Below are 45393 nucleotides of genomic sequence, written 5' to 3'. Positions count from 1 at the left end.
GGCATCGAGGATGGCGGATCGGCGCTCTTCCGCGGACAGGCGAAGGCGAGCGGGCATGTGACGTCCTCCGGGTATTGCAACATGTCGATCCGTCCCCTAGTTACCGACCAACCGTCGGTATAATTGCCCTCCGGCCGCAGACACATCAACCGTTTTCTACCGGAACCGTTCTCCATGTCCGAAAAACCCGATGCCGAGCGCGCGACGGCGCGCGCCGACCTGACCTTCGAGACCGACCCTGGCGCCGCCCGGTCCCTGTGGACGGCCTGCGCGATCCTTCTGGCGATCCTGCTCTGGATGGGGAGCGGGTTCGTGCGGACCGATCCGCCGGCCAGCGAGCCGGCAGAGGCCGCGGCGCCGCCGCCGTCCTCCGTGGTCGTCCGGGAGTCGGTTGCCGAGCCAGTTCCCATGAGCTTCAGCGCGCAGGGACAGGCATTGCCCGAACGCGACACCGAGATCGTCACGGAAGCCTCGGGCACCGTCGCATCCGTGCCGGTCAGCAAGGGGCAGGTCGTGGCACGCGGCGCCGTCATCGCCCAGCTCAACGCGGACAGCGCCGAGGCCGCGCTGGCCCAGGCAGAGGAGGAACGGGACCGGGCACAACGCGAGCTGGACAACGCCACGACGCTCCGCGATCGCGGCGTGGGCACGGTCGACCGCGTCGCGGAGGCCCGCGCCACGCTGGCGGCGGCGGAGTCCCAGGTCTCGGCGGCCCGCGACACGCTCGACACCCTCACCGTCACCGCGCCGTTCGCCGGACGCATCGAGGACCTGATGATCAACGACGGGGAATACGCGGCGGCCGGTGACCCGGTGGCCCGGCTCGTGGACAACCATCCGATCACCGTCGCCTTCGAGATTCCGCAGCAGAACCGCGCGGGCATCGAGACGGGCAGCCCGGCCGAAGTCCGGTTCGTCACCGGCCAGACCCGCGAGGGGGAAGTCACCTTCGTCGGCACCGCGGCCTCGCCGGAGACGCGCACCTTCCTCGCCGAGGTCCAGGTGCCGAACGAGGACGGCGCCATTCTGGCCGGGGTCTCGGCCGAGGTCACGATCCGCACCGGCGAGGAGACCGCGCATTTCGTCGATGCCTCGGTCGTGTCGCTCAATCCCGAAGGCCGGACCGGCATCAAGACGGTGGTCGACGGCGTGGTGCAGTTCCACGAGGTCGACCTGATCAACGCCGAGATCGGCGGCCTCTGGGCCACGGGGCTGCCCGAGACGGCGCAGATCATCGTCGTCGGCCAGGGCTTCGTCCGCGAAGGCGAAGCGGTCCGCGTCCAGAGGGACGATGCCCCGGGGCGCTCCGAACACGCGGGCCTCGAAGAGCAAGGCGAGGCGGACCAATGAACCCGATCATCGACGCGGCCTTTTCCCGCACCCGCGCGGTCATCCTCGCGCTCGCGATGGTGCTCGCGTTCGGCGCGTTCGCCTACATTTCCATCCCGAAAGAAGCGAACCCCGAGGTGCCTCTTCCGCTCGTCTACGTCTCGACCGGGATCGACGGGATCAGCCCCTCGGACGCGGAGCGTCTGCTGCTGGAGCCGATGGAAGCCAAGTTCAGCGCGATCGAGGGGCTGCAGACGATGTCGAGCGAGGCGGCCGAGGGCTTCGCGAGCGTGCAGCTCGAATTCCAGGCCGGCGGCGACATCGAGGAAGCGCTGCGAAAGGTCAGGGAAGCGGCCGACACGGTCCAGGGCGACCTGCCCGAGGATGCCCGCGACCTGAACGTCACCGAGGTCAACACCGCCCTCTTTCCGATCATCACGGCGACCCTTTCGGGGCCGGTGCCCGAGCGGACCCTCAACGACCTGGCCAAGGACGTGCAGCTTCAGGTGGAGTCGCTGCCCGGCGTCCTCGAAGTCGAGATCGGCGGCGCCCGCGAGGAGTTCGTCGAGGTCCTGATCGACCCCACGGTCTTCCAGACCTACAACCTCAACCTCGATAACCTGGCGAACCAGCTTCAGCGCAACAACCAGCTGATCGCGGCCGGCGCCATCGACACCGGCGGCGGACGCATCGTGCTGAAGGTGCCGGGGCTGGTGCAGGATATCGACGATATCCTGACGATGCCGGTCAAGGTGGACGGCGACACGGTGGTCACCTTCGCCGAGGTCGCCACGGTCCGCCGGACCTTCGAGGCGCCCACCGGCTTCGCCCGAATCGACGGCCAGCCGGCCCTGTCGCTGGAGGTGACCAAGCGGTCGGGCGCGAACGTCATCGACACGGTGGCCGCCGTGCGGGCCACGATCGAGCGGATGAGCGGCGCGTGGCCGGACAGCGTGCGCGTCACCTATCTTCAGGACCAGTCCGAGGAGGTGAAGACCCTTCTGTCGGATCTCGAATCGAACGTCCTGGCCGCCGTCCTGCTGGTCATGGTGGTCATCGTGTTCGCGCTGGGGTTCCGGTCGGCGGTCCTCGTGGGGCTGGCCATCCCGGGCGCGTTCCTCGCCGGGGTCGCGGCGATCTGGGTGATGGGGCTGACGATGAACATCGTGGTGCTCTTCGCGCTGATCCTCGTCGTCGGGATGCTGGTGGACGGGGCCATCGTGACCGTCGAGCTCGCAGACCGGCGGCTGCACGCGGGCGACACCCCGGCCCAAGCCTATGCCCATGCCGCCAAGCGCATGGCCTGGCCCATCATCGCCTCGACGGCGACCACGCTGAGCGTGTTCTTCCCGCTTCTGTTCTGGACCGGCCTGATCGGGCAGTTCATGAAGTATCTGCCGATCACCGTCATCCTGACCCTCTCCGCGTCGCTCGTCATGGCGCTGATCTTCATTCCGGTGATGGGCGGCGTCATCGGCCGGGGCCAGCCGCGGACGGCCAAGGCAAAGGCGGCGCTCCACGCCGCCGAGCACGGCGACCCGCGGACGATCCCGGGACTGACCGGGGCCTACCTGCGCCTGCTGCAATGGGCCATCCTGCGCCCCTGGACGACCGTGGTCCTCGCCCTGTCCATGCTCCTGGGATCCTTCGCCCTCTACGGCGAGCTGGGGAGCGGCGTCAGCTTCTTCCCCTCGATCGAGCCGGAAGCGCTGCAGGTGCAAATCCGCGCCCGGGACAACCTGTCGATCTACGAGCGCGACGACCTCGTGCGGCAGGTCGAAACCAGGCTTGCCGGCACCGAAGGGGTCGAGAGCCTCTACGCGCGCTCGGTCATCAACACCGGACAGGGCGACGAGGACATCATCGGCACGATCCAGATGGACCTGGTCGCGTGGGACCAAAGACGCCCGGCCGCCGAGATCGCCGAAGACGTGCGCGCCATGCTGACGGATATCGCCGGCATCGACGTGCAGGTGGAATCCGAAAGCGGCGGGCCCGGCGGCGGCAAGCCCGTGAACCTGCAGGTCTCGGCCGCCACGCCCGCCGGCCAGCAGCAGGCCGTGGAGGCCGTTCTGGCCGCGATGGACTCCATCGGCGGCTTCGTCGACGTCACCGACACGCGCCCGCTTCCCGGCGTCGAGGTCGCGATCAATGTCGACCGGACGCAGGCCGCCCGCTACGGCGCCGACGTCAGCGTGCTGGGCCAGGCCATCCAGCTTCTCACCCAGGGGATCACGGTGACGAACTACCGCCCCGGCGATGTCGACGGCGAACTGGACGTGCGGGTGCGTTTCCCCGACGACGACCGGTCGCTGGGCGAGCTGGGCGACCTCCGGGTGCCGACCTCCGCCGGCCTGGTGCCGATCTCGAACTTCGTCTCCTTCGAACCGTCCGAGCGGGTCGGCGTGCTGCGGCGAATCGACCAGACGAGGATCACGACGATCGAGGCCAACGTCGCGCCCGGCCTGCTGGTCAGCGACCAGATCGCCGCGCTCCGGTCGGCGCTCGACGGAAACGCGCTGCCGGAGGACGCGGCCGTCGACTTCGCGGGCGAGACGCAGGACCAGCAGGAATCGATGGCGTTCCTCGGCAGCGCCTTCGTCGCCGCCATCGTGCTGATGTTCACGATCCTGATCCTGCAGTTCAACACCTTCTACCAGGCCTTCGTGGTCATGAGCGCGATCGTCTTCTCGATCGCCGGCGTGCTGCTCGGCCTGATCATCACCGGCCGCCCCTTCGGCGTCGTGATGGGGGGCGTCGGCGTCATCGCGCTCGCCGGGATCGTCGTGAACAACAACATCGTGCTGATCGATTCCTTCAACGAATTGCGCCGCGCCGGCGCCTCGCCGCAGGAAGCCGCTCTGAGAACCGGCGCGCAACGCCTCCGGCCCGTGCTGCTGACCTCCATCACCACGGCTCTCGGCCTCATGCCGATGGTGCTCGGCATGAATATCGACCTCTTCGGCAGAGAGATCGTCTTCGGCGCGCCGTCCACGCAATACTGGACCGAGCTCTCGGCGGCGATCGTCGGCGGTCTGGTGATCGCGACGCTGCTGACCCTCGTGGTCACGCCGGCCATGCTCATGCTCGGCCAGCGAAAGCCGCGGACGGAACCCGATGCCGTGGCGCCGGCCGCAGCCGTCTGACCCCCGCCTGCGGGCTCAGCGCATCGTGGCCGGCAGCCACAGCGACAGCTGCGGGAAGCTCAGGATCAGCACCATGATCACCAGCTCGCACAGCAGAAACCACGCGATGCCCTTGAAGATCGTCTCCAGCGGGATCGAATCCCCCACCACGTTCTTCACCACATAGGCGTTGAACCCCACAGGCGGCGTCAGCAGGCCGATCTCGATGTATTTCACCACGATCACGCCCAGCCAGATCGGATCCAGCCCCAGCGCCTCGAACATCGGCTGCACCACCGGCAGGGTCAGCAAGAGCACCCCCAGCGGGTCCAGGAACATCCCCAGGATCAGATAGATGATCGATACCGCCACCAGCATCAGCACCGGGTCCACCGCCCAGCTGCCCATCATCTCCGCCATGATGCCCGGCAGGCCCACGAGCGCCAGGAACCGGGTGTACATCACCGCGCCGTAGGCCACGAAGAACAGCTGCGCCGTGGTGCGGATCGCCTCCATCACGCTCGTCGACACCACGCGCCGCGTCAGCCGCCCCTGCAGCGCGGCCACGCAGAAGGACAAAAACGCCCCCGCCGCCCCGGCCTCGGTCGGCGTGAAGATGCCGCCATAGAGCCCGCCGATGATCCCGAAGATCAGCAGCAGGAGCGGCCAGACCGGCAGCAGCGACTGCCACCGTTCGCGCCAGACCTCGGCGCGCGGCCGATGGCTCTGCGACGGCGGCGCGATGGCCGGGTTCAGCCAGCAGCGGCCCATGATCATCGCCGCGTAGACGAAGGCGGTCAGGATGCCGGGGACCACGCCGGCGATCAGCAGCTTGGTGATCGAGACCTCGGCGAAGACCCCGTAGACCACGAACATGATCGACGGCGGGATCAGCGCGCCCAGCGTCCCCGACGAGGCGACCACGCCGGTGGCCAGCGTCGGCGCGTAGCCCGCCTTCAGCATCGTCGGGATCGCCAGCCGCCCCATCGTCGCCGCCGTGGCCACCGACGAGCCGGAGGCGGCCGCGAACCCCGCCGAGGCGAAGTTCGTGGCCACCGCCAGCCCTCCGGGGAGGGAGGAGAGCCAGAGCCGCGCCGCCCGGAACAGCGACTCCGATATGCCGGTATTGTGGGCGATCGCACCCATCAGGATGAACATCGGGATCGCCGACAGCCCCCAGTTCGCGGCCAGCTCATAGGGCGTCTGCGCCATCATGGCGAGCGCCACCTGCTCGTTGCGGACCAGCGTGAAGCCCAAAAACGACACCACGCCCAGCGCCACGCCGATCGGCATCCGCACCGCGATCAGCAGCAGCACCAGCGCGAGGCTGCCGAAGCCCAGAAGCTCCGGGCTCAGAACCAGGCCGAACAGCTCGGCGCTCACCGGCCGGCCCCGTTATCCGTGTCGTCACCGTCGCCGCCGGACAGCCCGGCCCGCAGGTCGCGCACCACGTGGATCGCCACATACAGCGCCATCAGCCCGAAGCCCGCGACGACGAACCAGCGCGCCGGCCAGACCTCGACAAAGCCGAACCCCGCCTCCTTGGCGTCCCGGATGCGGGTCTTGTCGATGGCCACGTCCACCGCCTTCCAGGTGAAGACGCCGACATAGGCGACGGTGATGATCCCCACCAGCCCGTCGAGGATCCGGCGCGGGCCGGGTCGCATCCAGCCGGTGAACAGCTCGACGATGATATGCCCCTTCTCGCGCGCGATCAGCGCCAGCGGCAGAAAGGCCAGCGCCGCCATGTGATAGTTCGCCACGATCTCCAGCGTGCCGGTCAGCGGCGCGTGGAACAGCGTCCGCCCGGCGACGTCCACGGTGACGTGCAGCATCATCAGGATCGCCGCCGCCGCCGCCACCCAGGCCGCCGCGTTCACCGTCAGGTCCAGTAGTCGCTTCATCCGTCCCTCATCCGCAGGCAGGCCGGGCGGTTCCCGGCCCCGGGCGCCGCCGCCTGCCGTTGTCCGATCCGTGTGTCAGAGCGCCTCGGGATCGACCTTGCTGTAGATCTCGTCCCACAATAGCCGCACGAAGGTCTCGCGGTCGCGGCCTTCCTCGTCCAGCAGGGTCTTCCAGCGGTCGTAGGAGGCAAGGTAGAAGTCGAGGATCTCCTCGGGGTTCTCGACGCCGGCGGCTTTCGCCTCCTCGATGACCCGGTCGCGCTGGCGGCGGTCGTGCTCTTCCATGATCGCCTGGAACTCGGCGCTGTCCGGGGTGATCTTCAGCCCGTCGGCGACGGCCGCCTCGACGATCCTGGCATCGTTGGCCAGCTGCGCGTCGTAGGAGGCCGAGGCGACCAGCTCCGGCGCAAGCTCGATATGCGCGGCGCGGACCTCCGGGCTCATGCCGTTCCAGATGTCGCGGTTGAGAAACATCAGAAGCGGCGGACCGCCGGTGCCCATCGGGCTGTCGACCACGGTCTCGACCACGTCCTGATAGCCGTAGCTCTTCAGCCAGGACACCGCGCCCAGCACGCAATCCAGCGTGCCGCGCTCCAGCGCCGTGGTCGCCTCGCCCGGCGACATCGACACCGGCGTCGCGCCCGCGATCTCGGAAATCGACACGCCGCCGCCGGAGGAGCGGACCTTTAGCCCCTTCAGGTCGTCCACGCTCTGCACATCCGTCGCGCACATGAAGACGTAGGGCGTGGTCGCGTAGCCCGCGAAGCCCACCGCGTTCAGGTCGCGGTATTCCTCGCGGCATTCGGGACAGCCGAACAGCACCGCCTCGTTCATCGCCGCCGCCGCGGCCAGCGTGTCCTTGCCCAGAAGCGAGTTGGAAAAGATCGTGTTCGTCGCCGCCATCAGCCGCGGCTGGTAGGGCGCGATGGCGATCCCGCCGTCGACCAGCCCGTTGCCCACCGCCTCGGGCGTGCCGGGGCCGGAGGCGAGCTGCGCGCCGGGCACCAGCTTCCACTCGGCTTCGCCGTCGGTGGCCTCGGCCAGCTTCTCGAAGAACGGGCCCAGCGCCATCACGTTGGCGGTGTGATTGGTGCCGAACCAGGAACTGTAGATGTATTCCTCGGCCGCGGCGGTCTGCGCCCCGGCCAGCGCCGTCGTGGCGGCGAGTGTTGCTGCGGTCAGCCGAACGCTCATCGGACTGTCTCCTCCCTGTTGGCGTGGCCCCGGATCGCCGCCGGGGCTCCTTGCTTGTCGCGGGTGCCCGGGCCGGTCGCCAAATCGGGCATCTTGCGTGAATCAAATGTAGACGGGGCCGGCCTATGCCGGGAACGGCACAAAGCGCGTCTTTAACTTTCGCGATTCGCGTAAGGTGGCAGGGCCGGCAGCCGCCGGAGCCACAGCGCCACAGCCAGCCCGACAAGGGCACAGCCCAGCTGGATCGTCAGCAGCGTCTCCACCCCGCGGACCGGCCCCACCGACGCCCCGGCCAGCGCCGACAGCCCCGCGCCGGCCCCAATCGTGATCGCCCCGCCCAGCCCGCTGGCCGTGCCGGCGAGGTCCGGCCTGACCGACAGCGACCCCGCCGTCGCGTTGGGCATGGTCATGCCATAGCCGACGCCCATCACCACCGTCAGCCCGAAGAAGCTCGCCGCGCTTCCCAGCCCGGCCATAAACAGCCCCAGCGACAGGGCCACCGCCCCGGTGGTCGTCGCCGTTCCCAGAAGCACCATCGCCCGCACGCCCCGCGCGCGCGACAGCCGGCCCGACAGGAAACTGCCGGTGAAATACCCCACCGAGGTCGCGCCGAACAGCATCCCCAGCGCCTCCGGCGACAGGCGGAAGATCTCGGCCCCGATGAACGGCGCCGCGCCGAGATAGGCAAAGAACGTCCCCGCCGCCGCCACGGTCGCGATCACGAAGCCCCAGTACCGCCCCGACGTCAGCAACGCCGGATACTGCCGCAACTGCGCGCCGAACCGCGCGAAGCCGCACGGCCGCGACTCGCCCACATCGGCGAGGATCAGCGCCACGCCGCCCGCGCCCAGCGCCGCCATCAGCCAGAAACAGCCGCGCCAGCCGACCGCGTGGTCGATCCAGCCGCCCAGCATCGGGCTGAGCATCGGCACCACCGCCATGCCCATGGTGACATAGCCGATCCGCGCCGCGGCCTCCTCCTCGCCATGGCTGTCGCGCACCATGGCGCGGGCCAGCACGATGCCCGAATGCACCGTCGCCTGGCACATGCGGCAGACCAGGAACACCGCGATGCTCGGCGCCAGCGCACAGGCCACGCTGGCCAGCGCATAGATGCCGTAGGCGGCCAGCATCACCCGCCGCCGCCCGAACCGGTCCGCCAGCGGGCCCAGCACGATCTGGCTCAGCGCCGAGAATCCCAGATACAGCCCCACCGACAGCTGGATCACGCCATAGCGCGTGCCCAGATCCTCGGCCATCCGCGCCAGCGACGGCAGGAAGATGTTCATCGCCATCGCCGCGATGCCGGTCAGCACGATCAGCGAGAAGGTCGTCGGCGGCGTCGCCCGGTCCAGGAATGCCGGCCCGGCGACCCGGCTCACGGCAGCTCCACCACCACGTAGTCGCCCTCCACCGTCACCGGGATCGTCTCGGCCACATAGGGGCCCTTCACCAGCTCGTCGCCCGCCACGTTCTCGGCCGCGAAAGCGCGCGTCCGGGTCGATTTCGGGTCCGACCAGCTCTGCCCGGTCTTCAGGTCGTATTCCCAGCCGTGCCACGGACAGCGCAGCATCTCGTCGCGCCGGCAGATCCGGTAGTCCCCCGGCCCGCTGCTCTCGACCTGATGCGCCAGTCGCCCGCCCGACAGTGCCGCGCCGCCATGCGGGCAGCGGTCGAGCAGGGCGAAGAACGCGCCGTCCACCCGCACCAGGGCAATGGCCTTGCCGCCGGCCTCCACCCGCCGGATCTCGCGATCCGCGAAATCCGACGCCTCTGCCACCACATGCCTGGTCATGCGTGACCGTAGAGCGCCCGGGCGTTGCCGCCGAACACCGCCGCCCGCCGCTCGGGGTCGAGCGGGAACTTGAAGATGAAATTCGGGTTGTCGTAGTCCCAGTGCGGATAGTCGCTGGAATACAGGATCCGGTCCCAGCCGATCCAGTCGATCACCTCCTCGACATGGCGGCCGTTCTTCGGCTCCTCCATCGGCTGCGTCGCCCACCAGAAATGGCGTTTCATGTACTCCGACGGCTTCATCTTCAGATGCGGCACTTCCTTACGGAACGTGTCGAAATGCCGGTCCATGCGCCAGCCCAGCGCCGGCGCCCAGGAAAAGCCGCCCTCGATGATCGCCACCTTCAGCCTCGGGAACGCCTCCAGCACGCCCTCGATCACCAGCGAGGTCACCAGCGCCTGCGAGCCGGGCACGAAGGTGTAATGCTCCTGGAAATAGAAGCTGGGCCAGCCGCCACCGGTCGACGGCTTGCCGCTGGAATACCCCGCCGGGTGCAGCCCCACCGGCAGGCCCGCCGCCTCGGCCGCGCGGTAGATCGGCCAGTACTTGCGCGCCCCGATGGTCTCGTTCGGCCGGGTCGACATGATGACCTGCACGAAGCGCGGATCGTCCGCGTGCCGCTCGATCTCCGCGACCGCCTTTTCGGGCACGTCCTGCGGCACGACGATGCCGCCGCGCAGCCGCGGCTCCGGCTCCAGCCACTCCGCCAGCTGCCAGTCGTTCACCGCCCGCGCCATTGCCGCCGACAGCTCGGGGTTGCGCTCTTCCATGCCGCCGCGGCCCAGCGCGATCAGGTGGCCGATCTCGATCCCCAGCGGGTCGAGGTGCTGTTCGCGCATCAACTCCAGGCTCGACCCCGCCGGCCCGTCCTCGGGCTTGGCATCCACCCGCATGCCGCCGTCGCTCATCCGCGGATAGGCCAGCTGCCCCACCAGCGCCTGGCGGATATGGGTGCCGAAGCTCTCCAGATGGTCGACCCAACGCCGTTCCAGATAGGGATACAGCGCCCCGGCCGTCCGCTGCGCCGGGTGGATGTCGCAGTCGACCAGCCGCAGCCGCGTGTTTTCGCCGCTCTCGGGGCGCAGTTGCGTGTTCATGCCGGTTCCTCCTCTGTCCGTAGCCGCTCCGGCACGGCCGGGTCGGTCGCGAGCCGCGGATACGCGCGCAGCGCGTTGCCGGCGAACAGGCCCGGCCGCGCGTCGTCGGGAAAGCCCTCGGGCACCGGGTCGCCGTCGAACTGCCGGTGCGGAAAATCGGTGGAGAACAGCAGCATACCCGTCCCCCCGATATGGCGCAGCACCTGCTCCAGCGCGGCCGGCCCCGGCGCATCCACCGGCTGCAGCCCGAAGAACACCCGCCCGTCCATGATCTGCGACGGCGGCCGGTCCAGCCACGGCACCTCCTGCCGCACCCCGCGCCAGGTCTTGTCGATTCGCCACAGCGTCGTCGGCAGCCAGGAGAACCCGCTTTCCTGGAACACCACGCGCAGCGACGGGAACTTGTGGAACACGCCCTCGCCCAGCAGGCCCACCAGGATGTTCTCGAACCCGCTCGACTGCAGCACGTAATCCTCGAACTGATAGGACGGCCAGCCCGAGACGGCGGGCGGCAGGCGATACAGGCTGCCGGCGTGGAAGGCCACCGCCAGCCCGTGCCGCGCCGCCGCCTCGTAGACCGGCCAGTGAAAGCGCGCGCCGTGCGGAACCTCCTGCATCGCCAGCAGCGTCACCTGCACGAACCGCCGGTCGCCGGCCAGCCGCTCGATCTCTTCGACCGCCGCCGCCGGGTCCTCGCCCGAGACCAGGATCGCGCCCCTGAGCCGCGGCTCGGCCTCAAGCCAGACCGCCGCCAGGTGGTCGTTGACCGCCCGCAGCAGCGCCGCGCGCATGTCGGGATTGTGCAGCGCCACGACCCCGTGCAGCATCGACGCGACGGCCAGCGACAGGTCGAACCGGTCCAGCGCGCCGGACACGGTCAGATCGTCATAGGCCGGGTTCCGCGTCAGCGGCGCGTTCGGCGGGTAGGAGGACAGGCGGAACGGCATCCTGTGCATCGCCCGGTCGGTGATCTGCCGGGTCCAGTACTCGTCCAGATAGGGCAACAGCTCGGTCACCGCCGCCTGCGGCAGGTGAAAGTCACAGTCGATCCGGAACGGGGCGTCCGTCATGGGAAGGGTCCGTCATTGTTCGCGTTTGGAAACGTAACAAGCCGGAATCGCCCCGAGAACATCGCAAACCGCGAAAGGTCCTGCGCCGGAACTTGCCGGAAACCCGCGCGGACGGCCGCCGCGACGCAACAGGATTTTCCAGAAAATCCTGCCCAACACGATCTTCCAGAAGATCGTGCCCTCCAGATTTTTCTAGAAAAATCTGCCGCCTAGCCTTCCAGCGCCTGGCCGATGTCGATCCGGTTGCCGTCCAGGTCGGCAAAGACGAAGGCCCGAAGGCCATAGCCCTTGTCCTGCAGGCGCTTGATGATCCGGAGGTTGCGTTCGACACAGCGCCGGTGGACGTCGTCGACGTCGGACACGAGCAGATGTGCCACGTTGAACCGCTCAGGCTTGTGGTCCTTCTGCAAGGTCAGGTGGAGCTCGGCGGCGTCCTTCTTCAGGATCATGAAACCGACAGGATCCCCGTTGGTGAAGACCTTCTCCAACCCGAACAGGGCGCTGTACATTAGACAGGACGCCTCGATGTCCCGGACCCCGAGGGTCGGGGCGAAACGGCCCAGGCGAAGGAATGCGGATTTTTCACAGGTCACGGCGTGTCCTCGTGTGGCAGGGGACGACTTGAACCGGGCCGGTCGGTGCCGGGCGGTCGGTTGCAATGTCGCGGGACAGGGCGGTGCCTGAGTGGGACCCTACACCAACGATCCGTCGGTGCAACCGCGATCGAGAAGCCCGCCGCGCCCCGTCACGCCTCCAGCCACGGTGCCGGGTCCAGCTCGCGCCGCATATGCTCGACAAAGGCGATCACCTCCGGCCGGTGCGTCTTGTGGCTGGGGACCAGCGCCTTGAACCACAGCTCCGACACCGGGTAGTCGGGCATCAGCTCCACCAGCCGCCCCTCGGCCAGCGCCGCCCGCGCCAGGAACAGCGGCACCATCGCCAGGCCCAGCCCGTCCACCGCCGCGTCCAGCAGCACGCGGCTGTCGTTCACCGAATACCGCGCCCGGATATCCACCGCGACCGGCCCCGACGGCCCCTCGAAGGTCCAGGTGTGCCCGACCAGCACGAAGGCCAGGCAGTCGTGCCGCGAGATCTCGCCGGGCACCTGCGGCGCCGGGTGCCGCTCCAGATAGGAGGGCGCGGCCACCAGTACCCGCGGATAGGGGCAGAACGCCGTCTCCTTCACCCCGCCGAAGCTTTGCGGCAGCGCGCCCATCGAGATGTCGAAGCCGTCCTCCAGCGGGTTCACCGGCCGGTCCAGCAGGTGCAGCTCGACCGTCATCGCCGGGTTGCGGTGCTGGAATCGATGCACCGCGGGCCCCACGAACTGCGCGCCCACGGTGGTCGGCGTGCGGATTCGCAGCGACCCGCGCAGCTCGGTGCCGCTCAGGGCGCGGTTCGTCAGCGTGTCCTCCAGCTCGGCCACGATGCGCTGCAATTCGGGCTGCAGCCGCTCGCCCTCGGGCGTCAGAACCAGCGCCCGGGTGGAGCGCTTGAACAGCCGCTCGCCGATCTCGGCCTCCAGCCGCCCGACACGCTTCGACACGACCGACGGCGTCGTTCCGATCTCGCGCGCGGCGGCCGAGAAGCCCCCGGTCCGGGCGCTGATCAGAAAGGCGTTGATGTCGATGAGAATCGGGTTCGGCATGGGCTGGGTCCGCCTGTGACATCGGGCGAACCGGGGCCGGGCCGACGGTGCGGACCGATCGTCTGGAACGGTCCAACCCGCCACCCGGCGCGCCCCGGTGCGCAACTGGCGTCACATTAGGCGCGCCCTGCGACCAGCCGCAAGTCTTTCCTGCAACCCTCTGATCTTTATAAGGAAACCGGTCCAGACCAGTCCATCTGCTTGAATTCCTCGCGGAAAGCGAAACGTTCCAAATGGCTGTCGATGATGGTGCGCGCCCGCGCCAGGCTCTCGTCGTCGTCGGCCTGCACCTCCACCACCAGTTCCGACTCGGTGGCCTGCATCCGCGCCGGCCCGACCGGCAACGCCACCTCGCCCGACTGCGCGTCATAGGTGACGTCGCGCTTATGCGCGAAATGCTTGCACAGCTGCTGCAGATAGCGGCTCGCCTTCGCGGTGGGGAACACGCCCCGATCCATCAATGTCTCGTTCATCTCGGCCTGTCCTGCGGTTTCTGAGTCGCGAAAGCCTGACAAATTCTATCGGTTATGTCCATCCGGTTTTCGAGACCCCGCGGATCCGGCGCCCGGTGGGCCGCGCCCGGAGACCGTCCTGTAGACATGGCAATCATTGAATTCGACCCCCACCGCCCTATCCTAACGCCGGTAAGGAGCGCTGATGTCCGATCGCAACCTGTCCCTCTTTCGGGCACGCGGTGATCGTGCGACCCGAGCCGTGGCACGCCCCCTCGATCCGGGCGGCGCGCGGGGGGCCATGCCGCAGGATAGACCCGCCGGACGCCGACGCCTCCGGTCGCGGATGGTGCGCGAGCGGGCGCTCGCCGAGGCGATGGCCCTGCTCGATGAGGGCCCGCAGGCGCTCACGCTCTCGGCCGTCGCCCGCGGCATCGGCCTCAGCACGCCGGCGCTCTACACGCATTTCGTCAACCGCGACGCGCTGCTGGAAGAGGTGCGGCAGACCGCCCTCGACCGGATGCAGACCGAACGACAGCCGCCGGACGCCGCGGTCTGCCCCGCCGAGGCCCTCCACGACGAGGCGCACAGCTTCATCGCGTTCGCCCGCCAGAACCCGGCGCTCTACCGCATCGTCTTCGCCCCGTCCCACCCGACGGCGGATAACGGCGCCTGCCTGCGCGACGGCGCGCTGACCCCGCTGACGCAGGCGGTCGACCGCGCCCAGGCGGCCGGCTTCGCCCCGGGCCAGGACGCCGAGGCCGTCGCGGCGCTGATCTGGGTGACGCTGCACGGCGCCATCATGCTGGCGCTCGACGGCACGCTGCCCGGGGCCGAGGACGCGCGCTGGGACATGGCGGAGCGGTCGCTGTCGCTCCTGCTGTCCCGGCTCGAAACGCCCGCCGCAACCTGAAACGCGACCTGAAGCGCCCCGCACCGGCCCCGCACCGGCCCCGCCCCGGCCCCGGCGGCCGTGGCATCGGCAAAAACCTGCACATCGTTTTCAGCTTTTCCGCCAACGCCATTTACTTCCGCCGGTCCGAGGCTAGGTCCCCCGATTGACGCAACGGGCGGCACGCGCCGTCCGAACAGCGGCGAAACGCCAGAATCCGGGCCGCACGGCCAACGTCTTTCTTCGCTTAATTCGTTGACTTTGCAGCCTGAATGCAACTTTACCTTAAAGGGTATCGGAAAGGTGTGCTATTGCCTAAAGTGGAGCGCATCGAAGTGAAACCGAAGGACGCAGATACGGGAAATCTGGCGGTCGCAGTATTTGCAGCCTGATGCGAACAGGAGGCTGACATGGCGAGGCCGAGGAAAGAAGACGCCATAGACATTCGCGGGCGGGCGGTGAGCGAGGCCATCGCGCTGATGCAGGAAGGCGACGACTCTCTTTCGTTGTCGGTCCTCGCCAAGCGTATCGGATGCAGCGCGCCGGCGCTCTACGCGCATTTCGCCAACAAGGACGACCTGCTCGAAAAGGTGCGCGAACAGGTGTTCGAAGACCTCGTGTCCGACCGGATGCGGACCCCCGGCGCACGGGTCGGCTCGCCCGCCGACACGCTGCGCAGCGACGGGCGCGAATTCGTCGCCTTCGCGCGCGAGAACCCGGCGCTCTATCGCCTGGTCTTCGCGCCACAGCACGCGGTGAACGGCTCGCAGGTGCAGATCGACGCCGCCGCCGTGCAGCCCCTGGCCCACGGCGTCCGCGCCGCGCAGGACAAGGGCGCCGCCGCCGGCAAGCCGACCGAGACCGTCGCCCAGGCGATCTGGTGCGCGGTCCACGGCGCGATCATGATGGCGCTCGACCGCCAGTTCCCCGGCCCCGAGGAGAACCGGTGGGCGCGGGTCGAGGACGCGCTCGACACGGTGATCGACATGGTCCTCGACTAAGGCCGGCCGCACGCAGGCGGGGTCCGGTCGTCACGCGCCTCGCGCGACTGCAACCGAACGCGCCGCCGCCCGCCGTCACGGCTGCCCCTGCTCCTCCATCAGCATGTCGACGAAGCTCCGGCTCGACGGCGACAGCGAGCGTCCGCGCCGGGTGACGATCCCGATCGGCCGCGTCCGGACCGGCCCGGTCAGCGGCACCGACACCAGATCGCCGCCGATGAACGCCCGCGTCAGCCGCTGCGGCAGGATCGACAGCCCGATCCCCGCCGAGGCCATCCAGAACGCGCTCCCCAGAAACCCGATCTCGGCGCCCAGCGTCGGTCGGATCCCCTGTTGCAGCAGCGTCTCCTCCACGATCGTCCGCACCCCGTAATCGCGCCGCGACAGCAACAGCGGCACGTCGCGCAGCTCCGCCCAGGCCACCGCCGTGCGGCCGCCGAACGCATGATCCGCCGGGCAGATCAGGCACAGCGGGTCGTCGTGCAGCAGCGACCAGTCGAACTCGCCCCGGTCCGGCGGCGGCATCCCCACGCCGAACTCCGCCCGCTCCTGCCTTATGTTCGGCAAGAACTGGTTCGGCGCGCAATCGTCCAGCACCAGCCCGATGGCCGGATACGCCGCCCGGAACCGCTCGACCGTGCGCGGCAGGAAGGCCTGCGCCGTCGCCGGCGTCGCCGTCAGCCGCACCTGCCCGCGCCGCAACTCGCGCAGCTCGCCCATCGTCAGCGACAGCGCGTCCAGGTCGCCCAGGATGCGCTCGATCACCCCGATCGCCTCTTCCGTCGCCGCCGTAGGCACCAAGGACCGCGTGGTCCGGTCGAACAGCGCGAGGCCCAGCGCCCCTTCCGCCTGCCGAATCAGCACGCTGACCGCCGACTGGGTGATGAACAGCTGCTCGGCCGCGGCCGAGACCTTCCCCGTCCGGTAGACGGCGGCGATGGCGTAAAGCTGTTTCAGGGTCAGGCGCGACAGCTGCATGGCGCCATTCATAAAGTCATTTCATGAATGTCTCAAAAGTTTTCGTTTCCTTTATGTGCATCCGGAATTCATACTTTCCCAATGGGCGGCCATTCCAACGCGCCGCCGAAAGGGAGGACATGATGTTCAAGACAGTCCGGTACGCCGCGCTCGCCGCGGCGGCTTTTCTCACGGCCACCGGTGCGCAGGCACAGGGCCGCGTCACCATCGGCACCAACCCGCAGGGGTCGCTCTACTACACCGTCGGCGGCGGCATCGCGGCCGCGCTGCAAGAGGCGCTGCAGCGCCAGGTCACGGTCCAGCCCTATGCCGGCTCCACCGTCTACCTGCCGCTGGTCGCGGCGGGCGAGGTCACCGTCGGCATCAATTCCAGCCTCGACACCGGCGCCGTCTCTCGCGGCGACTACGAGGGGACGGAACCGCAGCCCGACCTGCGCATGCTCGCCCGGCTCTGGCCGCTGCGCGTGGCGCTGGTGACCCGGGCCAATGACGGCATGACCGAGGTCGCCGACCTCGAAGGCAAGCGCGTCGTCACCGAGTTCGCGGCGCTGAAATCGGTCAGCATCGTGAACCAGACGATCCTGCGCGCCGGCGGCCTGGAGGTCGACGACGTCGAGGGCGTCACCGTCTCCAGCCTCGCCCCCGGCATGGACGCGCTGACCGAGGGCAACCTCGACGCCACCGGCATCGCCGTGGGCATCCCGCTGACCGCGCAGGCGCATGCCTCGATCCCCGGCGGCATCCGCTATCTCGACATCACCGGCGAGAACGCGACGACGGAATACGTCAACTCGATCTATCCCGGCACCTACATGCTGGAGATCCAGCCGACCGAACGGATGCCCGAGGTGACGGAACCCTTCACCACCATCGGCTACGACGTGTTCATGACCGTCTCGGCCGACCTGCCGGACGAGCAGGTGACCGAGATCCTGACGGCGCTCTACGAGGCCTTCCCGCAGCTGCGCGAGGACTATCCGCCGATCCGGGGCGGCAGCCGCGACGACTTCGCCAAGCCGACCAACACGGTCCCGTTCCACCCGGCCGCCAAGGCGTTCTTCGAGGAGAAGGGCATGTGGACCGAGGCGAACGAGGAGCGCGACATGGCGGTGGCCGAGTAAGGCGCAGCCGCCCGTGACCAGCCCGATGATCCGCGCGGTCCTTTACGGGATCCTTCCGGCGCTGGGCATCCTCTGGATGCTCGACGCGCCGCAATGGATCGACTGGGTCGTCATCACCGAACAGTACCTGGTGGTGATCCTCGGGCTCGCGCTGCTCGCGGGGCTGGTCACCGAACCCCTGCCCGGGCGCCTGGTCGTCATCGACTGGGCGCTCGGCCTGGCCGCGCTCGCCGCCTGGCTCTGGATGGCCTGGAACTACGAGGCGTGGCTTCTGGACCCGCTGGGCCGCGGACCCGAGAAATGGGTTCCCGCCGTCATCGCCATCGCCGTGTCGCTGGAGGCGACGCGCCGCCACTGCGGCAAGGTGCTGGCGATGCTCGGCGCGGTCTTCCTGGCCTACGGCTTCTTCGGCTGGCTGGGCCCCGGCATCTTCGAAGGCGCCTACATGGCGCCGAACCGCTTCCTGCTCTACATCTACACCGACACCAACGGCATCCCGGGGCTGGTGCTGAAGGTCGGCGCCACGCAGATCCTGGGCTTCATCGTCTTTGGCGCCACGCTGAACGCCGTGGGCGGCAGCGCGATCCTGACCAACCTCGCCATGGCCACCATGGGCCACCGCCGCGGCGGGCCGGCGAAGGTCGCGATCATCGCCTCGTCGCTGTTCGGCACGCTGTCGGGCTCGACCGTGGCGAACGTGATGTCCACCGGCGTCGTCACCATCCCGATGATGAAGAAGACCGGCTTCCCGCCGCGCTATGCCGGCGCCATCGAGGCCGTCGCCTCCAACGGCGGCCAGATCGCGCCGCCGGTGATGGGCGCCACCGCCTTCGTCATCGCCGAGTTCCTGCAGGTCGCCTATACGGATGTCGTCGCCGCCGCGCTGCTGCCGGCCGTGTTCTACTATTACCTGCTCTACCGCCAGGTCGACCGTTTCGCAGCGGCCCAGGGCATCGAGGGCGTCGCCCGCGAGGATCTGCCCTCGCTGCGCCTGAGCCTCCTGCAAAGCTGGCCGCTCCTGGCGCCGCTGGGGGTGCTGATCTGGTTTCTGTTCTACCTGGGCTATTCCCCCGGCAAGGCGGCGCTCTATTCCGCCGGCGCCGCCTATGCGCTGCACGTGGTGCGCGAGCCCGGCGACGCGCTGCGGGCCATCCCGCGGCTGCTGAAGGCGTCGGGCGCCACGCTGATCCCGATCCTGCTGGTCTGCGCCATCGCCGGGATCGTGATCGGCACGATCAACACCACCGGCCTCGGCTTTGCGCTGACCCTCGCCCTCGGCAAGATCGCCGAGCTGGGCGGCATCGTGGCTCTTCTGGCCGCAACGGCCATCATCGCCATCATCCTCGGCGTCGGCATGCCCACCACCGGGGTCTACGTGATCGTCTCGGTCCTGCTGGCCCCGGCGCTGGTGCGGCAGGGCATCGACCAGATGTCGGCGCATCTGTTCATCTTCTACTTCGGGCTCCTGTCGATGCTGACCCCGCCCGTGGCGGTCGCCAGCTACTCCGCCGCCTCGATCGCGGAATCGGACATGTGGAAAACCGGCGTGACCGGCGTGAAGCTCGCCATCGTCGCCTACCTCCTGCCCTTCGTCTTCGCGCTGAACCCGGCGCTTCTGATGAACGGCACCTGGCTGGAGATCAGCGTGTCCTGCCTGACCATCCTGGTGTCGGGCTATCTGCTCGCCGAGTTCCTCGCCACCCGCCGCGCCTTCGGCGGCGGGGCGATGCGCTGGCTGGGGCTGGCCGTGGCGCTGGTCGTCGGCGGCAGCACCGCCGTCCTGCCGCCGGCCTCGCTGCCCGTCATCGCGCTGGCGCTCGCCGCGATTCCCGCCGCCCTGCTTCTGTCGCGCCTCGGCGCGCCCGCCCTCGCACCCAAGGAGACCACCTGATGGCCGAAAGATACCCGCCCTTCCCGCCGCGCAACCCGAACCCGCCCTACAAGCGGATCGCGACCGAGGAGGCGTGGCTGCCGCCGGACATCATGGACCTCTACGTGCGCGAGATCGCCGAGAAGACCATCGACGACCCGGGCTTCAACCAGCTCTGGGGCTTCTTCGCCGGCGACAGCGACCTGGCCAAGACCCAGCGGCGCCGGATGGTCGACCTCGACGCGGAACGGCTGAAGGACATGGACGACAGCGGCATCGACATCTCGATCCTGTCGCTCTGCTCGCCCGGGGTGCAGATCTTCGACCCCGCCACCGGCTCCTCCCTCGCCGCCTCGGCCAACGACCAGCTGGCAGAGGGCATCGCCCGCCACCCCGACCGCTACGCCGGCCTCGCCGCCTTCTCGCCGCTCGACCCGGACGCGGCGGCGAAGGAGCTGGAGCGCGGCGTGACCAAGCTGGGCCTGAAGGGCGGCATCCTGAACGGCCACGTGCTGGGCACCTACCTGGACGACGAGAAATACTGGGCCGTGTTCGAGGCGGCCGAGGCGCTGGACGTGCCGATCTACCTGCACCCCAACATGCCCAGCCCGCAGATGATCGAGCCGTTCCTGACCCGCGCGCTGGACGCGGCGATCTACGGCTTCGCCTGCGACACCGGGCTGCACGCGCTGCGCCTGATGATCGCCGGGCTGTTCGACCGCTTCCCCAAGCTGCAGATCATCCTCGGCCATTGCGGCGAGGCGCTGCCCTACTGGCTCTATCGCATCGACTTCATGCACACCCGCATCGCCTCGACCGGCCGGCACCCCAACGTGAAGCCGCTGAAGCGGCAGGCCTGGGACTACCTGGTCGACAACTTCCACTACACCTCCTCCGGCGTGGGCTGGGAGCCGCCGATCCGCTACGTGATGGACGTCGTGGGCACCGACCGGATGATGTACGCCATGGACTACCCGTGGCAGTTCGTCCCCGGCGAGGTCGGCGCGCTGGACGCGATGGCGATCACCGACGACGCCAAGAAGGCGTTCTTCGAGGACAACGCGCGGCGGCTGTTCAAGCTCGACTGACACCGTTGCGCTTCGGCAACTTACCCTGCGTAAATGCTGCCCCCGCCTCTCCCCGCTTGGCCCTCTCGCCGGGGCGGGGATAATCGGCAACAGGCTTCGGGGGCCGTCCCGTGCATCGCCGGCGGGCGTCGGGGCGGCCCGGCACCAACGGGGAGGGGGACAGCATGCGCAATCCGGTTTTATCTCTGACACTGACGGCCACGCTGGCCGGCGCGGCCCTGATCGGGTCGGAGGCGCAGGGCCGCGACTTCACCCATTGCAAGCGCAGCCTGCAGCTGGACGGCGCCAGCCCGGTCTCGGTGGTCACCTCCGAACAGATTGCCGCGGCGCCGGCGCTGGACCGCCTGCCCGGCCTGAACGTCCCCGGCTTGGCCACGACCACGCAGGACGGAAGCGGCCAGATCAACCTGCGCGGCCTCGGCCAGAACAACACGCTCGTCCTGCTCAACGGAAGACGGGTCGGGACGGGCTATTCCTTCGAAAACGCGCCGATCCCCCAATCCGCGATCGAACGTATCGAGGTTCTGAGCGACGGCGCGGCCGCGATCTACGGCTCGGATGCCGTGGCCGGCGTAGTCAACATCATCACGACCGGATCCTACGAGCGCACCGGCCTCGCCACGGAGAACGGCGGTTTTCTGGTGAATCCGGCCACCGGCTTCGATGTCAGCCTCAACGGCTTCGGCATCGGCGCGGAGTATTCGCTCTGCTTCGGACAGGACCGCGTCCTGCCCTACAAGCTGACTTTCGGCCTGCTGACCTACGAGCTGGACGGCACCGACACGATCCGCAACGAAACCTATCTGGAGGGCCTGGGCGCCACCGGAATCGGCGGCATCCCCGGGTTCTACATCAATTCGCCGACCGACCTGGTGCTGGGCGAGATCGACGTCGAGCGGTCGGGCATCGAGTTCGACATCCGCCTGGACGCGCCGCTGACCTTCGGGGTCTATGGCGGCGGCGGGCTGGGCTCGTTCGGCACCACGGCACCGCGGCCGACGATCGGCGTGACCGGCTTCGTCGGCGGCGTCCGGTTCGGCATTCTGGACCAGAACGAAACGACCAACTACTTCGCGGACACGCCCGCCTTCGGCGTCAACAGCGACTGGCAGACGCGGTACGACACCGACTTCGACGGAACCTTCGGCGGCATCTATGGCGGCTTCGAACACCGCCGGGCCTTCGAGGGCGTGAACGATTCGATCACCACGTTCAGCCTGTCCGGCATCGCCGGGCTGGATTACTACTGTTTCAACGTCCGGGAGCAGATCCTCGCGACCGGTCTCGGCGGCGCGCTGAACTACGCCAACACGGAAGACCACGAATTCGACGACACCCAATTCCGGCTTGGCCTGCGCACCGGGCTGGACTGGCAGTACCGCAACCTGAACATCGGCGCCGGGCTGAGCGTGGACTGGGGCAAGTATCCCCGGATCGACCGCTTCCTGCCCGATTCCGATGCCGTGGGCGCGCTGGACCCGGTGTATTCCCTGGACGGCGGGCTCAGCTATGAGCTGAGCCTGAAGGCCACCTACCGGTTCTGACGGCCGCTACCGCGTGGCGCCTTCGTACCAGGCCACGATGGCGGCGCGCTCCTCGGGCTCCATCCAGGAGACGTTGGCGGGCGGCATCGCGTGGGTGCGGCCCGACTGGATATAGATCTGCCGCGCGGCGCGGGCGATCTGCGCCTCGGTCTCCAGCCGCAGGCCCTTGGGCGGCCAGAGGATGCCGTCATAGAACGGCTCGGCCGCGTGGCACATGGAACAGCGGCCCATGACGATGTCGTGGACATCCGCGAAACCGGGGGCCTCGGCGAAGCGTAGCGCGGCGCCGTCCAGCTCCACCTCCTCGCGCGCCTCCCCGGGATACATCGGCACCGAGGACAGCCAGGCGATCACGATGAAGATCAGCGCGGTGAGCGCCCAGGTCCAGTGCGGGTTGCCCTTCCGCGCGTGGCGGGTGTTGAAGTAGTGCCGGATGGTGACGCCCGACAGGAACACCAGCGCGGCGATCACCCAGTTATAGGGCGTCGCGAAGGCCAGCGGGTAATGCGGCGCCAGCATCAGGAAGACGACCGGCAGCGTCAGGTAATTGTTGTGGGTCGAGCGCAGCTTGGCGATCTTGCCGTATTTCGGGTCGGGCTTGCGGCCGGCCTTCAGGTCGGCGACCACCACCTTCTGGTTCGGGATGATGATGAAGAACACGTTCGCCGTCATGATCGTCGCCGTGAAGGCGCCGAGATGCAGCATCATCGCCCGGCCGGTGAAGATCTGGGTATAGCCCCAGCCCATCGCCACCAGCAGCACGAACAGCAGCAGCATCAGCACCGTCGGCCGCTCGCCCAGCGGCGACTTGCAGAGGTAATCATAGACCAGCCAGCCGATGGTCAGCGACACGGCCGAGATCAGCACGCCCAGCCACAGCGCCATGTCGGTCTTTTCCGGGTCCACCAGGTACAGCTCCGCCCCCATCCAGTAGACCAGGATCAGCATCGCCGCGCCGGACAGCCAGGTCGAATAGCTCTCCCACTTGAACCAGGTCAGGTGCTCGGGCATCGCCTCGGGCGCCACCAGGTATTTCTGGATGTGGTAGAAGCCGCCGCCATGCACCTGCCATTCCTCGCCGTCGGCAAGGCCGAGGTCGCGGTCGCGGTGCAGGCCGAGGTCCAGCGCGATGAAGTAGAAGGACGAGCCGATCCAGGCGATGGCCGTGATCACATGGGTCCAGCGGACGAGGAACTCGACCCATTCCCAGATCACCGCGTAGTCGTACATCCGTCGCTCCCCTCTGCCGTGGCGCCGTCGCGCGCGCGCCTGTCAGCTGCCCCGATAGGTCGAATAGCCATAGGGCGACAGCAGCAGCGGCACGTGGTAATGCGCGTCCTCCGCCATGCCGAAGCGGATCGGCACCTGGTCGAGGAACAAGGGCTCCGCCCCCGCCCGCCCGGCGTTTCGCAGGTAGTCGCCGGCGTGGAAGACAAGCTCGTAGGTGCCCGTCTCGAACCCGTCCTCGGGCAGGATCGGGCTGTCGGTGCGGCCGTCGGCATTGGTGACCGTCTCGGCCAGCAGCGCGCGGCTTTCGCCCTCCAGCCGGTAGAGCAGGATCTTCAGCCCCGCCGCCGGCTGCCCCCGGGCGGTGTCCAGAACATGCGTGGTCAGAAAGCCCATCTTCGCCTCCGTCGCCTCTCCCGGGGCCAGATCCCGGGTTCTCTTGCCGCCAGCCTGCCCAATCCGCGAGCAGATGAACAGGTGCAAGACGCCGAAAACGCTTTCCATTTCCATGCGGCGCGGCGAACGCCTATGACTTGGGCGAACCCGGACAGGAGATCGCCCATGGCCCCGCGCTACCCCAGGAACATGATCGGCTACGGCGCCGCCCCGCCGCAGGCGGACTGGCCCGGCGGCGCGCGGATCGCCGTGCAGTTCGTGCTGAACTACGAGGAGGGCGGCGAGAACAACATCCTGCACGGCGATGCCGCCTCCGAGGCGTTCCTGTCGGATATTGCGGGCGCGGCGCAATGGCCGGGGCAGCGGCACTGGAACATGGAGTCGATCTACGAATACGGCGCGCGGGCCGGGTTCTGGCGGCTGCATCGGCTGTTCACCGGGATGGGCGTGCCGCTGACGATCTACGGCGTCGCCACGGCGCTAGCGCGCTCGCCCGAGCAAGTGAAGGCCATGAAGGACGCGGGCTGGGAGATCGCCAGCCACGGGCTGAAATGGGTCGAGCACAAGGACATGGGCGAGCGCGAGGAGCGCGACGCCATCGCCGAGGCCGTGCGGCTGCATACCGAGGTCGTGGGCGAGCGCCCGCTCGGCTGGTACACCGGGCGGTGCTCCGAGAACACGGTGCGGCTCGTGGCCGAGGAGGGCGGGTTCGCCTATGTCTCCGACACCTATGACGACGACCTGCCCTACTGGCTGGAGATCGGCGAGCACGACCAGCTGATCATCCCCTACACGCTGGAGGCCAACGACATGCGCTTCGCCGTCTCGCCCGGCTGGGTGACGGGCGAGGATTTCTACCAGTACCTGAAGGACGCCTTCGACACGCTCTATGCCGAGGGGGCCGAAAGCCCCAAGATGATGTCCGTCGGCCTGCATTGCCGGCTGATCGGCCGCCCCGGCAAGATCGCCGGGCTGAGACGGTTCCTCGACTATATCGCCGGGTTCGAGGGCGTCTGGACCCCGCGCCGCATCGACATCGCCCGGCACTGGGCCGAGACCCACCCGCCGCAGCGCTTCGAACGGCCCTCGCGGATGTCGCAGGACCGCTTCGTGGAGCTCTACGGCGGCATCTTCGAGCATTCGCCCTGGATCGCGGAACGCGCCTACAAGCTGGAGCTCGGCCCGGCGCACGACACCGCGGCGGGGCTGCACAACGCGCTCTGCCGCGCGTTCCGCAGCGCCTCGGACGACGCGCGGCTGGAGGTGCTGAACGCCCACCCAGACCTCGCCGGCAAACTGGCCGCCGCGAAACGGCTGACGGCGGACAGCACCGCCGAGCAGGCGAGCGCCGGGCTCGACGCGCTGACCGACGCGGAGCGCGAGACCTTTACGCGGCTCAACGACGCCTATACCTCCAAGCACGGATTCCCGTTCATCATCGCGGTGCGCGACCACGACAAGGCCGGGATCCTCGCCGCCTTCGAACGCCGGGTCGGGAACGACCGCGAGACAGAGTTCGCCGAGGCGTGCCGGCAGGTGGAGCGCATCGCGGAACTGCGACTGAAGGAGCTACTGGCGTGAGCTACGCCTTTCCGTCCGGCGGCCTGCCGGACCAGACAATGGATGCCGACGGCGCGGCGGTCTTTACCCCGGCCTACGCGGTGATGCCCGCCATCACCCATCGCGACATCGTCACCAGCTATTTCCCGACCTGGCAGAAGCACCGCGCCTGGATCTTCGCGCGGCCCATGACCGGCTTTGCCGAGACATTCGCGCAATACGCCGTGGAGCTGTTCCCCGGCGGCGGCAGCGCCGCGCCCGAGCCCGACCGCGAGGCGCAGGCGGTGCTGTTCGTCGCGAAAGGCCGCGCGCGTCTGTCGCTGGGAGCCGAGCGGCACGAGCTGGTGCCCGGCTCGTTCGTCTACCTGCCGGCGGGGGCGCCCTGGCAGATCTGGAACCCCCATGACGAGCCCTGCGGCTTTCACTGGATCCGCAAGCGCTTCGTCCCGGCCGAGGGCGTCTCGCTCCCCGAGCCGCTGATCACCCACGAAGCGGAGGTGCCCGTCGCGCCGATGCCGGATTGCGGCGAGGCCTGGGGCACGCAGCGGTTCCTGGACCCGCTGGACCTGGCCTACGACTTCCACGTCAACATCGTGACCTTCCGGCCCGGCGGGCGGATTCCCTTCGCCGAGACGCATGTGATGGAGCACGGGCTTTACGTGCTGCAGGGCACGGCGCGGTATCTCTTGAACCAGGACTGGGTCGAGGTCGGCCCGGGCGATTTCATCTGGCTGCGCGCCTTCTGCCCGCAGGCCTGCATCGCCACCGGCGACGCGCCGTTCCGCTACCTGCTCTACAAGGACGTGAACCGGCATCCGTCGCTGGGGCCGCTGACGTGATCCTGCGGACCGAGCCGCTGACGGCGGCGGCCTTCGCGTCGTTCGGCGACGTGCTGGAGGCGGCGGGCGACCCGGACAAGGTGATCAACCAGGGGCTTTGCGGGCGGTTCCACGACCTGGCGCGGCTGGATTTCGGACCCGGCGGGCGGGCCGGCCTCTCGGTGTTTCGCGCCGAGCTTCGGGCCCTGCCCTACCGGCTGGAGATGGTGGAGCGGCACCCGGACGGCAGCCAGGCCTTCGTGCCGATGGACCCCGAGCCGTTCCTGGTGATCGTGGCGCCGGATGCGGGCGGCGTGCCGGGGGCGCCGCGGGCGTTCCTGACGGCGCCGGGACAGGGGATAAATCTGCTTCGGAACACCTGGCACGGGGTGCTGACGCCGCTGGCGGGAAACGGGCTGTTCGCGGTGATCGACCGGATCGGCGAGACGCCGAACCTGGAGGAATACTGGTTCGCGGCACCCTATTCGGTGGAAGCCGGCTAGCCGCCGGCCAGGTCGCCGGCGGGGCGGCGAATGTTTCGCGCGCGAAACGTTTTGCGTTTTATAACAAAGCGTTAATCCACCGCGCGCCCGGCTCTGGCAGCCCCGTCACGAAGCTGTCAGACTGCGCGCGTATCAGGCACGGGACAGGCCGGGAGACAGCGACATGACCGATTTCTTCAGCACGCCGGGGCGGTTCTACCGCGGCAACCTGCACACCCATTCCACCCTGTCGGACGGGGCGCTGGAGCCCGCCGAGGTCTGCCGCCGCTATCGCGACGAGGGCTATGACTTTCTGTCGCTGACCGAGCATTTCCTGGGCCGCTTCGGCTTTCCCATCGCCGATACCAGCGCCTACCGGACCCCCGGCTTCACCACGATCCCGGGGGCGGAGCTGCATTCCGGCGCGCAGGCCAACGGCGAGCTGTGGCATATCCTGGCGGTCGGCCTGCCGGAGGACTTCGCGCCCGCGGCGACGCAGGAGTTCTCCGCCGCCGACGACCAGGAGACGGGGCCCGAGCTGGCCGCGCGGGCGGCCGGGGCCGGGGCCTATGTGTCCATTGCGCATCCGCAATGGTCGGGGCTGACGCTGGACGACGCCCGCTCGCTGGCGGCGGCGCATTCGGTCGAGGCCTATAACCACGGCTGCGCCATGGGCGCCGACCGGCCCGACGGGTTCCACGTGCTGGAGATGCTGCTGGCCGAGGGCCGGCGGCTGGACCTGATCGCCACCGACGACGCGCATTTCACCGAGCCGGACCATTTCGGCGGCTGGGTCATGGTGAAGGCGGCCGAGAACGACCCCGATGCGCTGATGGAGGCGCTGAAGGCGGGCACGTTCTATTCCAGCCAGGGGCCGGAATTGCACAACATCGTGCTGGAGGACGATGAGATCGTGGTGGAAAGCTCCGCGGTCGTGTCGATGATCGTGCAGGCGGCGGGGAATACGGCGAAGGCGGTGCACGGCCTGTCGATGACCCGGGCGCGGATGCCGCTGCACCCGTTCGCGGCGTCGCCGTGGATCCGCGTGACGGTGATCGACGCGGCGGGACGGCGGGCGTGGTCGAACCCGATCTGGATGGGGTGAGAGCGCTTGTCGGACGGTGCGCCTGGACCGCGGGCGGAACCGGGGGGCCAGCCCCCCGGACCCCCCGGCGTATTTTTAACGAGAAGAAGCAGCGGGGGGTAGCGACGGGACGGCGGGCGTGCTCGACCCCCGTCTAGATGGCGTCGCTCAGGCGGTCCGAACGGTGCCCCGCGCGGAACAAGGCCGAAGGCCGCCGCGCGAGCGCCGCCTCTCGGCGATTGCACAGCAATCGCCTGTCGGCAGGGTATTTCGCCAGCGAAATGCCCGAGAGACGCGCCCCAGAGCGGCGGCGCTTTGGTCGACGTTATCGCGGAGTTCCGAGGTCGCCCGGACTTGGCAGCCATTAAGTGCGCCGTTCGGAGGTCGGAGCGCCGCCGCGCGCGTCGGCCCTCGCGCGGCTCCTCGCTCCGCCTTCGCCGGGACTCAGGCCGCTTCCTTCTCCGGTTCCTTGGCGCCGGTCATGAAGGCGACGGCGTCGGACATCGCGTAGTCGCCCGGCTTGATGACCGTCAGGCGGCGGCCCAGGCGGTGGATGTGGATGCGGTCGGCGACCTCGAAGACATGCGGCATGTTGTGGCTGATCAGGATGATCGGGATGCCGCGCGCCTTGACGTCCTGGATCAGCTCCAGAACACGCCGCGATTCCTTCACCCCCAGCGCCGCCGTCGGCTCGTCGAGGATGATCACCTTCGACCCGAACGCCGCCGCGCGCGCCACCGCCACGCCCTGGCGCTGGCCGCCCGACAAAGTCTCGACCGGCTGGCGGATGTTCTGGATCGTCATCAGGCCCAGCTCCGACAGCTTCTGGCGCGCGAATTTCTCCATCGCCGGGCGGTCGAGCTTCTTGAACACCTTGCCCATGACGCCCGGCTTGCGCAGCTCGCGCCCCATGAACATGTTGTCCGCGATGGACAGCGCCGGCGACATCGCGAGCGTCTGGTAGACCGTCTCGATCCCCGCCGCGCGCGCCTCGATCGGCGACTGGAAAAGCACCTGCTGGCCGTCGAGGTAGATCTCGCCCTCCTCCGGCACCACGGCGCCGGAGATCGCCTTGATCAGGGTGGACTTGCCCGCCCCGTTATCGCCGATCACCGCGAGGATCTCGCCCGGGTAGAGCTCGAAGTCGCAGCGGTCGAGCGCGGTGACACGGCCGTAGCGCTTGACCAGCCCGCGGCCCTTGAGAATGGGTTCCGTCGTCATGCCGACACCTTTCCGATCAGGGTTCCGGCCGCGGGCAGCCCCGCAGCCTGCCGTTCCTTTGTGATGGGCGCCCGCCCGGCCGGCGCGCGGCCCGCCGGGAGGGGTTGGGTCCGCCGGGTCATGCCGACACCTTCCGGATCCACTGGTCCACGGTCACGGCGGCGATGATCAGCACACCGATCAGCAGGTAGGTCCATTGCGGGTTGGCCCCGGCCATGCGAAGCCCCAGCTCGAACACGCCGACGATCAGCGCGCCGAAGAAGGCGCCGAGGATCGAGCCGCGCCCGCCGAACAGCGAGATGCCCCCGATGACCACGGCGGTGATCGACTGGATGTTGCCGATGACCCCGGTGGTGGCCGAGGGCGAGACCGAGCCGAAGCGGCCGATCATCACCCAGCCGGCAAGGCCGCAGATGAAGCCCACCAGCATGTAGACGGACATCAGCGTGCGGTGCCGGTTCACGCCGGCGAGCTGCGCCGCCTCGGCATCGTCGCCCACGGCATAGACGTGCCGGCCCCAGGCGGTGGAGCGCAGCGCGTAGGCCAGCGCGAAGACCAGGACCACCATCATGATCACGCCGAGCGTGAAGGTCGCGCCGCCGAGCTTCAGCGTCGTGCCCATCAGCTGCAGGAACGGCGCCTGCTGCTCGATCTCCTGGGCGCGGATCGTCTCGTTCTTGGAATAGAGATAGTTGGCGGCCAGCACGATCTGCCACATCCCCAGCGTCACGATGAAGGGCGGCAGCTTGACCTTGCTGACGAGCCAGCCGTTGGCGGCGCCCACGCCGGTGCCGATGGCCAGCCCGCAGAGCACCGCGAGGAACGGCGGAATGCCGTAGCGGAAGGTGAACTGCCCCATGACGACCGAGGTCAGCACCGCCAGCGCGCCGACCGACAGGTCGATGCCGGCGGTCAGGATGATCAGGCTCTGCGCCGCGGCCAGCACGCCGACGATCTGCACCTGCTGCAGGATCAGGGTCAGCGCGAAGGGCGAGAAGAAGTTGCTGCCCAGCACCAGCCCGAAGATCAGGACGGCGGCGACCAGCACGATCAGCGGCACCAGCGCCGGGGTGCCGTGAAGCAGGTCGTGGAACCGGCCGACGAACCCCTTGTGATGGTCCTCGAACGAGGCGACGTCGCTGGACGCGCCCGACAGCGACGATTCGTAGCTGTCGCTGCTGCTATCTTGTGGTGACATGCGTGATCCTCCCTTCCATCGGGTCCGTGCCGCGGTGGATGTGTCGGATGATGACAGACGGCGCGCGATTCGTCGCCGCGCTTCGCGGGGGGAGGGCGCGCGGGGCGCGCGCGCCCTCCGGGTCTCAGCGGGCGGTCAGCCCCAGCAGAGCTCCAGCCCTTTCTCGACCGAGATCGAGTCGACGCCCTCGACGGGATCGTCGGTGACCAGCGCGACGCCGGTGTCGTAGAAGTCCTTGCCCTCGGTCGCCTCGGGCGTGGCGCCGCTCTCGGCGAACTCGGCGATCGCCTCGATGCCCAGCGCGGCCATCCGCAGCGGGTATTGCTGCGAGGTGGCGCCGATCACGCCCTCGGCCACGTTCTGCACGCCCGGGCAGCCGCCGTCGATGGACACGATCATCACCTCGTCCTCGCGGCCCAGCGCCTTCAGCGCCTCGTAGGCGCCGGCGGCGGCGGGCTCGTTGATGGTGTAGACGAGGTTGATGAACGGATCCTGCGCCAGGCAGTTCTCCATCGCCGTGCGGCCGCCTTCCTGGTTGCCGGCGGTGACCTCGTTGCAGATGATCCGTGGATCCTCCTCGTCGCCCCACATCGAGGTGTCCATCGGGTCGATGCCGAAGCCGGTCAGGAAGCCCTGGTCGCGCAGCACGCCGACGGTGGGCTGGCTGATGCCGAGATCCAGCATCGCGATCTTGGCGTCGGCGGCGGCGTCGCCCAGCTTGGCGGCGGCCCATTCGCCGATCAGCTCGCCCGCCCGGAAGTTGTCGGTGGCGAAGGTCATGTCGGCGGCGTCGATCGGGTCGAGCGGGGTGTCCAGCGCGATCACCAGGATGCCGGCGTCGCGCGCCTGCTCGACCACCGGCACGATGGCCGAGGTGTCCGACGGCGTCAGCAGGATGCCGTCGACGCCGTTGGCGATGCAGGTCTCGATGGCCGCCACCTGGGTCTCGTTGTCGCCGTCGACCTTGCCGGCATAGCTGTTCAGCTCGATGCCCAGCTCCTCGGCCTTGGCCGACGCGCCCTCGCGCATCTTCACGAAGAACGGGTTGGTGTCGGTCTTGGTGATCAGGCAGGCCGAGACGTCCTGCGCGGCGGCGGTGCCGGCGGTGGCCATGAGGCCGAGCGCGGTGCCCGCGATAAGCTTCTTCATTTGTTCCTCCCTAAGGTGCATGATGCAACTTGAACGGTGCCGAACCCCGGCGCCGTACCGACATAAGAGCGAATCCGGGCTTGGCTGTCAATAAATAAATCATGTAGATTTATTTATTGACTCCGACCGGACCCAGGGGAAAGACTCCCCGGGGGACACGCGGGAGACACGGTGTGCAGGAATGGTATCGCAGTCAGGCGGCAAGCGTCGACGACCCGGCGATCCGCGGATCGAACCAGGCGGGGATGCGCGCGCATAACGAGCGGCTGGTCCTGACCCTGATCCGCCAGCGCGGCCCGACGGCCAAGGCCGACATCGCGCGGGCGACGGGGCTGTCGGCGCAGACCGTGTCGGTGATCATGCGCGGGCTGGAGGCGGACGGGCTGTTGCTGCGCGGCACGCCGGTGCGCGGGCGCGTGGGGCAGCCTTCGGTGCCGATGGCGCTGGCGCCGGACGGGGCGTATTTCCTGGGGCTGAACGTCGGGCGCCGGTCGCTGGAGATGGTGCTGATCGACTTCACCGGCACGGTGCTGGAGCGGCGGCGGCGCACGCATGACTATCCCACGCCCGACGCGGTGATGCGATTCGCGCAGGAGACGGCGACCGCCCTGCGCGACGGGCTGCCCCGCGACAGGCGCGGCCGGGTCACGGGCATGGGCATCGCGATGCCCTACCTGTTATGGGACTGGGCCGAGGCGCTGGGGGCGCCGCAGGCGGTCATGGACGCCTGGCGCAGCGAGGACATCCGCGCCGGCATCGCCGAGCGCTGCGGGCTGCCGGTGTTCCTGCAGAACGACGCCACGGCGGCCTGCGGGGCGGAGCTGGTCTTTGGCCCGGCGGTCGAGCAGGGCAGCTTTCTGCATTTCTACCTGGGCTATTTCATCGGCGGCGGCGTGGTGCTGAACCACCGGCTCTATTCCGGCCACAGCGGCAATGCCGGCGCGCTGGGCTCGATCCCGGTGCCGGGGCCGGCGGGACGGCCGATGCAGCTGATCGAAGTGGCGAGCCTGTCGGGGCTGGAATCGGCGCTGGTCGCGGCGGGGCACGATGCGGACGGGCTGTGGGCCGGGCCCGAGGCGCTGACGGCGGACGAGGCGGTGCTGGCGGACTGGCTGGACGCGGCGGCGCCGGGAATCGCCTATGCCTGCGCCTCGGCCGTGGCGGTGCTGGACCTGCCGGTGGTGATGATCGACGGGTGGATCACCGAAGAGCTGCGCGCCCGGCTGGTGGCGGCGGTCGACCGGGGGCTGGACCGGGTGAACCTGGCGGGCCTCAGGCGGCCGGAGGTGCGCCCCGGCACCATGGGCGCGGCGGCCCGGGCGATCGGCGCGGCGAGCCTGCCCTTGTCCGAGCGCTTCCTGGTCGAGACCACGGCCCTGCCCGCGCTGTCCTGACCGCCCGTCGCCGTTTTCTTGAAAAGAAAACGGAGCGGATCGTTTGCAACGATCCGGCGCCCGGTCATTCGCGCGCGCGCAGCACCCTCGCGGGTCGCGTGGCCAGCGGGCGCCAGGCAAAGGCCAGCCCCGCCAGCAGCGTGACCCCCACCCCGCCGGCGACGATGGCGATGGCCGAGACCGGCTCGAAGTAGAACTCGGTCTCCATCACGAAGGTGGTCACGGCCCAGCCCGCGAGCCCGCCGGCGACGATCGCCACCAGCCCCGCCGCCAGCCCGAAGATCGCGCTGCGCAGCGCGAAGTTGGCCAGCACCGCGCCCCGCGTCGCGCCCAGCGTCTTCAGGATCGCCGCCTCGTAGGTCCGCGCCCGCTCGCCCGCCGCCGCCGCACCGATCAGCACGATGAAGCCAGTGAACAGCGTCGCCAGCGCGCCATAGGTCGTGGCCGCCGCGATGCCCGCGAGGATCTCGGACACCCGGTCGATGGCGCTGCGCACGGAGATCATCGTGATGTTGGGCCAGGCCCCGCCGATCTCGCGCAGCAGCCGCGCCTCGGCCGCGCGGTCGGCGTAGATCGTCGCGATATGGCTGTGCGGCGCGCCGCGCAGCGCGGCCGGGTTCATCGACAGGATGAAGCCCATACCGGCATTGGAGAAATCCACGTTGCGGAAGCTGGTGATCTCGCCGGTGATGTCGCGGCCCAGCACGTTGACGGTCAGTTCGTCGCCCAGCGACAGGCCGATCTCGGCGGCCTCCTCGGCGGCGAAGCTGATCTGCGGCGGGCCGGTGTAGCCCTCGGGCCACCACGCCCCCGCCGTCACCTCGGCGCCCGTCGGCGGGTCGGCGGAATAGGTGATGCCGCGGTCGCCGCGCAGGGTCCAGTGGTCCGAGACCTCCGAGGCCGGCCGCCCGTTGATCCGGGTGATGACGCCGCGCAGCATCGGCGCCGTCTCGACGCGGGTCACGCCGGGGTCGCCGGTGGCGGTGTCGCGGAAGCCCTGCAGCTGGTCGGTCTGGATGTCGACGACGAAGTAGCTCGGCGCCACCTCGGGCAGGTCGCGGGTGATCGCGCCGCGCAGGTTGGAATCGATCTGTCCGACGGCCGCCAGCACCGTCAGCCCGAGGCCCAGCGACAGCACGACCGATCCCGCCTCGCTCCCCGGCCCGCCGGCGGAGCCCAGCGCCATGCGCAGCGACGACCGGCCGCGCACGACGCGCGCCCGCGCCAGCCGGCGGGCGATGCGGCGGGTGGCCCAGGCGACGGCCAGCAAGGACAGGAAGGCGGCGAGGATGCCGGCGGCGGACCAGAGCGTCAGCCGCGCCAGCCCCGACAGCACCGCCGCCGAAGCGACGAGTCCGACGAGGATCGCCAGCGTGGCGGCGACATGCGGCCAACGCGGCCAGCCCGCCCCGGCCTGTGCCCCGTCGCGGTAGAGCGTGGCGGCGCGCACCTGTTCGGTCCGCGCCAGCGGCCACAGGGTGAACAGCGCCGCCGCCAGCAGGCCGTAGAGCGCCGCCTCCAGCAGCGGGCCGGGATGGACACCGTACACCGCCGGGATCGGCAACTGCGCCTCGATCAGCGGGCGGAAGGCCAGCGGCAGCGCGGCGCCCAGCGCCAGGCCCAGCACGATCCCCACCGCCGTCAGCGCGGCGATCTGAAAGGCGTAGGCGAGGAAGATCGTGCGGGTTTCGGCCCCCAGCGTCTTCAGCGTGGCGATCACGCCGGTCTTGCGCTCCAGATAGGCGCGCACCGCCGCCGAGACGCCGACGCCGCCCACGGCCAGCCCGGCGAGGCCCACCAGCACCAGGAAGCTCGCCAGACGGTCGATGAACTCCGACGTGCCCGGCGCGGCGTTGCGGGTGTCGGACCAGCGATGCCCGGCCCCCTCCAGCGCCGCGTTCGCCTGCCGCTCCAGCGCGGCGAGGTCGGCGCCGGGGGGCAGCGCGAGGCGGTATTCGCTCTCGTAGAGCGTGCCGGGCTGGATCAGGCCGGTGCCGTCGAGGTCGGCCAGCCGGACCAGCGTGCGCGGGCCCAGCGTGAAGCCGCCCGCCGAAGTGTCGGGCTCGCGCGTCAGGGCGGCCGTCAGCACGAAGGTCTTCTCGCCGAGGCGGAAGGTGTCGCCGGTCTCCAGCCCCAGCCGCGCGATCAGCACCGGGTCCATCACGGCGCCGGGGTGCTCCGGCGTCCCGTCGAACGCCTCCGCCAGCGGTATCGCCGGCTCCAGCCCGACCGCGCCGTAGAGCGGATAGGCCCCGTCGACGCCGCGCAGCTGGGTCAGCCCGCGCTCGGCCCCGTCGCCGCGCGGCACGACGGCCATGGATCGGAAATCCACCGTCTCGGAGACGGCGTCGGAGATCTCCTCCATCCACGCGCGCTCGGCGTCGGAGGCGAAGCGGTAGGTCAGCTCGATCTCGGCGTCGCCGCCGAGGATCACGGCGGCGTCGCGGGCCAGGCCCTGGTCCAGCGACTCGCGCACGCTGCCGACGGCGGCGATGGCGGCGACGCCGAGGGCGAGGCAGGCGAGGAAGACGCGAAAGCCAGACAGGCCGCCGCGCAGCTCGCGCCGGGCGATGCGGGCGGCGTTCCGGACGCTCATTCGGCGGCCTTGGCGCGCGGCGCGAGCGTACCGTCGACCAGCTCGATCACCCGGTCGCAGCGCGCCGCGAGGTCGGGGGCGTGCGTCACCAGCACCAGCGTCGCGCCGTGGCGGTCGCGCAGGCCGAACAGCAGGTCCATGATCGCGGCGCCGGTGGTGCCGTCGAGGTTGCCGGTAGGCTCGTCGGCCAAGAGGATGTCGGGGCGCGGCGCGGCGGCGCGGGCCAGCGCCACGCGCTGCTGCTCGCCGCCCGACAGCTGCGAGGGATAGTGCCCGGATCGGGGGCCGAGGCCCATCGCGTCGAGCTCCGCCGCCGCCCGGTCGAAGGCATCCGCCACGCCGGCCAGTTCCAGCGGCGTGGCCACGTTTTCCAGCGCGGTCATCGTCGGAATCAGGTGGAAGGACTGGAAGACCACCCCCATATGATTGCGACGGAACCGGGCCAGCGCGTCCTCGCCCATCGCCGTCAGGTCCCGGCCCAGCACCTCGACGGTGCCGCCGGTGGCGCGCTCCAGCCCGCCCAGAAGCATGAGGAGAGACGACTTGCCGCTACCGGACGGACCGACCAGCCCCAGGGTTTCCCCGCGCGCGATCTTCAGGCTGATGCCCTTCAGGATATCCACCCGCCCCGCATTGCCCGCAAGCGACAGGCGGGCGTCGGACAGCGTGGCGACGGGGGCGGTCATGGGCGGGCTCCTGCGGTTGCGTTCCGTCGGATATGGGGCGGTTCGGGGGCTTCGCAACCTTGCCCTCGGGCTGTTGATCGGAACCGGTGCTGCGGCGGCACAGCCGGTGGTGATCGCCGCGCTGGGCGACAGCCTGACCGCCGGCTACGGGCTGGCCGAGGGCGAGGGCTTCGTGCCCACGATGCAGGCGTGGCTGGACGACCGCGGTGCAGAGGTGGAGCTCCGCAATGCCGGCGTGTCGGGCGACACCACGGCCGGCGGGCTGGCGCGCGTGGACTGGACGCTGACCGACGACGTCGACGGGCTGATCGTGGCGCTGGGCGCCAACGACATGCTGCGCGGCATCGACCCGGCGGTGACGCGGCAGAACCTCGCGGGCATCCTGGACGCGGCCGGCGAGGCCGGGGTCGAGGCGCTCTTGTTCGGGATCGCGGCGCCGGGGAATTACGGGCCGGACTACCAGCGCGCCTTCGACGCGATCTATCCCGAGCTGGCCGAGGACTACGACGCGCTGCTGGGGCCGACTTTCCTGGCGCCCCTGCGCGACGCGGTGGGCGAGGGCGACCCGGCCAGTGTGATGCAGGCCGACGGCATCCACCCCAACGCGGCGGGCGTCGAGATCATCGTCGAGGGGCTGGGGCCCTCGGTGCTGGAATTGGCCAAGCGGGCGCGCAGGTAGCAGGATTTTCCAGAAAATCCTGCCGCGTCAAAATCTTCTAGAAGATTTTGCCCGCCACGATCTTCTGGAAGATCGTGGCGGACGGCGCCGCGCCCCTTCCCCCCTTTTCCCGGCCCGCGTTTCCCGACAGGATGCGCGGCGACCAAGGAGGAGCCTCGCCCATGTACCTGCTGCTGCTGACCGCCGGCCTTGCCTACCTGCTGGGCTCGGTGTCCTTCGGCCTGCTGATGGCAAAGCTGTTCCGGCTCGGCGACCTGCGCAGCATCGGTTCGGGCAATATCGGCGCGACCAACGTGCTGCGCACCGGCCACAAGCCGGCCGCCCTGCTGACGCTGCTGGGCGACGCCGGCAAGGGCGCCGCCGCGGTGCTGCTGGCGCGCTGGCTGGTGGGCGAGGACGCGGCCGGCATTGCGGCGCTCTTCGCGATGGCGGGGCATCTGTGGTCCTGCTTCGGCGGGTTTCGCGGCGGCAAGGGCGTGGCGACCTTCCTGGGCACGCTGATCGCGCTCAACTGGCCGATGGGGCTTCTGGCCTGCGCGACCTGGCTCGCGGTGGCGCTTGCGCTGCGGATGTCGTCGCTCTCGGCGCTTGTGGCGGCGGTGGCGGCGCCGATCTATGCGCTGGTCTTCCAGCACTGGCACGTGGCGGCCGTGGTCGCCGTGATGTCGGTGCTGATCTTCATCAAGCACGCCGAGAACATCCGCCGCATCCTCGACGGCACCGAACCGCGCATCGGAGCGAAGAAATGATCCGCCTGTCACCAAGTCTCGCCCTGGGTCTCGCGCTGACGCTCGCCCTTCTCGCCACCCCGCTCGCCGCGCAGGAGGTGGACGAGACCGCGCCCGCCATCGCCGCGGTGCTGGACGAGGCCCGCGCCGAATGCGCCGCCGAGGCCGCCGCGGGCGGGCCGAAGCCGCGGCTGGAGATGGAAACGGGCGCGATGACCTGGACCGATCTGGACGGCGACGGCCCGCCGAACGACCTGGTCATCGACTTCAACCGCATCATGTGCTCGGCCACCTACTCGCTCTGGCACGGCTCCGGCGGCAGCCGGCTGGTCTTCGTGCTGAACGGCGAGATCGCGCGGACCTGGACCGGCGGCACCTGGCGGGTGACCGAGTACGGCGGCCAGCCGCTGATCCTGATCGGCCGGCACGGAACCTATTGCGACAGCTACGGCGCGCGCGGCTGCGTGCAGGCGATCCTCGCCGATGGCGCGGGGTTCTCGACGGTGATCGCGGGCGCCCGGCCGCTGGAGGAGGGCGGCTGAGGCCGAAGCTCCGGCTTGGCCTTGCCCCGCGGTTCTGCCATTTCCCTGCCCATGAGCGGGAATCGCAAGCACGGGCTGAACCTGTCGGCGGGGCTGTTATCGGCCTCGGTCGCGCTGGTGCTGGTGCTGGCCAAGCTCTGGGCGCTGTCGGCCACGCAGTCGCTGTCCATCGCCGCCAGCCTCGCCGACAGCGCGCTGGACCTGATGGTCTCGGTCGGCGGGCTGGCCGCCATCGCCTATGCCGCACGGCCGCCGGACGAGGACCACGCCTTCGGCCATGCCTCGGCCGAGGATCTCGCCGCGCTGGGCCAGTCGGTCGTCATCCTCGCCTCGGCCGCGGCCATCGCCGGCGGCGCGGTGTTCCGGCTGGTCTCCGGCCCGCCCTCGCCGATCACGGCCGAGGGGCGCGGCATCGTCGTGATGGTGCTGTCGATCGCGCTGACCAGCGGGCTGGTGCTGTGGCAGCGGCGGGTGATCCGCGCCACCGGCAACAAGGTGGTGGCCGCCGATCAGCTGCACTATCTGGGCGACCTGATCCCCGGCATCGGCGCGATCCTGGCGCTCTGGGCCTCGGCGACGCTGGGGCTGGGGCAGGTCGACAGCATCGTCGCGCTGGGCGCGGCGGCGATGCTGGCCGTCGGCGCGGTGCGGATCGGCAAGGGCGCGTGGGACGCGCTGATGGACCGCTCGGCCCCGCCCGAGATGATCGAGGGGATCGAGACCATCGCCCGCGATTTCCCCGGCGTGCTGGGCTTCCACGACCTGAAGACGCGGATTTCCGGCTCGGTCGTCTTCGTGAACCTGCATATCGAGCTGGACGGGGCGCAGACGCTGGACGAGGCGCACGCCATCGGCGCCGCGCTGCGCCGGGCGATCCTGAGCGCCTATCCGCAGGCCGACGTGATGATCCACAAGGATCCGGTAGGGGTAAAGCCGCACCCGGAAGACCCCAGGCGCCGGCCCGCCCAGACCCGATGACGCGCCCGGCCGGTCAGGACGGCGCCACCGGCCGCTGCCGGTGCGCGGCCATGCGCCATCCGCTGCCACCGTCGCGGCGATAACCGCCGCTCAAAGGTCCACAGGTCGTCTCGATCCGCCATGTCGGCGCGCTCCGTGTCTCGGGGTCTCCCCCCGAACCCACGGGAGCGGCCGGCGGTTCCCGGCGGCGGCGCCTCGGCGCGGATCAGTCGGCCATCGTCAGCGTCTCGGACAGGTCGGCATCGGTGGTGAACAGGTAATCGCCGCCCCCCGCGTTCTGGTGGCAGGCGATACAGCCGGCATCGGCGTTCTTGCCCACCAGCCCGGCCAGCGCCATCCCGGCGGGGTTCCGGTCGAGCGCGCCGTCCTTGAGATACTTGGCGTAGAACCAGTTGCCGGTCTCGTCGTCATAGCCTTCGGCGCGCTTGAACATCACGGTGACGGCGGCGAGGTGCCCCTGGGGGTCGGTCACCACCTCGTCCGCGGAGACGCCGGAGGGGCCGTAGTTGTTCTTGATGACCAGCACGCCCTCGTGCCCGTCCACCGTCGCGGTGGTGTAGAGGGTGGAGAGCTGGAACCCGTGCGGCTCGGTCCCCGCATAGGGGAAGATCACCGGCGCATCCGGCCCGATCAGCCCGTCCTCCTCCATCGCGGCCCACAGGTCCGCGGCATAATCCTGATCCGTGTCGCTCCCGAACGGGGCGTCCTGCGCGGCGGCCGTCGTGCCCAGCGCGACCAGCGCGGCGGCGGCGTAAACTCTTGCAAACATGACCATCCTCCCTTTTCTGCGGCGAAACGCCACATCTAGGAGGTTAGCGCCGGGCCGGCCCCTGTCGGCCCCGGCCCCCTTCACGTCTGCGTGTCGCGCTCACGCCGCGTCCGACAGCCCCCGGCCCTTCAAGAGCGCCTCGACCCCCGGCAGCCGGCCGCGGAACTTCTTGTAGAGCTCGTCGGCCTCTTCGGTCCCGCCGGCCGAGAGGATGTAGTCCTCCAGCTTCTTCGCGGTCTCGGCGTCGAAGGCGCCGGCCTCTTCGAACGCCTCGAAGGCGTCGGCATCCATCACTTCGGACCACATGTAGCTGTAATACCCGCTGGAATAGCCGTCGCCCGAGAAGACATGCGCGAAATGCGGCGTGGCGTGGCGCATCGCGATGGCGTGGGGCATGCCGATGCCGTCGAGGATCTCGGCCTGCCGCGCCATCGGGTCTTCCGGCGCCTCGCCGTCGTGGAACTCCAGGTCGACCAGCGCCGAGGCGACGTATTCCACCGTCTGGAACCCCATGTCGTAGGTCGCCGCGGCGATCACCTTGTCGAGCATCTCCTTGGGCATCGGCTCGCCCGTCTCGGCATGGGTCGCGAATTCGCCCAGCACCTCGGGCACCTCCAGCCAGTGCTCGTAGAGCTGGCTGGGCAATTCCACGAAATCGCGCGCCACGGATGTTCCGGAGATCGATTCATAGGTCACGTCCGACAGCATCTGGTGCAGCGCGTGGCCGAACTCGTGAAACAGCGTGCGCGCGTCGTCATAGGACAAAAGCGCGGGCTTTCCGGCCTCCGGCTTGGCGAAGTTGCACACGTTGACGACGATGGGCCGGATGTCGCCCGCCAGCTTCTGCTGCGCCCGCATCGCGCTGCACCACGCGCCCGACCGTTTGGACCCGCGCGCGAAGTAGTCGGCGACGAAGACCCCCATGTGTTTCCCGTCCCGCGTCACCTCCCAGGTCCGCACGTCGGGATGGTACTTCGGCAGGTCCGCCTCGCGGAACTCCAGCCCGAACAGCCGGTTCGCGCAGGCAAAGGCCGCCTCGATCATCCGCTCCAGCTGCAGGTACGGCTTCAGCTCGGTCTCGTCGAGGTCGTGCTCTTCCTTGCGCCGCTTCTCGGAGTAGTAGCGCCAGTCCCACGGCTCCAGCTCGCCATTCACCCCGTCGGCATGCATCATCGCCGACAGCCGCACGGCGTCCTCCTCGGCCCGCGTCCGCGCCGGCTCCCACACCTTCATCAACAGATCGCGCACCGCCTCCGGCGTCTTCGCCATCTCGGTTTCCAGCTTGTACTCGGCAAAGCTGTCATAGCCCAGAAGCTGCGCCCGCTCCTCGCGCAGATCGAGGATCTCGGCGGCGATCTCGCGGTTGTCCGTCTCGCCCCCGTTCGCGCCCCGGCCGGTCCAGGCGCGGAACGCCCGCTCGCGCAGATCGCGCCGCGGCGAGAATTGCAGGAACGGCGTGATCAGCGACCGCGACAGGGTGATGACGGGCTTGTCGCCGCCCTTCTCCGCCCCCGCCGCGCGGGCCGAGGCCACGACGAACTCCGGCAGCCCCTCCAGCTCCGCCTCGTCCAGCTCCATGTACCAGCCGCGCTCGTCCGCCAGCAGGTTCTGGGTGAACTGCGTGCCCAGCACCGCCAGCCGCTCCTTGACCTGCTTCAGCCGGTCGCGCGCCACGCCTTCCAGCTGCGCGCCCGCCCGCACGAAGCTCCGCCGCGTCAGAAACAGCAGCCGCGCCTGCTCGTCGCTCAGCCCCAGATCGTCGCGCTGCCCCCACAGAGTCTCGATCCGCGCGAAGAGCTCGGGGTTCATCATGATCTCGGAGCCGTACTGCGCCAGCTTCGGCGAGAACTGCCGCTGCAGCGCCTGCCGCGCGTCGTTGCTGTCCGCACCCGCCAGCGCGAAGAACACCGCCAGCACGCGGCCCAGCCGGTCGTCCGCCCGCTCCAGCGCCTCGATCGTGTTGGCGAAGGTCGGCGCCTCCGCATTCTCCGCGATCCGCGCGATCTCGGCCCGCGCCTCGGCCATCGTCGTCTCGAACGCCTCTTCGAAATGCCCGTCCTCGATCCGGTCGAAGGGCGGCATCTCGAAGTCCGTGTCCCAGCTTTCCAGCAACGGGTTGGTCATCGCGCGGGGCTCCTGTCAGGTTGGCTGCGGCGCAACCTAGCCCACATGAGGCCCCAAGGAAACGGGGCGCGCGCGCGCGTCAGCCGCCGCAGACCGGGCAGCCCGCGCGCCGCTTCAGCCCGATCACCCGGCTCTCGCCCCAGAGCGCGTCGAAGATCAGCATCCGGCCGCCCAGCCCCTGCCCCGCGCCGGCGATCTCCTTCACCGCCTCGGCCGCCATCATCGCCCCCACCACGCCGGGCAGCGGCCCCAGCACGCCGGCCTCGGCGCAGGACGGCACCAGCTCCGGCGCCGGCGCCTCGGGGAAGACGCATTCGTAGCAGGGCGTGCCCTGTGCCGGGTCGAACAGGCTCAGCTGCCCCTCCCACTGCGTCAGCGCGCCCGAGATCAGCGGCACGCCGGCGGCCACGCAGGCCCGGTTCACCAGGTAGCGCGTGGCGAAATTGTCCGTCCCGTCCAGCACCAGGTCGTAGTCGGCCACCAGCTCGCGCGCGATCCCCTCCTCCATCCGCCGGTGATAGGGCCGGACGTCGACATAGGGGTTCAGCGCCCGCATCGCCGCCTCGGCGGAAAACACCTTGGGCATCCCGATCCGCGCGTCGGCATGGGCGATCTGGCGCTGCAGGTTGGTCGCCTCGACGACATCCGCGTCGATCACCCCGATCCGCCCGACACCCGCCGCCGCCAGGTACATCAGCGCAGGCGAGCCCAGCCCGCCGGCGCCCACCACGAGAACCTTCGCCTGTTTCAGCGCCTTCTGCCCCGGCCCGCCGATCTCGCGCAGCATGATGTGGCGGGCATAGCGCTCCACCTCGCCCGGCGCATAGGCCCCGGCCGGCGCCGCGGGCGCGCGCCCGGCGGCCTTCGCCTTCAGCCGGCCCACGATGCGGCCATAGCCGAAGACGACCAGCGCCAGCGCCCCCAGCACCAGCCATTCGCCCAGCGATCCGCCCAGCGACCGCTGCAGCGGCGAGCCTTCGGGAAAGATCACCAGCAGCGCCAGCACCGCGACGTATAACAGCCCGATCATCATCCAGCGCGCGCTGGCGGGCGCCCCTAGGAACCAGCCCAGAAACCACAGTCCCGCGGCAAGGACCAGAAACCAGACCATCAGCCGCGCCCCCTCACCCGCGCCCGGTGGAGCCGAAGCCGCCCGCGCCGCGCACCGTGTCGCCCAGCGCCGCGACCGCCTCGAACCGCGCCCGCACCACCGGCGCCACCACCATCTGCGCCACACGCTCGCCATGGACCACGGTGAAGGGCTCCGCGCCCCAGTTCACCAGCAGCACCCCCAGCGGCCCGCGATAGTCGGAATCGATCGTCCCCGGCGCGTTCGGCAACCCGACGCCGTGCCGAAAGGCCAGCCCCGACCGCGCCCGGATCTGCACCTCGAACCCGTCGGGGATCTCCAGCCGCAGCCCCGTCGGCACCAGCGCCCGCGCCCCCGGCGCCAGCACCAGCCCGGCGCGATCGTCGAGGGGCAGGTTCGCCCGCAGATCCGCCCCCGCCGCGCCCGCGCTCTCGTAGGACGGCAGCGGCACCTCCGGGTCCGCCCAGTCCTCGCGCATCACCTTCAGCACCGGCTCGCCCATGCGCCCGCTCCTTCACCCGCCAGACAGGGGCTCCGGCCCGCATCGCGCAGCCCCCTGCTTCTTCTCGTTCCAAATACGCAAAGCCACCCGCGCCCCGCAGCTTCATCTTGGAAAAAATACTCCCGCCGGAGGCAGAAAGACTCAGCCCAGCGCCGCCGCGATGCGCGCCGCCAGCCGCCCGGCCACCTGGTCCTTGGTCATCCGCGGCCAGTCCTCGGCGCCCGCGCCGGTGATCAGCACCACGGCGTTCTCCGCCCCGCCCATGATCCCCGTCGCGGGCGAGACGTCGTTGGCGACGATCCAGTCGCAGCCCTTCCGCGCCCGCTTCGCCGTCGCATGCTCGACCACCCTCTCGGTCTCCGCGGCAAAGCCCACGACCAGCCCCGGCCGCCCGTCGCCCATCGCCGCCACGGTCGCCAGAATATCCGGGTTCTCGGCAAACCGCAGCGTGGGCACGCCGCCCGCCTCCTTCTTCATCTTTTGCGCCACGTCCTCGGCCATGCGCCAGTCCGCCACAGCCGCCGCGAAGACGGCCGCATCGGCCGGAAGAGCGGCCTCGACCGCCGCCAGCATCTCCCGCGCCGTCTCGACCCGCACCACCTCGACACCCTGCGGAGGCGCCACCTCCGCCGGCCCGGTCACGAAGGTCACGCGCGCCCCCAGCGCCGCCAGCGCCCGCGCGATGGCGGTGCCCTGCGCCCCCGACGAGCGGTTCGCGATATAGCGCACCGGGTCGATGGGCTCATGCGTGGGACCGGAGGTCACCAGCACGTGCCGCCCCTTCAGCGGCCCGTCCATCAGCGCCGCCTCCACGGCCCCCACGATCTCCATCGGCTCGGCCATCCGCCCCGGCCCGTATTCGCCGCAGGCCATGTTCCCGTCGTTCGGCCCGGCCACGAGAATCCCGTCGCCCCGCAGCGTTGCAAGGTTCCGCCGCGTCGCCGGATGCTCCCACATCCGCACGTTCATCGCCGGCGCGATCAGCACCCGCTTGTCGGTCGCCATCAGCAGGGTCGAGGCCAGGTCGTCCGCATGCCCGCCCGCCATCTTCGCCATCAGGTCGGCGGTACAGGGCGCCACGACCACGAGGTCCGCGTCGCGCGACAGCTCGATATGGCCCATCTCCGCCTCGTCGGTCAGGTCGAACAGGTCGCGATAGACCTTGCGCGCCGCCAGCGCCGAGGCCGAGAGCGGCGTGACGAACTCCTCGCCCGCCCGCGTCAGCACCGGGGTCACCGTCGCGCCGCGCTCGCGCAGCCGTCGGATCAGGTCCAGCGCCTTGAAGGCCGCGATGCCGCCGCCGATGATCAGGAGTATCCGCTTGCCCGCCAGCATGTGCCGCCCTCTGAACCGCCGCGCCCCCGTTCTAGGCTGCCACGCCCCAGGGGGCAACGGCCAGCGCCGCCGGCCTACTCCGCCGAGAACCCGGCACAGGGATCGTCTCGCTCCGCCGCCTCGGTCACCAGCCAGTAGTCGAAGGGCGGCGCCTCCGGCGCGGCCTCCTCGAACTGCCCGACCGAGATCACCGACACCTCCGGCGCCGCCCGCGCCAGCGCCCGCGCAAGGCCCCAGTCCAGCCGCGCATGCCCGTTGCCGGTGATCACCGCCACCGGCCCGCCGGTCTCGGCCAGCGCCGCCACCACGGCCCGGGCCAGGCCTGCATCGCGCAGCCGCTGCGCCTCGACCATGCCGCCCAGCATCGCCTCGGGCAGCGCATCGCAATGGGCGACCATCTGCCCGGCCTCGCGGTCGGCCTGCTCGGTCTCGGTCAGCGCCCCGTCCAGCCCGAACAGCCCCGCCGCGCCGCCGAACACGGCCGCCGCCCCCTCGGAGACCGCCCGCCGCACCTCATCGCGCGGCAGCGCCCCGCCGAAGATCGCGGCCCCCTCGGCCGCCGCGAAGATCGGATAATACATCGCGAAATCCGGCCAGCCGGACGCCTCCCAGCCCAGCGCCCGCTCCAGCGCCTCCGCGTCGTCCAGCAGCCCCGGCCGCACCCGCAGCGCCTGCTCCTCGGTCAGCATCTCGAAGACCAGCGCGGTCGCGCCGATCGCCGCGACCG

General features: G+C 69.9%; 41 protein-coding genes and 1 pseudogene. 18 read left to right on the top strand and 24 right to left on the bottom strand.

Going from position 1 to position 45393, the window contains the following annotated elements; translation table 11 throughout:
* The first annotated feature begins 174 nt into the window (after nucleotides 1–174).
* Nucleotides 175–1350 carry an efflux RND transporter periplasmic adaptor subunit gene (locus P1J78_RS14815; RefSeq protein ID WP_275568154.1) on the top strand — a complete coding sequence of 392 codons (1176 nt, stop codon included), beginning with the start codon at nucleotides 175–177 and terminating at the stop codon, nucleotides 1348–1350.
* The gene (locus P1J78_RS14810; protein ID WP_275568153.1) at nucleotides 1347–4475 is read left to right on the top strand and encodes an efflux RND transporter permease subunit; all 3129 of its coding nucleotides are present in this window, start codon (nucleotides 1347–1349) and stop codon (nucleotides 4473–4475) included. Before P1J78_RS14815 ends, P1J78_RS14810 begins: the two co-directional genes overlap by 4 nt.
* A 15-nt stretch (nucleotides 4476–4490) precedes the next feature.
* On the opposite strand, the gene P1J78_RS14805 is transcribed toward P1J78_RS14810, so the two are convergent.
* The 10 genes from P1J78_RS14805 to P1J78_RS14760 all read right to left on the bottom strand — a co-directional run bounded on the left by P1J78_RS14805 (nucleotide 4491) and on the right by P1J78_RS14760 (nucleotide 13635).
* Entirely contained in the window at nucleotides 4491–5837 is a 1347-nt protein-coding gene (locus P1J78_RS14805; protein WP_275568152.1) for a TRAP transporter large permease, read from the bottom strand.
* Nucleotides 5834–6358 carry a TRAP transporter small permease gene (locus tag P1J78_RS14800; protein WP_275568151.1) on the bottom strand — a complete coding sequence of 175 codons (525 nt, stop codon included), beginning with the start codon at nucleotides 6356–6358 and terminating at the stop codon, nucleotides 5834–5836. The genes P1J78_RS14805 and P1J78_RS14800 overlap by 4 nt, the downstream gene beginning before the upstream one ends.
* Nucleotides 6359–6433: 75 nt before the next feature.
* Nucleotides 6434–7552, bottom strand: a complete 1119-nt coding sequence (locus P1J78_RS14795) for a type 2 periplasmic-binding domain-containing protein (protein ID WP_275568150.1) — start codon at nucleotides 7550–7552, stop codon at nucleotides 6434–6436.
* Nucleotides 7553–7704: 152 nt separating this feature from the next.
* Complete coding sequence (locus tag P1J78_RS14790) at nucleotides 7705–8934, bottom strand: multidrug effflux MFS transporter (protein WP_275568149.1); 1230 nt, start codon at nucleotides 8932–8934, stop codon at nucleotides 7705–7707.
* Nucleotides 8931–9347, bottom strand: coding sequence for a Rieske (2Fe-2S) protein (locus P1J78_RS14785; protein ID WP_275568148.1), 417 nt, complete (start codon nucleotides 9345–9347; stop codon nucleotides 8931–8933). The genes P1J78_RS14790 and P1J78_RS14785 overlap by 4 nt, the downstream gene beginning before the upstream one ends.
* Complete coding sequence (locus P1J78_RS14780; RefSeq protein ID WP_275568147.1) at nucleotides 9344–10444, bottom strand: amidohydrolase family protein; 1101 nt, start codon at nucleotides 10442–10444, stop codon at nucleotides 9344–9346. The genes P1J78_RS14785 and P1J78_RS14780 overlap by 4 nt, the downstream gene beginning before the upstream one ends.
* Complete coding sequence (locus P1J78_RS14775) at nucleotides 10441–11514, bottom strand: amidohydrolase family protein (RefSeq protein ID WP_275568146.1); 1074 nt, start codon at nucleotides 11512–11514, stop codon at nucleotides 10441–10443. The genes P1J78_RS14780 and P1J78_RS14775 overlap by 4 nt, the downstream gene beginning before the upstream one ends.
* Before the next feature lie 209 nt (nucleotides 11515–11723).
* Nucleotides 11724–12107, bottom strand: coding sequence for a VOC family protein (locus P1J78_RS14770; protein WP_275568145.1), 384 nt, complete (start codon nucleotides 12105–12107; stop codon nucleotides 11724–11726).
* Between the two features lie 152 nt (nucleotides 12108–12259).
* A complete protein-coding gene (locus tag P1J78_RS14765; RefSeq protein ID WP_275568144.1) occupies nucleotides 12260–13162 on the bottom strand; it encodes a LysR family transcriptional regulator in 903 nt (300 codons plus the stop codon).
* A 167-nt stretch (nucleotides 13163–13329) separates the two neighbouring features.
* Entirely contained in the window at nucleotides 13330–13635 is a 306-nt protein-coding gene (locus P1J78_RS14760) for a DUF2218 domain-containing protein (protein ID WP_275568143.1), read from the bottom strand.
* Nucleotides 13636–13915: 280 nt separating this feature from the next.
* On the opposite strand from P1J78_RS14760, the pseudogene P1J78_RS25445 reads away from it, so the two are divergent.
* From P1J78_RS25445 to P1J78_RS14750, 3 genes and pseudogenes are all read left to right on the top strand, one after another.
* A pseudogene (locus P1J78_RS25445) lies at nucleotides 13916–13978 on the top strand (hypothetical protein); the annotation flags it as partial.
* Entirely contained in the window at nucleotides 13961–14527 is a 567-nt protein-coding gene (locus P1J78_RS14755) for a TetR/AcrR family transcriptional regulator (protein ID WP_275568142.1), read from the top strand. The pseudogene P1J78_RS25445 and the gene P1J78_RS14755, both read left to right, overlap by 18 nt.
* Nucleotides 14528–14916: 389 nt before the next feature.
* Nucleotides 14917–15507 (top strand): TetR/AcrR family transcriptional regulator, encoded by a 591-nt coding sequence (locus tag P1J78_RS14750; protein ID WP_275568141.1) that lies wholly within the window; start codon nucleotides 14917–14919, stop codon nucleotides 15505–15507.
* A gap of 75 nt (nucleotides 15508–15582) precedes the next feature.
* Here P1J78_RS14750 and P1J78_RS14745 read toward each other — a convergent pair whose 3' ends face one another.
* Nucleotides 15583–16485 (bottom strand): LysR family transcriptional regulator, encoded by a 903-nt coding sequence (locus tag P1J78_RS14745; protein WP_275568140.1) that lies wholly within the window; start codon nucleotides 16483–16485, stop codon nucleotides 15583–15585.
* A gap of 122 nt (nucleotides 16486–16607) precedes the next feature.
* Between P1J78_RS14745 and P1J78_RS14740 the strand changes: the two genes are divergently transcribed.
* From P1J78_RS14740 to P1J78_RS14725, 4 genes are all read left to right on the top strand, one after another.
* On the top strand, nucleotides 16608–17606 hold the full coding sequence (locus tag P1J78_RS14740) for a TAXI family TRAP transporter solute-binding subunit (protein ID WP_275568139.1): 999 nt from the start codon (nucleotides 16608–16610) through the stop codon (nucleotides 17604–17606).
* A 13-nt stretch (nucleotides 17607–17619) separates the two neighbouring features.
* Nucleotides 17620–19497 (top strand): TRAP transporter permease, encoded by a 1878-nt coding sequence (locus P1J78_RS14735; protein WP_275568138.1) that lies wholly within the window; start codon nucleotides 17620–17622, stop codon nucleotides 19495–19497.
* Complete coding sequence (locus P1J78_RS14730) at nucleotides 19497–20564, top strand: amidohydrolase family protein (protein ID WP_275568137.1); 1068 nt, start codon at nucleotides 19497–19499, stop codon at nucleotides 20562–20564. The genes P1J78_RS14735 and P1J78_RS14730 overlap by 1 nt, the downstream gene beginning before the upstream one ends.
* 164 nt (nucleotides 20565–20728) lie before the next feature.
* The gene (locus P1J78_RS14725) at nucleotides 20729–22108 is read left to right on the top strand and encodes a TonB-dependent receptor plug domain-containing protein (RefSeq protein WP_275568136.1); all 1380 of its coding nucleotides are present in this window, start codon (nucleotides 20729–20731) and stop codon (nucleotides 22106–22108) included.
* A gap of 6 nt (nucleotides 22109–22114) precedes the next feature.
* On the opposite strand, the gene P1J78_RS14720 is transcribed toward P1J78_RS14725, so the two are convergent.
* A complete protein-coding gene (locus tag P1J78_RS14720) occupies nucleotides 22115–23338 on the bottom strand; it encodes a urate hydroxylase PuuD (protein WP_275568135.1) in 1224 nt (407 codons plus the stop codon).
* 42 nt (nucleotides 23339–23380) lie between these two features.
* Nucleotides 23381–23731, bottom strand: a complete 351-nt coding sequence (gene uraH, locus P1J78_RS14715; RefSeq protein WP_275568134.1) for a hydroxyisourate hydrolase — start codon at nucleotides 23729–23731, stop codon at nucleotides 23381–23383.
* A 165-nt stretch (nucleotides 23732–23896) separates the two neighbouring features.
* Between uraH and puuE the strand changes: the two genes are divergently transcribed.
* From puuE to P1J78_RS14695, 4 genes are all read left to right on the top strand, one after another.
* On the top strand, nucleotides 23897–25312 hold the full coding sequence (puuE, locus tag P1J78_RS14710) for an allantoinase PuuE (RefSeq protein WP_275568133.1): 1416 nt from the start codon (nucleotides 23897–23899) through the stop codon (nucleotides 25310–25312).
* On the top strand, nucleotides 25309–26130 hold the full coding sequence (locus P1J78_RS14705; RefSeq protein WP_275568132.1) for a bifunctional allantoicase/(S)-ureidoglycine aminohydrolase: 822 nt from the start codon (nucleotides 25309–25311) through the stop codon (nucleotides 26128–26130). Before puuE ends, P1J78_RS14705 begins: the two co-directional genes overlap by 4 nt.
* Entirely contained in the window at nucleotides 26127–26612 is a 486-nt protein-coding gene (locus P1J78_RS14700; protein ID WP_275568131.1) for an ureidoglycolate lyase, read from the top strand. Before P1J78_RS14705 ends, P1J78_RS14700 begins: the two co-directional genes overlap by 4 nt.
* 163 nt (nucleotides 26613–26775) lie before the next feature.
* Complete coding sequence (locus tag P1J78_RS14695; RefSeq protein ID WP_275568130.1) at nucleotides 26776–27696, top strand: PHP domain-containing protein; 921 nt, start codon at nucleotides 26776–26778, stop codon at nucleotides 27694–27696.
* Between the two features lie 423 nt (nucleotides 27697–28119).
* Here P1J78_RS14695 and P1J78_RS14690 read toward each other — a convergent pair whose 3' ends face one another.
* The 3 genes from P1J78_RS14690 to P1J78_RS14680 form a co-directional block, all read right to left on the bottom strand.
* Entirely contained in the window at nucleotides 28120–28896 is a 777-nt protein-coding gene (locus P1J78_RS14690) for an ATP-binding cassette domain-containing protein (protein ID WP_275568129.1), read from the bottom strand.
* A gap of 118 nt (nucleotides 28897–29014) precedes the next feature.
* Nucleotides 29015–30094, bottom strand: coding sequence for an ABC transporter permease (locus P1J78_RS14685; protein WP_275568128.1), 1080 nt, complete (start codon nucleotides 30092–30094; stop codon nucleotides 29015–29017).
* 135 nt (nucleotides 30095–30229) lie between these two features.
* The gene (locus tag P1J78_RS14680; protein WP_275568127.1) at nucleotides 30230–31243 is read right to left on the bottom strand and encodes a sugar ABC transporter substrate-binding protein; all 1014 of its coding nucleotides are present in this window, start codon (nucleotides 31241–31243) and stop codon (nucleotides 30230–30232) included.
* 173 nt (nucleotides 31244–31416) lie between these two features.
* Here P1J78_RS14680 and P1J78_RS14675 point away from each other — a divergent pair, with 173 nt between their 5' ends.
* Nucleotides 31417–32637, top strand: a complete 1221-nt coding sequence (locus P1J78_RS14675) for an ROK family transcriptional regulator (RefSeq protein WP_374213296.1) — start codon at nucleotides 31417–31419, stop codon at nucleotides 32635–32637.
* Nucleotides 32638–32701: 64 nt separating this feature from the next.
* On the opposite strand, the gene P1J78_RS14670 is transcribed toward P1J78_RS14675, so the two are convergent.
* Nucleotides 32702–35233, bottom strand: a complete 2532-nt coding sequence (locus tag P1J78_RS14670; RefSeq protein WP_275568126.1) for an ABC transporter permease — start codon at nucleotides 35231–35233, stop codon at nucleotides 32702–32704.
* A complete protein-coding gene (locus tag P1J78_RS14665; RefSeq protein ID WP_275568125.1) occupies nucleotides 35230–35919 on the bottom strand; it encodes an ABC transporter ATP-binding protein in 690 nt (229 codons plus the stop codon). Before P1J78_RS14665 ends, P1J78_RS14670 begins: the two co-directional genes overlap by 4 nt.
* Here P1J78_RS14665 and P1J78_RS14660 point away from each other — a divergent pair.
* The 4 genes from P1J78_RS14660 to P1J78_RS14645 all read left to right on the top strand — a co-directional run bounded on the left by P1J78_RS14660 (nucleotide 35918) and on the right by P1J78_RS14645 (nucleotide 38846).
* The gene (locus P1J78_RS14660; protein WP_275568124.1) at nucleotides 35918–36598 is read left to right on the top strand and encodes an arylesterase; all 681 of its coding nucleotides are present in this window, start codon (nucleotides 35918–35920) and stop codon (nucleotides 36596–36598) included. The two genes, P1J78_RS14665 and P1J78_RS14660, sit on opposite strands and share 2 nt — an antisense overlap.
* A 131-nt stretch (nucleotides 36599–36729) precedes the next feature.
* Nucleotides 36730–37347 carry a glycerol-3-phosphate 1-O-acyltransferase PlsY gene (gene plsY / locus P1J78_RS14655; protein ID WP_374213295.1) on the top strand — a complete coding sequence of 206 codons (618 nt, stop codon included), beginning with the start codon at nucleotides 36730–36732 and terminating at the stop codon, nucleotides 37345–37347.
* Nucleotides 37344–37868: a hypothetical protein gene (locus P1J78_RS14650; RefSeq protein ID WP_275568122.1), complete on the top strand. Its 525-nt coding sequence runs from the start codon at nucleotides 37344–37346 to the stop codon at nucleotides 37866–37868. The genes plsY and P1J78_RS14650 overlap by 4 nt, the downstream gene beginning before the upstream one ends.
* Nucleotides 37869–37919: 51 nt before the next feature.
* Complete coding sequence (locus tag P1J78_RS14645; RefSeq protein ID WP_275568121.1) at nucleotides 37920–38846, top strand: cation diffusion facilitator family transporter; 927 nt, start codon at nucleotides 37920–37922, stop codon at nucleotides 38844–38846.
* Between the two features lie 205 nt (nucleotides 38847–39051).
* Here P1J78_RS14645 and P1J78_RS14640 read toward each other — a convergent pair whose 3' ends face one another.
* The 6 genes from P1J78_RS14640 to P1J78_RS14615 form a co-directional block, all read right to left on the bottom strand.
* A complete protein-coding gene (locus tag P1J78_RS14640) occupies nucleotides 39052–39615 on the bottom strand; it encodes a cytochrome P460 family protein (protein WP_275568120.1) in 564 nt (187 codons plus the stop codon).
* Nucleotides 39616–39714: 99 nt separating this feature from the next.
* Entirely contained in the window at nucleotides 39715–41739 is a 2025-nt protein-coding gene (locus P1J78_RS14635) for a M3 family metallopeptidase (protein WP_275568119.1), read from the bottom strand.
* Between the two features lie 79 nt (nucleotides 41740–41818).
* Nucleotides 41819–42850, bottom strand: coding sequence for a HesA/MoeB/ThiF family protein (locus P1J78_RS14630; protein ID WP_275568118.1), 1032 nt, complete (start codon nucleotides 42848–42850; stop codon nucleotides 41819–41821).
* A gap of 13 nt (nucleotides 42851–42863) precedes the next feature.
* Complete coding sequence (gene dut, locus P1J78_RS14625) at nucleotides 42864–43331, bottom strand: dUTP diphosphatase (protein ID WP_275568117.1); 468 nt, start codon at nucleotides 43329–43331, stop codon at nucleotides 42864–42866.
* A 141-nt stretch (nucleotides 43332–43472) separates the two neighbouring features.
* Nucleotides 43473–44666, bottom strand: a complete 1194-nt coding sequence (coaBC, locus tag P1J78_RS14620; RefSeq protein WP_275568116.1) for a bifunctional phosphopantothenoylcysteine decarboxylase/phosphopantothenate--cysteine ligase CoaBC — start codon at nucleotides 44664–44666, stop codon at nucleotides 43473–43475.
* 74 nt (nucleotides 44667–44740) lie between these two features.
* On the bottom strand, nucleotides 44741–45393 hold a 653-nt coding region (locus P1J78_RS14615), incomplete at its 5' end, for a ChaN family lipoprotein (RefSeq protein WP_275568115.1).

The sequence above is a fragment of the Psychromarinibacter sediminicola genome, from assembly GCF_029168335.1.
In the GTDB taxonomy this organism is placed as follows: domain Bacteria; phylum Pseudomonadota; class Alphaproteobacteria; order Rhodobacterales; family Rhodobacteraceae; genus Psychromarinibacter; species Psychromarinibacter sediminicola.
The sequence above is the reverse complement of the archived record's forward strand: the minus strand, read 5'-3'. Positions and strand labels throughout refer to the sequence as shown.

Coding starts and splice junctions, on each gene's coding strand:
- P1J78_RS14815 (WP_275568154.1), top strand. CDS start 175: ATGTCCGAAAAACCCGATGCCGAGCGCGCGACGGCGCGCGCCGACCTG.
- P1J78_RS14810 (WP_275568153.1), top strand. CDS start 1,347: ATGAACCCGATCATCGACGCGGCCTTTTCCCGCACCCGCGCGGTCATC.
- P1J78_RS14800 (WP_275568151.1), bottom strand. CDS start 6,358: ATGAAGCGACTACTGGACCTGACGGTGAACGCGGCGGCCTGGGTGGCG.
- P1J78_RS14795 (WP_275568150.1), bottom strand. CDS start 7,552: ATGAGCGTTCGGCTGACCGCAGCAACACTCGCCGCCACGACGGCGCTG.
- P1J78_RS14785 (WP_275568148.1), bottom strand. CDS start 9,347: ATGACCAGGCATGTGGTGGCAGAGGCGTCGGATTTCGCGGATCGCGAG.
- P1J78_RS14780 (WP_275568147.1), bottom strand. CDS start 10,444: ATGAACACGCAACTGCGCCCCGAGAGCGGCGAAAACACGCGGCTGCGG.
- P1J78_RS14775 (WP_275568146.1), bottom strand. CDS start 11,514: ATGACGGACGCCCCGTTCCGGATCGACTGTGACTTTCACCTGCCGCAG.
- P1J78_RS14765 (WP_275568144.1), bottom strand. CDS start 13,162: ATGCCGAACCCGATTCTCATCGACATCAACGCCTTTCTGATCAGCGCC.
- P1J78_RS14760 (WP_275568143.1), bottom strand. CDS start 13,635: ATGAACGAGACATTGATGGATCGGGGCGTGTTCCCCACCGCGAAGGCG.
- P1J78_RS14755 (WP_275568142.1), top strand. CDS start 13,961: ATGGTGCGCGAGCGGGCGCTCGCCGAGGCGATGGCCCTGCTCGATGAG.
- P1J78_RS14750 (WP_275568141.1), top strand. CDS start 14,917: ATGGCGAGGCCGAGGAAAGAAGACGCCATAGACATTCGCGGGCGGGCG.
- P1J78_RS14745 (WP_275568140.1), bottom strand. CDS start 16,485: ATGCAGCTGTCGCGCCTGACCCTGAAACAGCTTTACGCCATCGCCGCC.
- P1J78_RS14740 (WP_275568139.1), top strand. CDS start 16,608: ATGTTCAAGACAGTCCGGTACGCCGCGCTCGCCGCGGCGGCTTTTCTC.
- P1J78_RS14730 (WP_275568137.1), top strand. CDS start 19,497: ATGGCCGAAAGATACCCGCCCTTCCCGCCGCGCAACCCGAACCCGCCC.
- P1J78_RS14725 (WP_275568136.1), top strand. CDS start 20,729: ATGCGCAATCCGGTTTTATCTCTGACACTGACGGCCACGCTGGCCGGC.
- P1J78_RS14720 (WP_275568135.1), bottom strand. CDS start 23,338: ATGTACGACTACGCGGTGATCTGGGAATGGGTCGAGTTCCTCGTCCGC.
- uraH (WP_275568134.1), bottom strand. CDS start 23,731: ATGGGCTTTCTGACCACGCATGTTCTGGACACCGCCCGGGGGCAGCCG.
- puuE (WP_275568133.1), top strand. CDS start 23,897: ATGGCCCCGCGCTACCCCAGGAACATGATCGGCTACGGCGCCGCCCCG.
- P1J78_RS14695 (WP_275568130.1), top strand. CDS start 26,776: ATGACCGATTTCTTCAGCACGCCGGGGCGGTTCTACCGCGGCAACCTG.
- P1J78_RS14690 (WP_275568129.1), bottom strand. CDS start 28,896: ATGACGACGGAACCCATTCTCAAGGGCCGCGGGCTGGTCAAGCGCTAC.
- P1J78_RS14685 (WP_275568128.1), bottom strand. CDS start 30,094: ATGTCACCACAAGATAGCAGCAGCGACAGCTACGAATCGTCGCTGTCG.
- P1J78_RS14680 (WP_275568127.1), bottom strand. CDS start 31,243: ATGAAGAAGCTTATCGCGGGCACCGCGCTCGGCCTCATGGCCACCGCC.
- P1J78_RS14670 (WP_275568126.1), bottom strand. CDS start 35,233: ATGAGCGTCCGGAACGCCGCCCGCATCGCCCGGCGCGAGCTGCGCGGC.
- P1J78_RS14660 (WP_275568124.1), top strand. CDS start 35,918: ATGGGCGGGCTCCTGCGGTTGCGTTCCGTCGGATATGGGGCGGTTCGG.
- P1J78_RS14665 (WP_275568125.1), bottom strand. CDS start 35,919: ATGACCGCCCCCGTCGCCACGCTGTCCGACGCCCGCCTGTCGCTTGCG.
- plsY (WP_374213295.1), top strand. CDS start 36,730: ATGCGCGGCGACCAAGGAGGAGCCTCGCCCATGTACCTGCTGCTGCTG.
- P1J78_RS14650 (WP_275568122.1), top strand. CDS start 37,344: ATGATCCGCCTGTCACCAAGTCTCGCCCTGGGTCTCGCGCTGACGCTC.
- P1J78_RS14645 (WP_275568121.1), top strand. CDS start 37,920: ATGAGCGGGAATCGCAAGCACGGGCTGAACCTGTCGGCGGGGCTGTTA.
- P1J78_RS14640 (WP_275568120.1), bottom strand. CDS start 39,615: ATGTTTGCAAGAGTTTACGCCGCCGCCGCGCTGGTCGCGCTGGGCACG.
- P1J78_RS14635 (WP_275568119.1), bottom strand. CDS start 41,739: ATGACCAACCCGTTGCTGGAAAGCTGGGACACGGACTTCGAGATGCCG.
- P1J78_RS14630 (WP_275568118.1), bottom strand. CDS start 42,850: ATGGTCTGGTTTCTGGTCCTTGCCGCGGGACTGTGGTTTCTGGGCTGG.
- dut (WP_275568117.1), bottom strand. CDS start 43,331: ATGGGCGAGCCGGTGCTGAAGGTGATGCGCGAGGACTGGGCGGACCCG.
- coaBC (WP_275568116.1), bottom strand. CDS start 44,666: ATGCTGGCGGGCAAGCGGATACTCCTGATCATCGGCGGCGGCATCGCG.